General features: G+C 33.6%; 28 protein-coding genes and 1 other RNA gene. 20 read left to right on the top strand and 9 right to left on the bottom strand.

All coding sequences use genetic code 11. From position 1 onward, the window contains the following. The 3 genes from KO504_RS06530 to KO504_RS06520 all read right to left on the bottom strand — a co-directional run. Nucleotides 1-835: PorP/SprF family type IX secretion system membrane protein (locus KO504_RS06530; RefSeq protein ID WP_215925522.1), on the bottom strand; the 835-nt coding region annotated here is incomplete at its 3' end. Nucleotides 836-861: 26 nt separating this feature from the next. Beyond that, nucleotides 862-4,881 carry a choice-of-anchor L domain-containing protein gene (locus KO504_RS06525; RefSeq protein WP_215925521.1) on the bottom strand — a complete coding sequence of 1,340 codons (4,020 nt, stop codon included), beginning with the start codon at nucleotides 4,879-4,881 and terminating at the stop codon, nucleotides 862-864. Nucleotides 4,882-5,007: 126 nt separating this feature from the next. Next, a complete protein-coding gene (locus tag KO504_RS06520; protein ID WP_215925520.1) occupies nucleotides 5,008-8,073 on the bottom strand; it encodes a T9SS-dependent choice-of-anchor J family protein in 3,066 nt (1,021 codons plus the stop codon). Between the two features lie 598 nt (nucleotides 8,074-8,671). Here KO504_RS06520 and KO504_RS06515 point away from each other — a divergent pair. Beyond that, a complete protein-coding gene (locus tag KO504_RS06515) occupies nucleotides 8,672-10,423 on the top strand; it encodes a tetratricopeptide repeat protein (protein ID WP_215925519.1) in 1,752 nt (583 codons plus the stop codon). A 78-nt stretch (nucleotides 10,424-10,501) separates the two neighbouring features. On the opposite strand, the gene KO504_RS06510 is transcribed toward KO504_RS06515, so the two are convergent. Next, nucleotides 10,502-11,845, bottom strand: a complete 1,344-nt coding sequence (locus KO504_RS06510; RefSeq protein WP_215925518.1) for a sensor histidine kinase — start codon at nucleotides 11,843-11,845, stop codon at nucleotides 10,502-10,504. Next, complete coding sequence (locus tag KO504_RS06505) at nucleotides 11,835-13,187, bottom strand: sigma-54-dependent transcriptional regulator (protein ID WP_215925517.1); 1,353 nt, start codon at nucleotides 13,185-13,187, stop codon at nucleotides 11,835-11,837. The genes KO504_RS06510 and KO504_RS06505 overlap by 11 nt, the downstream gene beginning before the upstream one ends. A gap of 299 nt (nucleotides 13,188-13,486) precedes the next feature. On the opposite strand from KO504_RS06505, the gene KO504_RS06500 reads away from it, so the two are divergent. The 18 genes from KO504_RS06500 (at nucleotide 13,487) to KO504_RS06415 (ending at nucleotide 34,309) form a co-directional block, all read left to right on the top strand. After that, on the top strand, nucleotides 13,487-14,737 hold the full coding sequence (locus tag KO504_RS06500) for an efflux RND transporter periplasmic adaptor subunit (RefSeq protein WP_215925516.1): 1,251 nt from the start codon (nucleotides 13,487-13,489) through the stop codon (nucleotides 14,735-14,737). A 105-nt stretch (nucleotides 14,738-14,842) separates the two neighbouring features. After that, nucleotides 14,843-15,520, top strand: a complete 678-nt coding sequence (locus KO504_RS06495; protein ID WP_215925515.1) for an ABC transporter ATP-binding protein — start codon at nucleotides 14,843-14,845, stop codon at nucleotides 15,518-15,520. 152 nt (nucleotides 15,521-15,672) lie between these two features. Next, the gene (locus KO504_RS06490) at nucleotides 15,673-18,072 is read left to right on the top strand and encodes an ABC transporter permease (RefSeq protein ID WP_215925514.1); all 2,400 of its coding nucleotides are present in this window, start codon (nucleotides 15,673-15,675) and stop codon (nucleotides 18,070-18,072) included. A gap of 24 nt (nucleotides 18,073-18,096) precedes the next feature. Then, on the top strand, nucleotides 18,097-20,514 hold the full coding sequence (locus KO504_RS06485; protein ID WP_215925513.1) for an FtsX-like permease family protein: 2,418 nt from the start codon (nucleotides 18,097-18,099) through the stop codon (nucleotides 20,512-20,514). 59 nt (nucleotides 20,515-20,573) lie between these two features. Further along, nucleotides 20,574-23,021 carry an ABC transporter permease gene (locus KO504_RS06480; RefSeq protein WP_215925512.1) on the top strand — a complete coding sequence of 816 codons (2,448 nt, stop codon included), beginning with the start codon at nucleotides 20,574-20,576 and terminating at the stop codon, nucleotides 23,019-23,021. A 150-nt stretch (nucleotides 23,022-23,171) separates the two neighbouring features. Continuing rightward, the gene (locus tag KO504_RS06475; RefSeq protein ID WP_215925511.1) at nucleotides 23,172-25,523 is read left to right on the top strand and encodes an ABC transporter permease; all 2,352 of its coding nucleotides are present in this window, start codon (nucleotides 23,172-23,174) and stop codon (nucleotides 25,521-25,523) included. 20 nt (nucleotides 25,524-25,543) lie between these two features. After that, on the top strand, nucleotides 25,544-26,287 hold the full coding sequence (locus KO504_RS06470; protein ID WP_215925510.1) for a head GIN domain-containing protein: 744 nt from the start codon (nucleotides 25,544-25,546) through the stop codon (nucleotides 26,285-26,287). 135 nt (nucleotides 26,288-26,422) lie between these two features. Beyond that, nucleotides 26,423-27,094, top strand: coding sequence for an ABC transporter ATP-binding protein (locus KO504_RS06465; protein ID WP_215925509.1), 672 nt, complete (start codon nucleotides 26,423-26,425; stop codon nucleotides 27,092-27,094). Nucleotides 27,095-27,153: 59 nt separating this feature from the next. After that, nucleotides 27,154-28,575 carry a TolC family protein gene (locus KO504_RS06460; RefSeq protein ID WP_215925508.1) on the top strand — a complete coding sequence of 474 codons (1,422 nt, stop codon included), beginning with the start codon at nucleotides 27,154-27,156 and terminating at the stop codon, nucleotides 28,573-28,575. 159 nt (nucleotides 28,576-28,734) lie between these two features. Then, complete coding sequence (locus KO504_RS06455) at nucleotides 28,735-29,163, top strand: FKBP-type peptidyl-prolyl cis-trans isomerase (RefSeq protein WP_215925507.1); 429 nt, start codon at nucleotides 28,735-28,737, stop codon at nucleotides 29,161-29,163. Nucleotides 29,164-29,309: 146 nt separating this feature from the next. Next, the gene (locus KO504_RS06450) at nucleotides 29,310-29,930 is read left to right on the top strand and encodes a MarC family protein (protein ID WP_215925506.1); all 621 of its coding nucleotides are present in this window, start codon (nucleotides 29,310-29,312) and stop codon (nucleotides 29,928-29,930) included. Between the two features lie 95 nt (nucleotides 29,931-30,025). Next, entirely contained in the window at nucleotides 30,026-30,805 is a 780-nt protein-coding gene (locus tag KO504_RS06445; protein WP_215925505.1) for a HipA family kinase, read from the top strand. Continuing rightward, entirely contained in the window at nucleotides 30,795-31,178 is a 384-nt protein-coding gene (locus KO504_RS06440) for a DUF3037 domain-containing protein (protein WP_215925504.1), read from the top strand. The genes KO504_RS06445 and KO504_RS06440 overlap by 11 nt, the downstream gene beginning before the upstream one ends. A gap of 157 nt (nucleotides 31,179-31,335) precedes the next feature. Beyond that, nucleotides 31,336-31,899 carry a TetR/AcrR family transcriptional regulator gene (locus KO504_RS06435; RefSeq protein WP_215925503.1) on the top strand — a complete coding sequence of 188 codons (564 nt, stop codon included), beginning with the start codon at nucleotides 31,336-31,338 and terminating at the stop codon, nucleotides 31,897-31,899. A 70-nt stretch (nucleotides 31,900-31,969) separates the two neighbouring features. Further along, nucleotides 31,970-32,533: a carboxymuconolactone decarboxylase family protein gene (locus KO504_RS06430; protein ID WP_215925502.1), complete on the top strand. Its 564-nt coding sequence runs from the start codon at nucleotides 31,970-31,972 to the stop codon at nucleotides 32,531-32,533. A gap of 79 nt (nucleotides 32,534-32,612) precedes the next feature. Continuing rightward, nucleotides 32,613-32,927 carry an EthD family reductase gene (locus KO504_RS06425; protein WP_215925501.1) on the top strand — a complete coding sequence of 105 codons (315 nt, stop codon included), beginning with the start codon at nucleotides 32,613-32,615 and terminating at the stop codon, nucleotides 32,925-32,927. A 1-nt stretch (nucleotide 32,928) separates the two neighbouring features. After that, complete coding sequence (locus KO504_RS06420) at nucleotides 32,929-33,576, top strand: DsbA family oxidoreductase (protein WP_215925500.1); 648 nt, start codon at nucleotides 32,929-32,931, stop codon at nucleotides 33,574-33,576. A 43-nt stretch (nucleotides 33,577-33,619) separates the two neighbouring features. Then, a complete protein-coding gene (locus KO504_RS06415; protein ID WP_215925499.1) occupies nucleotides 33,620-34,309 on the top strand; it encodes a haloacid dehalogenase type II in 690 nt (229 codons plus the stop codon). A 119-nt stretch (nucleotides 34,310-34,428) separates the two neighbouring features. On the opposite strand, the gene KO504_RS06410 is transcribed toward KO504_RS06415, so the two are convergent. From KO504_RS06410 to ssrA, 4 genes are all read right to left on the bottom strand, one after another. Next, nucleotides 34,429-38,094, bottom strand: a complete 3,666-nt coding sequence (locus tag KO504_RS06410; protein WP_215925498.1) for a metallophosphoesterase — start codon at nucleotides 38,092-38,094, stop codon at nucleotides 34,429-34,431. Between the two features lie 14 nt (nucleotides 38,095-38,108). Then, a complete protein-coding gene (locus KO504_RS06405; RefSeq protein ID WP_252723627.1) occupies nucleotides 38,109-40,445 on the bottom strand; it encodes a hypothetical protein in 2,337 nt (778 codons plus the stop codon). A gap of 16 nt (nucleotides 40,446-40,461) precedes the next feature. After that, the gene (locus tag KO504_RS06400) at nucleotides 40,462-41,628 is read right to left on the bottom strand and encodes a Pycsar system effector family protein (RefSeq protein ID WP_215925497.1); all 1,167 of its coding nucleotides are present in this window, start codon (nucleotides 41,626-41,628) and stop codon (nucleotides 40,462-40,464) included. Between the two features lie 205 nt (nucleotides 41,629-41,833). Beyond that, nucleotides 41,834-42,229: a transfer-messenger RNA gene (gene ssrA, locus KO504_RS06395) on the bottom strand. Between the two features lie 453 nt (nucleotides 42,230-42,682). Between ssrA and KO504_RS06390 the strand changes: the two genes are divergently transcribed. After that, a complete protein-coding gene (locus KO504_RS06390) occupies nucleotides 42,683-43,552 on the top strand; it encodes a DMT family transporter (protein WP_215925496.1) in 870 nt (289 codons plus the stop codon). Nucleotides 43,553-43,652 lie beyond the last annotated feature (100 nt).

The following is a 43,652-nucleotide window of genomic DNA, read 5'->3' as shown; positions in this document are numbered from 1 at the left end:
GTGCATATGCTTTAATATCGGATGAAATTGCATCGTATGCATATCCAATTCTAATATTTGGTGTTAACGCTAAGTTTACCAAACCAGAAAATGAATCATCTAATCTATACGAAGCCCCAATTTCAAATTTCTTAAAGAATCTCGCATTTAAATTAACATCAAATGATGTAGGTGCATCAAAAGCAGATTTTACCATAAACGATGGTTTAAGTTCTGTATTTGGTGAAAGATCAAACACGTAACCACCAGTTAAGAAATAGTGCTGTGTTTCAGATCCTATTTTACGATTACCATCGTCTAAATGAACAGATGATAATAAGTTAGGTACAGATAATGATAAATAATATTTTTCAGTGTAGTAAAAGAAACCAGCACCAATGTTTGGTGTTGTTTCATTAATACCAAATCCAAAGAAAGGATCGTTAGTATCTATCACAGCAACGTTTCCATTTGATAAATCAATGTCATGGAATGTAGCTCCTGCTTTAACACCAAAAGCTAAACGGTGTTCGCCGCCTAAGTTTAAGGTGTATGAGACATCTACATAAGCATTAGTTTCTTTAACAGGACCAATATGATCTGCAATAACAGATAATCCTATTCCAAGATTATTTCCAACTGGCGCATGACCAAAGAATGTACCTGTTTCAGGGCCACCTTCAATTTTAGTCCATTGGTTTCTGTATAGTAGTCCAAAAGAAAGATTTTCTCTTGAACCTGCATAAGCAGGGTTTACTATATTCATATTATACATGTACTGTGTGTACTGAGGGTCTTGTTGCCCATGCATCTGAAATGCTAAAAGCAAAACCGCTATAATAGAGAGTTTTTTCATTATATAAAGTTGATTCTGTTAGTTGATTATCTGTTAATGTATACCCAAGAACTTCTTGTTTTGTTTCCTCCTTCATATTCCATAGTGTAGAAATAAGTGCCTACTGGAAGTTCTTCTCCATCATTAGTTTGGCCTTCCCATTCGTTTGTATAATTGGTTTTAGAATATACAAGGGTTCCATTTCTATTAAAAATTTCTAGTTTGGTAACATTAAAACTGCTTAAATCGAAATAATCATTTTGTCCAGGAGAGACTCCTGGTGAAATTCCTTGAGGAATAACACAGTTGTCTAATTCTATAACTGTAACTTCTGTAAATTGATTACACCCTGTATCATTAAATATGACTTCAATTTCATATAATCCAGCATCTAATACCTCTAAGCTTAAGCTATTTTCGTTATCTATAACACCACCGTCACGATACCAAACAATAGATACTTCTGAAGGTGAATAGTTTTCTGGCATTGCCTCAATAATTATTGGAGTTGAAGCATTAGGACATACTTCATAGTCAAAATCTGTAGAGAAATTTGTAACGGGTTCACTTCCAATTACCAAATTGAAGCTATTAGTTACATAACAATTTATATAATTACTAGATTCTACTCTCACAAATAAAGTTTCACCTGAGCTATCATAATTTCCTGAAATTGCTCCTGTAGCTAATATAGCATCTGCTTGAGATGTGTAATAAGTAACGTTATACAATGAAGCATCTTGACCATTAAGGATGGCTGAATCGTGTTCTGATAAATCAAAACTAACAATGCCATCGTTATCAAAATCACATCCAATAAAGTCTACACTTGCAGCGGTATGTGTTGGAGTAGAGGTGGCTATAGCAAATGTTGTTGTGGCAAAACAACCTGTAGCATTATCTTCTACTCTAACATAAATTGTCTGAGGGTTTGATGTGTTATTGTAAGGCGACATCAATTCACTTAAGTTATCTATAGCATCTTGTTCAGCACTATGATATGTAATTGTAAAATCTGCAGCGTTTTGGTCACCTAAAATAGCATCATTATTTTCTGTAAGATCAAAGAATGCTTGGTTTGTTGTAGAACATTCAAATAAATCAGCAGCAGGATTCGCTATTGGTTCTGGTAGAAATTCAACAAGAATACCATCTGTTATCATACAGTCTTCTGAGAAGATAACTTGAACGTCATAATAATTAGATTCAGTAACTGTTAACGTAGAAGATGTTTCACCAGGAATAACAAATCCGTCTTTATACCAAACATGTGGAAATTCAGGTGCATGTGTGTTTATAATTACAGGTTCATTTAAACAAGTTGCTGTGCCTGCATCAATAGTAATATCATCACCTAAACTTAATTCTCCAATATCAAAACTACCTGCTTTAAGGAAAACGCCAGTATCGTATTGCGAATCTCTATCGTCTGCAACAATGAGCTTTATATGATAAGTTTCTCCAATATTTACGGATGCTTGAGCCGTAAACACAGTTGTTCTACCATTATAATTCATTGGTGGTAAATTTGCTGTGATATATTCTCCAAAATATTCTTCATTAATAGCAGGGCATTCAGAATTTTGAGGATGAACATTAGTTGTTAAAATTGGAGTGTTGGAAAATGGAATTACTGCCAGATTGGTTGTGTTGTCGCTTGAATCTGTTAAGAAAAAAGCAAAAGCATCTGAGAAATTACATTCATCAGTACCACCAATAGCTCCGGTGTATTCCTCTGAAGCCATTAGGAAATCAAAGCTAATTTCTGGTACATAGGGTACAAAGTCAAATTCTATTATAGTTGCATTTCTAGAATTTATACCAAAATTATTGTCTAAGTCATAATCCCCTGGCCATGCGCTTCCGCCTGCACTCATTAGATTGTCGTTTGTTCCGGCTGCTTCTATGGCATGTCCTGTACTCATTAAAACTCCTTCACTAAAAGGGAATTCATCTCCGTCCATTGTAAAATAACCTATTCCGTTTGGTTGATCGCTACTAAAGCTCGTACCTGTTGAAAAAGTAATATTTGAAACATTAGCACAATCACTTCCAAATAATACGTCTTGTATCAATTCTTCAATAGTATGAGAATCATCAGTTACTTCTATGCTATTAAAACCAGGTTTAATACATAAATCAAAAGTTACATCCTCAGCTTCAGAGCCTTCTGAAAATACTCTTATATAATAAGTATTACCAATGACTAATTGCGGAGTAGTGCTCGTGGTACTATCCATACAATACAATTCACTAAGGTTGCCGCAACTACCTTCGTAAACAGCATGATTAATACCGGACGAATTACCATTAACAACTATGTTTTCAAATGATATTATTTGGTTGTCATGTAAAGCTGTAAACTGAAACCATACATCATCATCAGGGTCTCCTGAACAAGAAGGATCAGGTGTACCAGATGGGGTTGCCGATAAAATCGTACCAAAATTTAACTGGTCACAACTGTTATCTGTATTTACAACTGCGATTGTAGCGTTTGAGCAATCATTGTTGTCAGGAATACAACCTGTTAGTTGTATTGGTAAACTGTTGAATACACAATTGAAATCTTGATCGTTATTTAAAGTATATATGACATCCACATTAAAAGGAAAAGGTCCTATTTGGTAAATGCCTGTTGATGTAATAGTAGTGGTATTTGGGTCTATATTGTTAGATAAGGTTAATGATGTTGCGCTACCTAATGATGTAACATTAACATCCAATAAATATTGATCACCATTGTCACAATCATCCACAAATGCGAAGGTTGACTCTGAATTTGTACATGTAGCACAAGAAACAGTATAGTTAATACCATCTTTCATAGGTAAGTCTCCACTAGCACAACTTGAGGGTAAAAAATCATCTGAAGCGATATAAAATGATATTCTATTACCGCTAGATGTATAAGAAACGCCTGCTAGATTGCCTTCATTACCAAAGAAATAATCAGTGTAAGCCACAATAGGAGAGCCATCAGTATCAATAACTACCAATGGGTCCCATCCATCTTGAATATAACCCGACTGAAAAGTTAAAGTTAAAGGCGTACCATCTGTACTTGTAAAAGTAAAGACTTCGGGATTAACCACTCCATTATCCCCATAACACATAGACTCCACTAATGGGCCTTCATTACAATCAATGATAAAGTCTGTTTGTATTGGTGTTGTAAAAGTAAGAGGGCCTGCCCAAATACTATTGCCATTTGTACAATTTGCTCTTACATATACATCATACGCTGTATCAAATAATAGGTTGTTTTCTATAATACTTGTAACAGAAGAGAATGTACCCGATGAAGGAATGCTAGATTCCGAAGGGATCACAACATACTCCCATGACGATTCACTATCATTAGCTTCCCAAGCAAAGCTGGCAAAAGCATATGTGTCATTAGAATTCACGTAATTAAGAGATAGCGTTGGCGAAATACAAAATGTTCCACAAGTTTCTACACGTACCAAATCAATAGACATATCTGCTCTACTGCTAAAAGTTGCTCGCGTATTTTTAAACTCAAGATATATAGATTGCCCGAGATAAGCATCTAAATTAACACCTACTGGTACCCAATCTTCAGAACTAGATGTCTGTAATTGACCAGTCCATGTAAATACATTTGTAAAAGGCCCCGAAATTGAAGTAGAAATACCAACTTCCAATTCCCCCATATTGTCACCATAGGCATGCATATAAAAAGATAGTTCTGCACTATCTGTAGCTGTAGTAAGATCAATAACAGGACTAATTATTGATGCCGATTCCTGGTTAACATTACCAGACGCTTCAAAATTCATATAATTAGAGCCACTATATGGTGAACTTGGTCCTGTTGAGCTACTATCTGAATTTCCTGGTATTTCCCAGTTTCCCCCAATATTATTGTTTGTGATATCTCCTATCCATCCATCAGAATCATCAAATTCGGCTGTAAATACAAACGTAGAGTTGTTAGACGGGCAAGAGACTCCAACTGGAGGAGATATTGTTTGACATAAGGCTATTGAACTTCCAAGCATGCAGAATGCTAAAAAGGTCAGTTTGAAGATATTCTTATTCATTTCAGTTTTTATTTAATTCGCTAAAAAAATCAGTCAATTTATAAACAGGTAACCTGTTCAGGTATGTTTTAAAAAAACAAAAGCCACAAAGTGAAATTAAGTGGCTTTTGTATTTTACAAACAAATTTATTGTTTAAGTACTCGTATCGTTTCTGTAACATTTGCTATAGTTACTTTAACAAAATATGTCCCTATATTTAAGTTAGACATGTCTAATTCACTAGCAATGTTATTAGGCGTTGTTCTTAGTACTTCTTGACCTAGCATATTATACACAGTTATATTTTCGATACTTTTTTTAGCATTCAATGTTAATGTGTTTTTTACTGGATTAGGGAAATAGGTAAATGCAGATTCATTAACGACATCATCAACACTTAAAGCAGTACAAGTTACTGTTGCTTCCCATCCTGTTAAGTTAGAATAAGGGTTAGATGTAAATTCAATAGTTAAGGCTCCTGATGGATCTGTAGAAGTGTAAAAGTCACCTATATGAAGTTCACTACTTGCAACTATAGTATTGTCTCCATTACCACTGTCTTGTCCGCATAGCGTTTGAGCTAAAACTGGGTATGTGTTATCTGGACCGTTATATATAGTTAAGTAATCGTAACATCCATCTTGTTCTCCAGAACCAAAGGTGTCTACTTCTATATCAACGTATGTAAACGTAATAGTTACTGCTTGTCCAGCAGAATCTGGAAGAATAGTTGTAGACGAAAATTCAGAATTTGAATAATTACCATTGATTCCGCCACCATCAACGAAGATACCACCACAAGCAGGTGGGATAATAGCTGTTCTAAACGCATATGGCCCAGTCCAAAGAGAAACTCCATCTACATCACATTCAGATTGTACATAGAACTCGTAATAATTATCATCTGTTAAACCTGAAAGGGTATATGGGTTTGTAACTCCAAATACTGTTGCAACGCCTGTAGCGGTTTCACCTGCTGTTATATTCACAACTTCAATGTTCCATGCTGTAGCTGTGCCGTTGCCGATCCATGACAAATCAGCAGATGTAGTTGTAATATTTGTAACAGTTAATGCTGTAGGAGACATACATAAAGGAGCTTCATCAAAAGTAACATCATCAATAGCGATATCATCATCAAAATCACCTGGTTCAATGACTTCAGAAAATGTAAATCTAGCTTGTGCTGGTCCAGTAAACGTTAAATCACTAATATCTAAAGTTTTTAATTCCCATCCTGATGTGTTTGTATTATAGGTTGCCATAAGGTTCCAGGCAGCACCATCCCAAACTTCTACATCTAACTGAGCATTGGCTGAGTCTTCAGAATTGCTAATTTCATAAAAGCTCAATGCAGGTGTTGTAAGTCCACTTACATCTACAAAAGGGCTCAATAAATATCTAGGCCCATGCTCGCCAGAGGCATCTGCTGCGGCATAGAAACCACCTGATGCCGTACTCCCTGTTATGACACCGTCATTACCAACATGGCTTAATCCTGATGCTTCAAAAAACCATTCTTCCTCTCCTGAATCGCTATACATTCTCCAACAATCTGGTATTGCACCACCATTATCAAAACCTTCTGTATATGGTGCTGTCAGAGCTTCACAATCAGTTATAATAGATACTGGTCCTATCCAAGACGAATTTCCATCTATGGCACCACAATTTGATTGGACATAAAATTCATAAACTGTATTTGGTAATAAACCTGTTACTGTATAAGGATTAGAAACTCCAGTTAGTGTTGCTATACCTGTTACAGTTTCTTCTGCAGTTATATTTACAATTTCAATATTCCAAGCTGTTGCAGTTCCTGTTTCTGTCCATGCTAAATCTACTGTCGTTGTTGATTCATTTGAGGCAACTAAATCTGCAGGAAAGATACAAGGTATAGGGTTATCAAAAATGACATCATCAATAGCTATATCGTCATCACTACCACCATTAGGCTCAGAAAAGGTAAAGCGAGCTTGTGCTGGCCCTGTATATGTTAACGTACTTATATCTATTATTTTTAACTCCCAACCGTCTGTATTTGTATCAAATGTAGCCATAAGATTCCAAGCAGCACCATCCCAAATTTCAACATCTAATTGTGCGTTACTTGAATCTTCAGCATTACTTATTTCATAAAAACGTAGTTCAGGCGTAGTTAACGTACTTACATCTACAAAAGGGCTCATTAAATATCTTGGACCATGATTACTCGATGCATCACAAACAGCATAATAGCCATTTGATAATGTACTGCCTGAGAGGTCTCCTCCATCACCAACGTGACTTGGACCAGAATCTCTAAAAAACCAATCTTCTTGTCCTGAATCGCTAGACATTGTCCAACAAGCAGGAATATCACCAGCATTCTCAAAATTTTGTGTGTAAGGCGCAGTAAAAGTATCACAAACCGTCGTAAACGACATTGGACCTACCCAAATAGAAGGGCCATCAACTACACCACAATCTGCTTGCACATAAAATTCATATTGTGTACCAGACGCTAAACTAGTTGCCGTATAAGGATTAGTAACTCCACTAAAAGTTGGAACACCAGTTACAGATCCACCAGCAGTAATATCTACAATTTCTATGTTCCAAGCTGAAGCAGTACCATTCTCTGTCCAAGCTAAATCTACTGTTGCAGTAGAAATATTATCAACTGTTAATTCTGTAGGCTCCATACAAGCAGGAAATGTGTCATTTACAAAATTATCTACATACAATTCCCAGTTATCAATTGACGTGGACTTAAGAGCAACATAAATTGATTGCCCATTATAAGCAGACAAATCTATTGTTACTTTGGTCCATTCATTAGGAGCTTCAGTTTCTGGCTGAAGAATAACAGTGAAATCTGCAGCAGTGGCGGTAGTAGTAGACAATAATACTTCATACGGCTCTAAATACAAGCCACTTCTCGATTTTACATAAAATGTTAATCTATCGTTTAAGCCAGAAGTCACTGAAATTTGAGGTGTAATTAAGTAATCATCGTTAGCATCAGGATACCCAGACCCAATCTTTACAACGGCAGAACCATCTTGTGCTCCATCTTCTGGTGTATCATCCCACTCCCACGTTGTTGTACTAGCAAGATCTAAAATAGTCCATGTTGCTGGAATTTCAGTTTCGAAACTCTCAGTAAATTGTGCATTGGATCGCCAACAAAAAGCAATCATTACGATAAATAGATAAGTAATTTTTTTCATAAAGTTTGGATTAAAAAGTTAGTGTTCTAATAGTTTAAAAAAATAGCTCTTGCAAATTTTTAAAACTTATGAAGCTAAAGTTGGACATTATCTTTCTTATTTTTGAGTTTTAAGGGTTATCAAAAGGTAATCAAGCCAAATTTAATTAACTTGACTTATTTTAATATACTGATAATGATCTGTTTAATAGAATATTAGATTTGCAATAGAAAAAGCGCTATTCTTATTAAAAAAATTAGAATTAAGCTGATATATTGAGTTTTAATTGAGTTTTTATGAAATAAAACCACATTAATTAGTTGGTTTTTGGATAAAAAAGATCAATAAATTCCGCAAAAATGAAGGCGTTAAAATTGATTTAAAAAAATAATTAGGATAGGGTTTAACAATGAGAATCGTGGAGGTTCTGGTAAATAAATACCGCGAAAATCATGATTATCATAAAAATTCAGAAATATATTTAATTACTCTAATTATATTGTAAACTTTCGTTATTATTAAAGGCTTTAACGATTTATTAAATTTTAAAACACGAATAATAGTTCTTTTTTCTGAGAAGAATTACCGGTTCACATAGATAATAAAAATTAACGTTTGTATGTTTTCAAATGCCTTAGAAAAAATAATGTTACTCATTGTATCATTTATCATTTGCACTTCATTAAATGCTCAAGATAAAGAACGTATAATTAAAATTAGTGACTTAGATAGTTTACATCGTGAATACTATGGTTTGGCTACAGAAGAATCATATATTGTACATAACAAACTTTTGAAGCAATCTAAAAAACTATCTTATGATAAAGGTATTCTTTCGGCGTATAAATCATTGGTTTGGCAACATGGCACAAGTAAAAGAGCAAACCTAGATAGTGTGTTGCATTATGCTGACCTTTTTGAAACTAAAATAGCAACTAAGAGTATTCAAGAGGACACCACTTTAATAAGAGAACTACAACTTCCAGATTATTACTTAAATAAAGGTCAAATATTAGCCAATGGTTTTGGTTTGCCCGAACAGGGCTTAGAAAGTTATTTTAAAGTTTATCCTTTAATCCCCAAAGGAAATGTGAGATTATCAATAGCTTATAATATTTCTATTTCTCAAATCTACTATCATAAATTCCAGTACGATAAAGCGCTTGAAGTGCTCACGCCTCTTTTAAAAGATACTGTTGGTCTTGGGTCTTTTATAAAAAAGAGGTTATTAGAAAATATTTCAGCTAATTATGTCCAAAAAGAAATGCCCGAAAAAAGCTACCCCTTGCATAAAGCATTATTAGATTTAGCTATAAAAGACAATAAAAGTTATGAAATATGGTGGACTAAAAACAAATTAGCAAATGACTATTTTAGATTAGGAGATGTGCAAAGAGCTATTGATTCTGCCTTAGTTGTGAGAAAAAATTGTTTAGAAAATAACTTTCATCAACTCGTATTTAATAATACAGCTTATTTAAGTACATTTTATCATGCTGCAGGAGATTTAGATAAAGCAATTGCTTATAGAAAAGAAGCCATTCAGTTAGCCTCTGGTGCAGAATATAAGAAAGACACTTACAATAGGCTTGCCGAGTACTATATGGAGAAAAAACAATACTTAAATGCCATAGACGTATATAAAAAGAAGGGTGCGCTAGTTGATAGTTTAAGAGCTAATGAGAAAAAAGCATTGTCTAGTTACATTGATTCTAACATTAAACTTCTAAAAGAAAAACAAAAAAGTCAGCAAATGCTTTTTGATATGGAGTTACTTGAAATAAAAAACAAAAAGCAAGAACTCTATTATTTAAGTATTAGTGCCATACTTGTAAGTATCATTCTTTTATTAGGTAGTATTCTATTATTTAGAAAATATAAAAAAGGCGAAAAAGTTATAGAGGTTTTAAAGAGTAACGAGAAAAAACTTCTTGAAGAAAAAATTACACTGCGCGAAAATGAACTAGAAGCCTCCGCTATAGCTTTATCAAGGCGCATAGAAATGCTGACATTAATAAAAAATGAACTAGACGAAATAAAAAAACCACAAATTCCAAAGTTAGAAGAAGCCAAGTCTAAAATAAATAATCTTATAAAGTCCGCTTCAGATATGTCTATTATTACTAAAAGGATAGAATCAGAATACCCAACAATGTCGGCTAAATTATTAAACAAATATCCTAATTTATCAGACACGCAAATTCGCTATTGCTTATTAACAAAAATGAATTTGTCAATTAAAGAAACTGCTACGATATTAAATGTTACTCCTAATACGGTAAAGGTGGCGAGAAGCCGATTAAAAAAGAAATTAGATATCCCGCCTGATATTTCAATTAAAATGTTCTTAGATAAACTGTCTAAAGAGTAATTCTTATTAGTTTAGATTTTTATTGAAAACTTAATTAAATATTTTGTTAAGGCAAAGTAAATGAAGGAAATGGTATTTTTAAAACACCAAACTAAATACAGAACCTTCACTTTCCACACTTTTTACAATAATTCTACCTTTATGAAGCAACATAATTTGCTTGCAAAGGCTTAATCCAATGCCGCTTCCTGTGGTTTTACTAGTAAAGAACGGTACAAAGATGTTTTCTAGAATATCTTTAGGAATTCCAGAGCCATTGTCTAAAACTTTAATTACAATATCTCTATTTGGGTTTTCAGAAGCAAGGACTTTAATTTCGGGATGGGCTCCATCTTTACAAGCATCAACAGCGTTTAAAATAAGGTTGATTAAGACTTGTTCTATAAGATGGGTGTCAATATCCAATTCTAGTTTAGGAGAGGTAACATTAAAAGCTATGCTTATATTTTTAGCCTTTATTGAAGGTTCCATTAACAACTGAAGATTATTAAATAAGTCTTCAATTTTAACACGTTGTAGGTTGAGGTGTGTGACTTTACTCAAACTTCTATAGGTCTTCGCAAATTTTAAAAGACCTTCACTACGGTTTTTAATGGTTTTAACTCCAGCGTTTAAATCGTCTAACTCAAGGCGTGTTTCTTCAGGTTGTTCTATGGCTAATTGTAAGTTTTTTTGAAGGGTATCTGCTAAGGATGAAATCGGCGCAATAGAATTCATAATCTCGTGTGTCATCACACTTAAAAGTTTCTTCCAAGATTCCGATTCATTTTTATTTAAAGTATCATCGATATTCTGAATTACAATTAATTTGAAAGCATCCTCTTTAACTTGAAATACGGTATCAGAAATTAAGATTTTTATACTTTCATTCTGAAGTGCTATGGAGATAGAATTGGGTTCTCTGTGGTAGGTTTCAAAAATGGTCGTAAATAATTCGGGTTTCCTGTTTTCTACAAATCGAATATTTTTAAACGATGGCATGTCTAAAGTTTCGCCAAAAGAATCGTTACTCCAAAGGACATCACCAGATTCCAAATTATACGCAATAATGCCAATATCTACCATTTCTAAAATCTTTTGAAGATACACGTATTGTGCTTCGTTTTGGGAGTTGATTTCCTTTATGGTTCGGTTTATTTCGTTAAAACCCGTATATAAAAAACGAATGTCTTTAGGTCCTCTATCTTCCGGAAACCATCTTGAAAAATCACGATATTTGACGGCTTCAAAAAAATCGTCTATAGCAACAAAACGGCGTTTTACAAAGGTATAGGTGTTTATGAGTAAATAGAGTAGCGCGATGCTAATAATAACAAAATAAGTGGATTGATCGTTGTAAACGAAATAGGCTAATGCGAGTATGGCACCTACTAAAAGAAGCACTCTAAAAAAGAGCCAAAGAATGTAACTTCTATAGTTCATACTTTTCTAGTCTTCTGTATAAAGCTGCTCTGGTAATCCCTAGATCTTTAGCCGATTTAGAGACATTACCTTTATTTTTTTCAAGAACATTTAAAATGGCATTTCTTTCAATATCATCCAAGTTTAAACTTTGAGTTTCCGTACTTGAAGCTGCCGACGACCGTTCTATAGAGGAAAATACTAAATCCTCCGGTTTTAAGACCGAACCGTCAGTCATAATAATGGCGCGTTCTAAAACGTATTGAAGCTCTCTTACATTACCAGGAAAGTCGTGTTTTTTGAGCTTCGAAATAAATCCGGAATCAAAAGAAAAGGGGTTTTTATTATATTTTTCAGCATATAAAGTCACAAAATGGTGTGCTAACGCTGTAATGTCAGTGCCACGATCTCTTAATGGAGGCACAACAATATCAACCGTATTAATTCTGTAGATTAAATCTTTCCTGAACCTCTTTTCATCTGCTAAAACTTGAGGATCGATATTAGTAGCGCAAATTAATCGAATATCGATAGGGATTGGTTCATTTGAGCCCAAAGGAGTCACTTGTCTGTTTTGTAAGACGGTGAGTAATCGGGCTTGCTGACTCAAACTAATATTTCCTATTTCATCTAAAAATAGTGTGCCACCATGGGAGGCTTCAAATCGGCCTTTTCTATCTTCTCTAGCATCGGTGAAAGCCCCTTTTTTATAGCCAAATAATTCACTTTCAAATAGCGATTCTGTTAAAGCACCAACATCGACTTTTACAAACGGTTGGTGTTTTCTGTTGGAGTTATCATGAAGCGCACGAGCAATTAAATCTTTACCTGTACCGTTTTCACCAAGGATTAAAACGTTGGCATCTGTTGGTGCTACTTTTTTGAGCTTTGTAAAGACATCTGTCATCACATCACTAGTGCCAATAATTTCAACAGAATTGCTGTGAAGCTGGTTCTTTGAGAGCTTTTGCGATTTTTTCTGACTCAGAATAGTTGTGATGGTTTCTACAATTTTTTCATTCTTCCAAGGTTTCATTAAAAAGTCAGATGCACCTTCTTTTAAACCGCGTATGGCTAAATCAATATCAGCATAAGCGGTCATTAAAATCACAGCTGTTTCAGGTTTTAACTGTCGGATTTTGTTCAGCCAAAAAATACCTTCGTTTCCCGTATTGACTAAGCCATTGAAATTCATGTCTAGAATAATAATATCGTAATTAGCTTGCGCTATTTGAGAGGTAATATTACTTGGGTTTTTCTCCGTAACCACAGTTTTAACCAGCGGTTTTAATAGCAATCGCAATGCTGTTAATACATCAACATCATCGTCTATAACTAATATTGTAGCGTTTTTAAGTACCATCTCTCGATAATCGAGGTTTATTTATTAGGAAGTCCTTTCAAAGCCGAACGTTATACATCGGAAATAGCGTATTGAACTCATTTTAAGGATGTGTTTACAATATTACAATTTTATCTTGGGCTTAAAAAAAATACAAAACCTAAATTTTAACAGCCTTCAAAAGTGTACGTTATTGAACATAAAGTGTATCAAAAACGGACACTTTTAATTTCGACTAAAAATATAATAAGCTGTAATTCAGTATATTAATGTTTTGGCATTATCTTCACTATATAAAATATATAAATCAAAAATTACAAATGGACGTTCCAATTCAAAAGAAGAAATTTTCAAATCAAAAAGTAGGATTAGCTTTAGGGATTTTAGTAATAATAGCTTTAATCGTGTATGTTATTTTTCAAACCTCAGGTGGTTCAAAATTGAATGTTGATAAAGAGCGAATTTCAATTAGTACAGTCAGTGAAAATGTATTTCAAGAAAACATTCCGGTTAACGGTATTGTGCTTCCTATTACCACCATTTATTTAGATGCTTTAGAAGGTGGGCGTGTAGAAGAGAAGTTTGTTGAAGATGGTGCCATGCTTAAAAAAGGAGAACCAATTTTAAGATTATCTAATACCGATTTGGAATTGAGTCTTATTAACCAGGAAACGTCGGTGTATAATTTATTAACACAAATGCAGATTTCTCAAAATGCAGCGCGCCAAAATACCATTAACCGCCAAAATCAATTTACTGATGTTGAAAATAATCTCATTGAAGCCGAACGTGTTTATAATTTAAACAAACGTTTATACGAAAAAGGGGCGATTGGAAGAATGGACTACGAGTCGTCTCAAAATAATTATGAGTACCAAAAGGAACGTATGAAACTTGCGCAACAAGTATTATCAGAGGATAGTATTTCATCAAAATTAGAAGTCAATCAGGCTAGAAATTCATATGCTAGAACCCAAAGTGCTTTAGAATTAATGCGAAAAAAGGTAGGAGATTTAGTGGTTAGAGCACCAATTGATGGGCAGTTAACGTCGCTAGATGCTGAAATTGGGCAGTCTATTAATAAAGGCACACGGTTAGGTCAAGTCGATGTGATCACTGGTTATAAAGTTAGAGTGGATATTGATGAGCATTATATTTCAAGAATCTATAATGGTCAAACCGGAACCTTTGTGTTGAATAATAAAACCTACACTTTAGAAATTAAAAAGGTATTTACACAAGTTACCAATGGTCGTTTTCAAGTGGATATGAAATTTGTAGGTGAAGTGCCTGAAGGCATTCGTAGAGGTCAGAATTTGCAAATTCGTGTGGCCTTAAGTGCAGAAAAAGAAGCGTTGTTAGTAGCGAAAGGTGGCTTCTTTCAAAAAACAGGAGGGAACTGGATGTTTAAAGTCAGCGAAGATGGAAACACAGCGTACAAAGTCAACATAAGATTAGGAAGCCAGAATACAGAATATTACGAAGTCTTAGAAGGATTAAATCCTGGAGATAAAGTAGTCACCTCGAGTTATGATGCTTTTGGTGATACGGAAGAGTTGATTTTGAAATAGAAGCATGAGACAAGAACCAAGATAATAAAGATTAGAAAAAAGACTAAAATTAACAACCAATAACTAAGGGCTAATAGCCAAAGCTACAAGATAAAAACTTATACGATGATACAAATAAAAGACCTAGAAAAATTCTATAAAACCGAAGAAGTACAAACCATAGCCTTAAACAAATTATCGTTTGATGTAAAAGAAGGTGAGTTTGTGGCGATCATGGGGCCTTCCGGATGTGGGAAATCGACCTTATTAAATATTTTGGGATTACTAGACGATCCTGATGGAGGTAGTTTTATGTTTAACGGCACGGAAGTCGCTGGTTATAATGAGCGCAAGCGTTCAGAATTACGCAAACACAATATTGGTTTTGTTTTTCAAAGCTTTAATCTCATTGATGAACTAACGGTGTTTGAAAACGTAGAATTACCCTTAATCTATACAGGTGTTAAACCAGCAGAACGTAAACAGCAAGTGGAGGCGGTTTTAGAGAAAATGCAAATTATGCACCGAAGAAATCACTTTCCTCAACAACTTTCTGGTGGACAGCAACAGCGTGTGGCTGTGGCAAGAGCGGTTGTTAATAATCCCAAATTAATTCTTGCAGATGAACCCACAGGAAATTTAGATAGTACCAATGGTAATGAAGTTATGGATTTATTAATAGATCTCAATGAAGCAGGAACAACCATCATCATGGTAACACACAGTGAGCACGATGCAAAATACAGTCACAGAATTATAAGAATGTTAGACGGACAAAAAGTAACAGAAAATATATTAGCGTAGTCTATCCTGCAAGGTTTTTAAAACCTTGTAGGTATATAATAATCAATCAATCAGGCCGAAAACACTTCAGTAAATCATAAAACAACCAATCAATTACGACTGAAGTGTCGAAGCCAAATCAATCAAAAAACGAACAGTAATTCATAGAAGCCATGCTCAAAAATTATTTCAAAATAGCGTTTCGGAATCTTATTAAAAATAAGGTGTATTCATTTATCAATATTTTAGGTTTAGCTGTTGGCATGGCAGCGACGATTATGATTGGTTTATGGGTCACTGATGAATTAAATTTTAATAATCATTTTGAAAGTAAGGAGGCTATTGCTCAAGTGTTTCAAAGTCAGACAATAAATAATACTATTGGAACAGATCCTGCTATTCCGAGACCATTAGAGTTTGCCTTGCGTCAAGATCATAAAGATAACTTTAAACATATTGTGATGTCATCTTGGGAGCAACCGCGATACCTTAAATTTGGTGAAACCAATATTTACAGAACCGGAAACGCAATGCAAGAAGGAGCAACAGATATGTTGGATTTGGATATTATTTCGGGAGTAAAAGATGGCCTTAAAGAGAAGAATTCAATTATGTTATCAGAATCTGCTGCGAAGTCTTTATTTGGTAATGAAACCGCTCTCGGAAAAATAGTAAAAGTGAATAATGAGGATGATTTAATTGTGTCTTCGGTTTATAAAGACATTCCAACAAATAACTCTTTTAGCGATATGGAATACATCATTCCATGGAAACATTATGTAACAACACAGCCTTGGTTAGAATTGTCAAAGGATGCTTGGGGAAATAATTCATTTCAGCTGTTTGTGCAAATTAATGAGAATACGACTATGGATGTGGTAACCTCTAAAATTAGTGATGTAAAGAAAAATGCCTCATCTGAAACAGCTCAATTTAATCCACAATTATTCCTGTTACCTATGAAAGATTGGCATTTACGAAGTGAGTTTGAAAACGGGGTGCAATCCGGTGGACGAATTGAAAACGTTTGGTTGTTTGGTGTTATAGGTTTGTTTATTCTGTTATTAGCCTGTATCAATTTTGTGAATTTAAGTACCGCACGTTCCGAAAAACGAGCGACAGAAGTTGGCATTAGAAAATCGATTGGCTCACAACGTAGTCAGCTTATTTTTCAATTTTTAAGTGAATCGTTTTTAATTGTGTTTCTGTCGTTTATTGTTGCACTTGGATTAGTGTTGTTATTCTTAAACGGATTTAATAATTTGGCTAGTAAAGCCATCGTTTTTCCGTGGGAAAATCTTCAGTTTTGGTTAATTTCATTGACTTTTGTAATTATTACGGCATTTTTAGCAGGAAGTTATCCAGCCATTTATTTATCATCTTTTAATCCTGTTGCGGTATTAAAAGGCACCTTCAAATCTGGTCGTTATTCATCTTTGCCTCGAAAAATTTTAGTAGTCGCACAGTTTACCGTTTCGATAGCCTTAATTATAGGAACATTGGTGGTGATGAATCAAATACAGTTTTCTAAAGATCGACCTGTTGGATATGATAAAGAAGGACTCATTCAAATTCCAGTTATGAGTAACGAGTTTATCGGGAAAAAAGATATCATGAGGAATCAGTTTATAGCCTCTGGGGGTGCTTTAGAAATGGCAGGAACAAGTGCACCTATGACTAATGTGTGGTCTAATAGATCTGGTTATACTTGGGATGGTAAGCCTGCTGATTTTCAGGAAGATTTAGCATATACATCCGTCTCATATGAATTTGTGGAAACTTTAGGTTTAAAAGTTACTGCTGGTCGTGGGTTTTCTCGGGAATTTGCTTCAGACTCAAATGCTGTATTACTTAATGAAACGGCTGTGAAATACATGGGACTTATTAATCCAATTGGTAAATTTATAAGAGATTCTGATACTGAAAATGTTGATCCACCACTAAAAATTGTAGGAGTTGTTGAAGATATGATTATTCAGTCGCCATACAGTCCAGTAAAACAAGCGATGTATGTTTTTGATAGCGATGATAATACGGCGTTTTATAATGTAAGACTTAATCCCGAAAAAAGCACTAGTGAAAATTTAGCGCTTATTGAAGGTGTCTTTAAAAAGAACTTTCCAAACACTCCTTTCGACTATCAGTTTGTGGATGAAGAATACGGTGCAAAGTTTGAATCTGAAGAACGTGTTGCCAGTTTAGCCAGAGTATTTACAGCATTAGCGATTTTTATTAGTTGTTTAGGTTTATTTGGATTAGCATCTTTTGTGGCTGAACAACGTACTAAAGAAATTGGTGTTCGTAAAGTCTTAGGAGCATCCATCAGTCAGTTATGGTTATTGCTTTCAAAAGATTTCATCACGCTGGTATTCATTGCATTGTTAATTGCATCTCCGTTGGCTTATTATATTATGGGACAATGGTTACAAAAATTTAGCTATCGTACCACAGTCAGTTGGGATGTGTTTGCCATTGCATGTTTTGGAGCGTTAATCATTACACTAATCACTGTAAGCTTTCAAGCCATTAAAGCAGCAACGTCTAATCCAGTAAAGTCATTGCGTACCGAATAATCATCAATCAAAAAACGAACAATCATGTTTAAAAATTATATAAAAATAGCATTCAGAAACCTCTGGAAGAATAGAACTTTTACAGCGCTTAATGTGGTTGGACTTACGGCAGCATTTGGTGTTGCAATTTTATTAGCGATGTATGCCGTTTTTCAATTGTCTTTTGATCGCTTTCATGAGCATGGAGATGAAATTTATCAAGTGTATACAGAAGATAGTGGGTTAAATGGCATTGAAGCTAACATCTCAAAATCCGAACCTTTTGCTGCCGCTTTAAAAGATGAGGTTGCGGGAGTTGAGAAAATTACGCGTTATGTTAGTACTGGTGTCTTATTAAGTCAAGAAGATAAGCAATTCCGTATGAGTACGGCTTATGTGGATCCCGATTTTTTTAACATGTTTAGCTTTCCAATTATAAAAGGTGATAAGACAAGTCCTATAGCGTCAGAGTCTTCTGTGGTAATGACTGAACTAGCTGCGAAACGTATTTTTGGCGACGAGAATCCCATAGGGCAAACCGTTACCATTTTAAGAGATGAAGTAGAAGTGCCTTTTAATGTCACAGCGATTATTGAAGATTTTCCTGATACAAGTTCAATAGGTTTTGATATCGTTCTCAATTTTAAAAGTCAAAATGAGCATGCTTATGCCAGAACTGTAGGACGTTGGGACATGGAGAATCATGAGGTGTATATGCAACTTTCTGAAGGTTTAAAACCTGAGCAATTTGAGAAAAGCACAGCAGATTTTACCCAATTACATTATAAAAATGAGATTGATAATGCCAAGCGAGATGGCCTTCAACCTAATGCAGATGGCCTTTACAGACAAATAAAAGTATTGCCGTTGGCAGATGTTCGTTTTGCTAATTTTAATCAAGGTCCGGTAACTGTGAGTCGTACCATGCCTTATTTGGTCTTGGGGATTTCAACTTTAATTCTGTTTATCGCTTGTGTGAATTTTATCAATATGAGTATTGCTAAAAGTGCGCAACGTTTGCGTGAGATTGGCATGCGAAAAACATTAGGTGCAAACAAAAAACAGTTGTTTTTTCAGTTTTGGGGCGAAAGCATTTTAGTGTTTTTAATTTCCATCGGACTAGGAATTTTATTAGCTGTGTTTCTACTGCCTTATTTTCAAACCTTATTTATAACCCAAGCGTCATTGGCAACCTTACTAAACCCATCATTGTTGTTGGTGCTTATTTTAAGTATTTTGCTGATTACATTAATTGCAGGAGGTTACCCTGCATTATTAATGAGTCGCCTAGGAACCTTACAAAGTTTAAAAGGGAAGCTCGACGTCAATGGTAAAAACCATTTACGAAATAGTTTAATGGTCTTGCAATTCGGTATTGCTATTTTACTGATTAGTGGTACGCTTGTACTTTGGGATCAGGTGGAATTTATGAGGACTAAAGATTTAGGTTTCAATAAAGATCAGGTGATTGCTTTTCCTCTGAATGGACAACTTAACGATCAACAAGCTATAGAATTACTTCGAAATACGCTTCAAGATAAACCTAATATTGTAAGTATTACAGCATCTAATAATATTTTAGGTTTAGGAAAAGATGGCTCGCGCTCTACAAGTGTCTTGGGTTTTGAACATCAAGGTCGCGGTGTAGAAACACACATGGTGGTGGTTGATGCCGATTATATTGAAACTTTAGACTTGGATATTATTGAAGGTCGTTCATTTCGAAAAAATTTAGCCAGTGATAGTCTTTCAGTTATTATCAATGAAGCTATGGCTAAACAGATGAATGAAGATGATATTTTAGCTTCTCAGATAGATTTAGATGATGCAGTATATTCTGTTGTAGGTGTTATTAAAGATTTCAATTTTCAAGAACTTGACCAGAATATTGCACCAATGACCTTATTTGCACTTCCTAACTGGAATTTACGCAACGCATACGTTAAGGTGTCATCACAAAATTTAGAGCAAGCCTACACCGATGTAAAAGCAGCTTGGCATACTATTGAACCTAATGCCGAATTTCAAGGGTCTTTTTTAAATGAAAATATTGATAGAACCCTACGTCATGAGCGCACTATGATTACCATGATTGGTAGTGGTTCAATACTTGCCATAATCTTAAGTTGTATCGGTTTGTTTGCCATGTCATTACTCATTGTAGCACAGCGTAAAAAGGAAATAGGAGTTCGTAAAATAGTCGGTGCGAGTGTCTCGGCCATTACAATATTACTGACTAAAGACTTTTTAAAATTAGTCGTTATCGCTTTTTTAATTGCGTCTCCAATAGCATGGTGGGCCATGAGTAAATGGCTGCAGAATTACGCGTATCGTATAGAACTTAATATTTGGATGTTTTTAGGTGCAGGCGGCATAGCAGTAGTCATCGCCATGTTAACCATAGCTGTAAAAACAATAAAAGCCGCAACCTCTAATCCTGTAGAATCTTTAAGAACGGAATAATCATTATCAACCTGCAAGGTGTTTAAAACCTTGTGGATTTTGCTATAAAACAACACATCATGATTAAAAATTATTTCAAAATAGCATGGAGGAACCTTATGAAACATAAGGTGTTTTCTCTGATTAATATTATTGGATTAACTATTGGTTTAAGTGCCTCTTTTGTGATTGGTTTAATGATTTATTACGATGCTACCTTTGATACATTTCATAAAGATAAGGATCGTATTTATAGAGTCGTTACAGATTTAACGAGTCCTGAGGCTAATTTTTCTATTCCAGGAGTCACATTAGCATTGGAGGATGTTATTTCCGAGAATTCAAATTTTGAAACCGTTAGTGGGTTTTATATTGAACGGCCTTCAAAAGTTGAAAATAGAGTATTAAATTCCGAATTTAAATGGCCCAACTTCGTCATTTTTGCAGATGCTGATTATTTTAAGATTTTCGATTATAAATTTTTAGCTGGTAATACATCTGAAATTTTAGCAAGTCCAAATAATGTTATTCTTACCGAAAATCGAGCAGCTGATTATTTTCCAAATACAAAACCTTCAGATATTATTGGAAAAACCTTAGTTTACAATGATTCACTTCATATAACAGTTACAGGAATTGTTGAGAATTTTAAAGAACGAACAGATTTTGTGTTTGAAGAATTTATCTCGCATTCAACAATTTTACAAACTCGATTGCGAGACGATTTCCTCAATAAAAATTGGAATAACACCAACGATGCGTCTCAGCTATTTGTAAAGGTGACGTCAAATGCCGATTTATCAGCAATACAAAATCGTTTGGATAATTTAGCAAAGGAGCACCAAGATGAAGAATCTAAAAAATATGGTGATGAACAACAATTTACGTTGCAACCATTAGGAGATATTCACTTCAACGAAAAGTATGGTATTTACGATTGGTCAAAAGGTCAGGCTAGTAAATCGCTGCTTACAAATCTCGCTTTGGTGGCTATATTTCTATTGGTGTTAGGTTGTATCAACTTTATAAACCTAAATACAGCACAAGCTTCTCAGCGTGCCAAAGAAATAGGAATCCGTAAAACATTAGGAAGCTCTAGAAAACAGCTCATAGGTCAATTTATGGGTGAAACATTTTTATTGGTTTTGGTGTCTGCAGTATTATCGCTATTACTTTCCAGATGGTTGATTAATGTGTTTTCAGATTTTGTGCCAGAAGGTTTAAGCTATGAACTGATGAAATCACCTTTAATCATTCTTGGTATTGCTATTCTATTACTATTAGTGACATTTCTATCTGGTTTTTATCCAGCATTAGTACTTTCAAAATTTAACACGGTTTCCGTTTTAAAAAATCATTTAGCTGTCGGAAATAAAAAGGTGAAACTACGTAAATTCTTAACGGTTTTTCAGTTTTCTATTGCTCAAGTATTTGTAATTGCTACGTTGTTGGTTGGTCAACAAATTAATTTTCTTTTAGAAACAGATATGGGTTTTAAAACGGATGCTATTGTGTCTGTTTATAACCCAAGAGCGGAACGCGAAATTTCTAAAAAAGAGCTTTATGCTGAAAATTTAAGAGCTATTCCAGAAATTAAATCGATTAGTATTGGAGGCCATGCACCTGCATCTATTTCTACGAATAGTTCTTCAGTCACTTATAATAATGGTGACAATGAGGTTAATTTAGACTTACAATTTATTTTTGGTGACGTCAATTACGCTGAGGTATTTGAGTTAGATCTTATAGCAGGACGAACCATCAGAAATGATACTGTTAAAGAGTTAGTAATTAATGAGACATGCCGAAAAAGACTTGGTTTTAAAAGTCCCGACGAAGCTATTGGAAAAACAGTTTTATTAGGTGATCAAAGTGTGCCTATAGTCGGAGTTATGGCAGATTTTTTCCAACGTTCTTTGCGAAGCGATATCAAACCCATGGCATATAGAGGAGATTGGTATCAACAAGATTGGAGTCAGTTTCAAGCTGTTCATATTGCTTTTCAAAATGAATCATCAGCAGATTTTAAAGGAACACTTTCAAAAATTGAAAATGCTTATAAAGCAGTCTATACCGAGACCGATGATTATCGCGTAGAATTTTTAGATGAAACCATCCAGAGGTTTTATAATCGGGAGCAAAAGATGTCTAAACTTTTAAATTGGGCAACAGGTCTATCAATTCTCATTAGCTGTTTAGGATTGCTCGGACTTGTGATTTATACCACCAACCGTCGTGTAAAAGAAATAGGTGTACGCAAAGTTTTAGGAGCGTCATTATTTCAAATTAATGCACTCTTATGTAAAGAGTTTTTAATCTTGGTAGCAATTGCTTTTATCATTGCGGCACCAATTGCATATTACGGCATTAATAATTGGTTACAAGATTTTGCCTATAAAACAAGTATAAGTTTCTGGGTGTTTTTAGTAAGTGGATTAGCTATGATTGTCTTTGCCTTATTAGTCATCAGTGTAAAGACGCTACAGGCGGCAAATGCCAATCCTGTGGATTCTTTACGCTCAGAATAAATTGTTCATTTACGAACAAGATGTGTATCAAAAACGAACACTATGGATTTTAAAATAAAAATTAATTAATTGATTTTTAGTGTTTTGTGGTTTTGGCATCATCTTCACTACATAATACGTAGTAATAATTAATTCAGTCAAAAAAAGAATATGATTTTAAATTATATAAAAATAGCATTCCGGACGTTACGTAAAAATAAAGGGTATAGCTTTCTGAATATTTTCGGATTAGCCATCGGAATTACCTGTGCCAGTTTAATCTTTCTATGGGTTGAAGATGAGTTGAGTTTCGATTCGGAATTTGAAAAGCAAGATCAAGTGTATTATGTGCCAACGCATCAAGAATATGATGGAGAATGGAGAACGTTCAATTCTACACCAGGACCATTTGCGGAAGCTATGAAAACGGAAATTCCTGGTGTTGCAAAAGCATCTCGTACAAAACATAGAGATTTATTATTTTCTGTAAATGATAATGCCATTAATAGTGGTGGACGTTTTGTAGATGAAGATTTTATAACAATATTTAGCTTAAAATTTGTTGAAGGTAATGCTAAAGAGGCTTTCAATAATCCTGAAGCCATCGTTATTACGCAAGAAACGGCAGAACAGCTTTATGGCAAAAATACAAAGGCTATTGGTAAAGTACTCAAAGTAGATAATACTGAGAATTATTTAATTTCTGGAGTGATTGAAAATCTTCCAAAAAACGTCACATTTCCCATCAATTGGATTGCACCATTTGAGCGTTGGAGTGGAGACAAAGAGTGGACCAATGGTTATGGTAGTTTTTTCGCCGATACCTTTGTAGAATTATCACCAGAAGCCGATTTTAATAGTGTTGATGCTCAAGTAAGAAGTTTATTAGAGAAGAAAACAGGTGATAACGATTCTAAAGCATTTTTACATACCATAAAAGATTGGCACTTAAGAGCTCATTTTGAAAATGGAAAGCAAGTTGGTGGACGCATAGATTCGGTAAGACTATTTACTATCATTGCTTTAATTATCTTACTCATTGCGTGTATTAATTTTATGAATTTATCCACAGCACGAAGCGAAAAACGAGCAAACGAAGTTGGCGTTAGAAAAGCGATGGGTTCTGGTCGCACAAGATTAATTTTTCAATTTATTTCAGAAGCTTTAATTCTGGCTTTTATAGCTAGTTTAGTGAGTGTACTGTTCCTGTTTGTGTTGTTGCCGCAATTCAATTTACTTATAGAAAAAGATTTAGTTTTAGGATTGTCGCAACCATTTCACATTGTATTTTTATTAGGAATTACCTTGGTGTGCGGCATCTTCGCAGGACTGTATCCTGCTTTTTATCTATCCTCATTTAAGCCTGTTGAGGTTTTAAAAGGGTTAAAAGTCACTCAAGGTTCTGCCAATTATATCCGGAAAGGACTCGTTGTTGGTCAGTTTACAATTTCAATCGTATTTATTATTTGTACCATTTTGGTATACCAACAACTTCAACATATAAAAAATAGAGACTTAGGTTTTGATAAAGACCAATTGATTTCGTTAAATGTCAATGGAACCATGATTGAAAAATTTGATGTCATTAAACAAGATTTAATACAAACAGGTGCGGTTTCAAGCGTGGGTTTAAACAATTCAGGGATTTTAAATGGAGGTAATAATGGTTCTAACTTAACGTGGACAGGCGGAACAAACACAGAAGACGTCTTAATTTTCTTTAGATATATTAGTTCCGATTTCTTGGAAACTGCAGGTATGGAACTCGTTGAAGGTCGTGGGTTTTATGAAAACATGGTAAAAGACAGTACGAGTGTTTTAATTACAGAATCGTTTGCTAAACTGATGGGGCAAGGCAGTGCAATTGGTAAGAAGATAGATCGAGGAGATATCTATACGGTTGTTGGTGTTGTAAAAGATTACCTTTTTGATGACATGTATGGACAAAGTGATCCTGTGCTATTTTTTAACTACCATGGTGAAGCGAGCTATATGTATTTAAAAACAAATCCTAAAATAGGAACTAGCGATGTGTTGTCTAAAATTGAAGCAGTAATGAAAAAACACAACCCAGCATTTCCTTTTGAATACAGTTTTGTAGATGATGCGTTTAACGCTAAATTTAAAAGTGAACAACTCGTTGGGAAGCTATCTCAGCTTTTTGCCTTATTGGCCATTCTTATTTCATGTTTGGGACTTTTTGGATTGGCAGCATACACCGCAGAACAGCGTAGCAAAGAAATTGGAGTTCGTAAAGTTTTAGGAGCAAGTGTTTCTGGTATTGTCAAATTATTATCTAAAGACTTTTTAAAACTCGTTGGTCTTGCCATTGTAATTGCTATTCCTGTGGCTTGGTATGTTATGGATAATTGGCTAGGGAATTATGCCTACCGCATAGAAATCAATGGATGGATTTTTGTCATAGCTGGAATAGTTGCTATTGTAATTGCAATGGTGACGGTAAGCTTTCAGGCGATTAAAGCGGCAATTGCAAATCCTGTGGATAGTTTAAAAACCGAATAAAAATTTAAAAAAAGCATAATATGAAAACTATAAAATACATAGCACTACTAATTTTGATTTTAATAAGTCAAATGGTGCTAGCACAAACAAAACAAATGGTTGAATCCTTTGATAAGGTTATCATAAGTCCACATATCGAAACCACATTTGTTCAAGGAGACGAAGAATCTGTAACGATATTAGACAATACAGAACCAGAAGACAAAATAAATATTGAAGTGAATAAAAACACACTTCGTGTGTATTTAGATGATGCTAAAGAAACCACCAAGCATGAAAAAGTTATTATCGATGGTGTAGAGCGCAAAGTGCCTATTTACAAAGGGAAAGTGCTAACTATCCGTGTGACTTATAAAAGCATTGAAACACTATCTGTTAGAGGTGAGCAACGTACTTTATGTCAGAGTTTAATTGAAGCGGAAAAGTTCAAGCTTTATATGTATGGGGAATCTCAAGTCAGATTTAACGATGTTAATATTGATACATTCAATGTCGATATTTATGGAGAAAGTGAATTGATAATTAAAAAAGGAACTACAGTTAAGCAGAATATTACAGCGTATGGAGCAGGAATTATCAATCTTGTAGACGTTGATAATAAATCGTCGAAACTTAAAGCATATGGAGAAGCCGTGTTTAAAATTCAAGCTTCAGAACGTATAAAGTTTACAGCTTATGGAGAAGCGACATTACGATATAAAGGAGAAGCAGAAGTTAACAAAGGACTGAGTTTTGGCGATTATGAAATTAGACGAATAGATTAAGTTATAAATAGTGTAAACAATATCATATTTTCCTAAAATTAGTCTTAGTTAGATTGTCCCCTTGAGGGGACATTAGGGGTGTTTTTTTAGATAAAACGCTACTTATAAGAAACCAAAGTAAACACATCAATCAAAATGAAAAATATATTAGTAAGCTTAAACGAAGCCACAAGAACAGTCAATTCAGGAAGCAACAAAGTTACGTTGTTAGATACTATTAATTTAAATGTGGAAGAGGGAGAATTCATCTCACTTATGGGACCTTCGGGTTCTGGGAAATCTACTTTGTTGAATTGTATTGGTATGTTAGATAATTTTACAGGTGGAGGTTATACCTTTTTAGGAGAACCTGTGCATAGCATGAAAGAAAAAAACCGCTCTAAACTCTATAAAGAATATATCGGTTTTGTGTTTCAGGCGTATCATTTAATTGACGAACTCACGGTTTACGAAAATATAGAAACACCATTACTCTATAAAAACATAAAATCATCAGAACGTAAAGCGATGGTTGCCGATATGCTAGACCGTTTTAATATCGTTGGAAAGAAAGATTTATTCCCAATACAATTAAGTGGAGGGCAACAACAATTAGTGGGGATTGCCAGAGCGTTAATAGGACAACCAAAGCTCATTTTAGCAGACGAACCAACTGGTAATCTCAACTCTAAACAAAGCGAGGAAATCATGGAACTCTTTGCTCAGTTAAATAAAGAAGGAGTCACCATAATACAAGCCACACATTCTGAAAGTAATGCTGCTTATGGTTCTAGAATTATTAATCTACTTGATGGAAAAATAGTATAAATATTTAACTGAAATTTTCTCTTGAGTTGACTTTAGGGGTGTTTTAAAATAAAGAAATCATGATACATAAACTCATACTATTAATCATCATTGTAATGATGAGTTGGGCTGGTTTTGCTCAAAATACAACGAACACAAGTTATACTTTAGACGATTGTATTGCTATCGCTTTAGAGCACAATCTCGATTTAAAATCGACGAACCTACAAGCCAATTCAGCAAAAGTAAATTACCAACAATCCAAAGCCAATGTGTTACCTAGTCTTAATGGTAGTTTTAATTTGGGTGTTAATGATGGCAGAAGTATCGACCCATTTACCAACGCCTATATCAATCAAGAATTAACCTTTTCTAACTTAGGATTGAGTTTAGATATGACCATTTTTAATGGTTTTCGATTATTAAACGCGGCCAAACAAAACCGATTGAATCAAAAAGCTTCCGACTTAGAAATTGAAGCAGCGCAACAAGATTTAATATTGAATGTCACCTTGGGCTATCTTCAAGTTTTAAATGCAAAAGATGTATTAGAGTTGGCTAAATCCCGATTAGAAACAACAAAACAACAGCTTAAAATTCAACAAGATTTTTACGATAACGAATCAGGGAATCCTGCAGATTACGCTGATATTTTAGGGCAGTTGGCAAGCGATGAAACCAGTGTCTTAGTAGCTGAAAGTAGCTTAAATAATGCCAAATTAAGTTTACAGCAATTAATGAATTTAAAAGAAGATATTCACTTAGAAGCCGATGGCTTACTTCTAGATTTTAATAAATATGAAGTTTCTGTCAATACTGTTTTTGAAGACGCTATTCGGAACCTGGCCACATTTAAAGCTAAGGAATTGCGTATAGAAGCCGCTAAAAAAGGGGTGAGTATTGCCAAGTCTCAGTTTACACCCGAAATTTCACTTTTCGGAGGTTTAAATACAAATTATTCTAGCGCAGCGGAATTATTTACCGCCACAGGGTCAAGTTTTGTTGAAACTGGAGATTTTGTAACGGTTGACGCTGAAGATTTGCCGATTATGACAGAACAGACCAATTTTGCTTCAGAAGATATTGATTATACCGACCAGCTAGATAATAACCTCAATACGGTTGTTGGTATTCAGGTTAATGTGCCATTATTCAATGGTTTTAGAGCGAAAAACAATGTGGCTTTAGAAAAAATTAAAGTTGAAGAATCCATACTAGAATTAGAGCGTACACATGTAGATATAAAAAATGCCATTGCTCAGGTGTATTTTGATATGGAAGCCGCTTATAAACGTCATAAAAGTTTAGAAAAACAAGTAGAGGCTTATCAGGAATCTTATCGTATTAATGATATCCGATTTAAAAGTGGAGTGTCTAATTTCTTAAATTATATCACTAGTAAAAATAATTTAGACAATGCTAAAGTAAACCTTGCCAATGCAAAATATGAATACTTGTTACGTGTAAAAGTTCTAGATTATTACAGAGGAATGGTTAATTAATTAGCTTCGATGTGAGTACAAGGTAAATGGTTAATTCTCTTAGGTTTTCAATGGTCACGTTAAGTTTTTCTTAAAAACCATACAAAACCTTAAGTATCATTCTTTATTCTCTATTATAAATAATAGTTTTGCATCTTATTTAATATGAAATTAAAATTTATGAGTCAAGTAAAAGAAAATGATACTGTAAAAGTTCATTACACAGGAAAATTAAAAAGCGGACAAATATTCGATAGTTCTTTAGAGCGTGAGCCATTAGAATTCACATTAGGACAAGGTATGTTGATTCCTGGTTTTGAAAAAGCAGTTATCGATATGAAGGTGAATGACAAAAAAACGGTTGATATTCCAGTAGCAGAAGCTTATGGAGATATCATTAAAGAATTATTTCATAAAGTCGAAAAAACACAATTGCCACCAGAAATGGAGCCTGCAGTTGGTTTAGGATTAGCATCTAGAGATGCACAAGGAAATGAGCACCAATTTAGAATAGTTGAGGTAAATGAAGATCATGTTATTTTAGATGGAAATCATCCATTAGCTGGTCAAGAATTAGTTTTTGATTTAGAGTTAGTAGAGATTAAATAGAACTAGTTACTATAGAAATGAAAAACCTGTAAAGTTCTCTTTACAGGTTTTTTTATTGTCAGAATCTATTTCATAAAAAAACAAATAAAAATCTTTGGTAAAATAGAACTAATTCAATTTCTTTCAAGATTCAATTTTATGTACCTATGGATAATTTAATTACATTTTCAATAACGGTCTTTACGGCCTTTTTTGCCATAACGAATCCGATATCAAATATGACTGTTTTCTTATCCTTAACCCAAGGAGCAGATGCAAAAACAAAAAGAGATATAAATAAACGATCAAATATTATTGCATTTGTAATTGTAACTGTATTTGTTCTTTTAGGAAAATATATTTTTGAATTATTTAATATCAGCATTCCTGCATTTAAGATTACAGGTGGTGTTTTAATCTTTTTTATTGGTTTTGATATGCTACAATCTAAAAGGTCTAATGTTAAAAGTATTGACAATGTAAATATTGATGAAGATATTGCTGTTTCACCTTTAGCTATTCCAATTTTAGCCGGACCAGGAACCATTGTTACAGCGATGAACTTTGTAGCTAATGTTGAAACAATACATATCATGTTAGTAATTCTTATATTTGGATCAATGAGTTTGTTAACGTATTTTACCTTTAGACTAAGTGATTTAATCGTAAGAATAGTTGGTAATAATGTAATTTCTGTGATTGGAAAAATAATGGGATTAATTATTGCAATTATTGGAACAGGTATGATTATTCAGGGAATTAAAATTTCCTTTAACTTAATAAGTTAGTCATTTTAATAAACGTTAAGAGTCATTCCGTATATAATCTTATTAAATTTAGTTATGTATCATATTTAATTTAGTGCATTACATTATTAGTAATTATGAGTAAAATCGATATCCGAACAGTAAATGTTACTCAATATGTACAGCCTTTGCGAGAAGGTGGTTCACTTCCTGCTATAGTTAAGGCAGATGATGGTTTTTTGTATGTGCTTAAGTTTAGAGGAGCAGGACAAGGTAAAAAAGCACTAATTGCAGAGTTTATTGGAGGTGAAATTGCACGTGCAATTAATTTAAAAGTACCAGAATTGGTGTTTATGAATCTTGATGATTCGTTTAGTAAAACAGAACCAGATGAAGAAATTCAGGACTTACTTAAGTTTAGTGTTGGTTTAAATCTTGGATTGCATTTTTTATCTGAAGCTATTACTTATGATCCATTAGTTAGTACAGTAGATGCATTAACAGCATCAAAAGTGGTACTATTAGATAGCATAATTAGTAATATTGATAGAACCGCTAAAAACACAAATTTACTGCATTGGCACAAAGAACTTTGGATTATAGATAATGGAGCGAGTTTCTACTTTCATCACGATTGGAAAAATTGGGAAAATCATCTTACCAGAACGTTTCCACTTGTAAAAGATCATGTGCTTTTACAAAACGCCACCAAATTAAATGAGGCTTCAAAAGAAATCCAACAATTGCTCAATCGTGATAAAATAGCTGAAATTGTTTCAAATATACCAGAAGATTGGTTGTTAAGTGAAGCAGATACGATGACAGCAACAGAAATGAGAGATGCATATATTAAGTTTATAAATACAAGATTTGCAAAAATTGATGTATTAGTTAAAGAAGCCGAAGATGCAAGATAGATATACATTTGAATATGCCATAATTAGGTTTGTTCCTAAAGTAGAACGCGAAGAATTCTTTAATGTAGGAGTCATTCTATTCTCTAAACGAAAAAAATTTCTAGAAATAAAATATCACATCAATCAAGATAAATTGAAGGCGTTTTCAACTGATATTGAGGTTCAAATGCTAGAAAACTATTTAAATGCTTGGCAACAGGTATGTAAAGGTGAGCCTCAAGGTGGAAGAATTGGAAAAATGGAGTTGTCAGATAGGTTTAGATGGTTAACCGCTTGCCGAAGTACCATTATCCAAAGCTCTAAAACGCATCCAGGTTTATGTAGCGACCCAAATAAAACCTTAGAAGAGATTTTTAAACAATGTGTGTTGTAGTTGGTAGTTTAGTTTGTATATCTGCCTGATTAGTAGTGTTTAAAGCAGCAGGTGTTGAAAAGGCAGTACTGTATTGATGGTTTCAAATACATAAACTAGTGTTAAAATCTTTTTTATAACTAACCGATTGTTTAGTTTTGTGGTGTAATCAGAATTAGTGGCTAGAAAAAAACAATATAATGAAACAGAAGTCCTAGAAAAAGCAATGCGGCTTTTCTGGAAAAATGGTTATGAAACCACTTCTATGCAAATGCTCGAAAAAGAAATGGGCATTAATAAATTTTCTATATATGCTAGTTTTGGTAGTAAACAAGGCTTATTTCTTGAAAGTCTAAAGCATTACAAATCAAAAGTGCATGCTATTCTAGATAAATTAAAAAAAGGTACTAATGGAGTAGAAGACATTAAACAGTTTTTTTACGATTCTGTAAGTTCTAATTTTAAAGACGACAACTTAAAAGGTTGTTTAATAACAAATACGTATAATGAGTTTTCAGAAAAAGATGATGAATTAATTCAAGAACAGATGCATTTTTTTATGGATAATTTAAAAGCTCTAATTACAGAAAAGTTACAAATGGATGCTTCAAAAGATGAAGAAACAATAAAAAAACAAGCCAACTATTTATTGTTAGCAAAGCATGGTTTAGCAGCTGCAGCAAGAGTTAACACTAAAGCAGAAATTGAAGATTATATTGAAATGACCTTCAAAAATATATAAACATTTTTTTTGAAAAATAACTAAACGTACGTTTAGATAAAATTAATAATAAACTGAAAAAAGAAAAATTATGACAACATTAAAAGTTCACAATATTGAAACAGCTCCAGAAGGAAGTAAAGGACTACTAGAAAACTCTCAAAAAGCCTACGGAATGATTCCTGGTTTACATGGAGTATTAGCTGGAGCACCAAAAATTTTAGAAGCTTACCAAACCTTACATCAGTTATTTGTTGACTCTTCATTTAACGAAGAAGAATTAACGGTTGTGTGGCAAACGATTAACGTAGAACACGGATGTCATTACTGTGTTCCTGCACATACAGGTATCGCAAAAATGATGAAGGTTGATGATGCCATTACCGAAGCATTACGTAATGAAACTCCTTTAAAAAACGAAAAATTGGAAGCCTTAAGAACAATGACATTAACTATTGTTAGAAATCGCGGTCATGTAACGCAAGCAGATTTAGATGCTTTTTATGCTGCTGGTTATGGTGAAGCACAAGTATTAGGAATTATTTTAGGATTATCTCAAAAAACAATAAGTAATTATGTAAACCATATTGCAAATACACCTGTAGATGCTGGTTTTAAAAAGTTTGAGTGGTCTAAAGACAATGTGGTATCCTAAACCCTAAAACCACAGATTGATTGATAGCTATAAACCTTCCGTGTATTCGGAAGGTTTATTAATCTTAAAACATACAATTATGATAAAAGTTTCTGTAATGTATCCAAACAGCGAAAATGTTCAGTTTGATGTAGATTATTACCAAAAGAAACACTTACCAATGGTAACAAAATTAGTAGGGAATGCTTTAAAACGATTAGAATTAGATTTAGGTATGGCAAGTAGAGTTCCAGGTGAACCTGCTCCTTATGTAGCTATTGCACATCTATTATTTGATGATATTGATTCCTTTCAAGAGGCTTTTGGTCCTCATGCGGCGACTTTTGCTGCCGATGTAAAAAACTACAGTAATGTACAGGCAGAACTTCAAATTAGTGAATTAATCCCCTTTTAATATGAAAGAGAAATTAAAAATAGATATCGTTTCAGATGTCGTGTGTCCATGGTGTACCATTGGTTATAAACGTCTAGAAAAAGCGATTTCAGAATTAGGAATAGAAAATCAAATAGACATAGCATGGCAGCCCTTTGAATTGAATCCGAATATGCCAGCCGAAGGTCAGAATGTAATAGAGCACATTACAGAAAAATACGGCGCTACTTTAGAGCAACAAAAAGCATCACAACAGCACATGAAAGCTGCAGGTGATGAGTTGGGTTTTAAATTCGATTATTTTGATGACATGCGCATGGTAAACACCTTTGATGCTCATATTTTATTAGAATATGCCAAAGACTTTAACAAGCAGACCGAATTAAAAATGCAGCTAACAAAAGCGTTTTTTAGTGACCGTAAAGATGTTTCTAAAAAAGAAATCTTAAAAGAAGCGCTTTTAAAAGTGGGTTTAAATGCAGAAGACGCTTTAGCAAAATTAGATAATGAAGAGGAGCGTTTAGACATTAGAAACAAACAGAATTATTGGAAAAGTTTAGGCGTAAACTCTGTGCCTACAATTGTATTTAATAGAAAAAGTGCCGTTACTGGAGCGCAACCTGTAGATACTTTTAAACAAGTGCTTTCTGAATTAATTACAGCAGAGTAATTAGATATATATCTATTAAAAGACTAGGATATAAACAACAACTATGACGAAGGAAACAAGACCAAAAGTATTATTTTTTGATGTTAACGAAACGCTTTTAGATCTCACTAAAATGAAAAAGCAAGTTGGTGAAGCCCTAAATGGTAGAGAAGATTTATTATCGCTTTGGTTTACTACGATGTTACAATACTCATTAGTAACTACTGCTAGTGGACAATACGAACATTTTGATCATATAGGTGCAGCAGCATTACAAATGGTTGCTGCAAATAATGGCATTTCGATGTCAGAAGAAGAGGCTAGAAATGTCGTTATTAATGCTTTAAGAGGACTGCCAGCACATTCAGAAGTTAAAGCCGCATTGGCTCAACTAAAAAAAGATGGTTACAAATTGGTATCGTTTACTAATTCATCTAATGAAGGTGTAAAAAAACAATTTGAAAGTGCAGGACTAACAGACTATTTTGATGAATGTTTAAGTATAGAAGGTATTGGGAAATTTAAACCATTTACAGATGTCTATAATTGGGGAGCTCGTAAAATGGGTGTGAAACCAGAAGAGTGTATGCTTATTGCGGCACATGGTTGGGATGTTGCAGGAGCGCTTTGGGCTGGCTGGAGAGCTGCATTTGTCGCTAGACCTGGTCAACAATTATTTCCATTAGCACTGCAAACAGAAATCAATGAGTCTGATTTACAAAAGGTGGCAGATATCCTTGTAACTTTTAAGTAACGGTATTACGATTAATGATAACCAATTAATAATTAGCTATCACAAATAGTAGAAACTAAAAGTTACTACTGTTATAGCAATTTACTTCCTATTAAAAAATTGTAACACATTGGTATCTTTTAAAAATCAAAGCCCATTCCAAAGGCTACTCTAACACCATCAGAAGAATTAAATACCCCCAAATTAGCAGACAATAAATCTACAGCATTAATAAAAAATCCTCCACCATAGGCATTATGCCATTTTTCTGAGGTTTCATTTTCAATCCAAACACGACCATAATCAAAGCCGCCATAGATCCCTAATTTTATTGGAATTAATCTTGTTTTCATGCGGTTAAAACTATACCTCAAATCGGTATTTTGATAAAAGGCACTTTTTCCTGTAAAACGTTGGTTTCTGTGGCCTCTTAAGCCATCAATTCCTCCTATAGAAGCAGCTTGATAGAATTCAAAACCATCACCAAAATTTACATGACTTTTTAATTTAGTAGCCAGTACTAATCGCCCTGAAGGATTTAGTTTTCTTGCAAAACCAATATCAGTAATCAGATATCCGAAATCACGATTGCTGACTTCTAAATTGTCTTTATAACCTGTTGCAATTGAGAAATTCATTCCATTAGTTGGGTAGGCATTATTATCGTAGTTAGAGTAGTTATACGTTGCGTTTATACCACCAAAATGCTCTTCATCAAATACATTATTTGGTAATAAACTATAGTCTGATACAAAACGATTATCACTATTGTGAATTTCATTGACTTCATAACTAACACCAAAATGAATAAGACTTCCGCGTTTAGAATTCCAGATCAGTTGAGGACTTAAACGAAAAATTCTAGTTTTTACGCGGTTATAATCTAAACCAAAGTCGTCATCATTATTTTCAGTTTCATTACCATAACCAAAGAAATTGACACTGTAATTAGGACTTTGAAAATGCGCTTGAAATCCAAAATTTAAGCTTCCAATAACATTTGCAAACTCACCTTTATAGTTTAATTCATAACCATCGGTTGCAAAATAATAAGCCGCTTTTACTTCATGTTGAGATGTAAATGGGTTGCGTTCAAAGCCATAAACCGTATAAGTGTTTGTAAAACCTAATTTTAAACCATCGTCTGGGTTGGCACCTAGAGTAGGAATGATTTGATTGACATTATTCTTTATTTTTCTATAATCATAGACGTTTGTGTTATAGTCGTCTGTTAATTTAATTCTAGCTTTTTTAGCCTGTGATAAATCGTTTTTCTTCGATTCGTAATCGTAGATAATAACGTTTTTGCCAGATGCTACCTTATAATCATCATTGTTTTGTCCACCAATAAAACGCACTTTGATTTTAGAAATTTTTCCTTCAACCACAAAGCTATCATCATCATCTAAACCATAAATCCATATTTCTTTAGTTGTTTTTGGGTGATAGATTTTATGATGAAAACGATCCTTAATAGTATCATCTTTTTTACGGTATATGGATACTTCTACGTCATCATTTTCTAAAGCTTTAACATGAATGTAGTCGTCTTTATTCGTTCCTGTTAGAATGGCATGTTTACTTATTAATTTTACATATCTATCTGAAATTTGTTGTAGGTGTGTTCGTCTTTCTTTTAGAATTTTTTTAATTTCTATGATAGATTGCGGATTTACTTCTTTTGGAATATGGTTAAACGCTTCATCTATAACTGTATCTGTTATTTGAGATTGAATAAATTGTACTTGTTCGTCCCAAGTCAATTTGTTAGAATCTGTAATAAATGCAACATCTAACGGAAATCCAGAGACATTAAATCCTTTAACATCTTTTAAATCGGCTTCATATTTTCTAAATTTTCTTGCTGCAGGAATCAGTTTTACGCCTGTTCCAAACAAAAAACCATCAGACATTTTAGAAAAGGCAAGATCTCTATCTCTTGGTAAGGGTTTGTAAATTGTTTTTCCTTTGGTTTCAAATACCAACCAACGCCATTGGTCTTGATGCCTATCTGCATCACCAATTAACATGTCAAACAATCGCGCTTTAATAAATTCTTTTTCATCTATAATTTTAGATTCGTCACTTAATACGTCTTTTAACATATCTACTGTACTTACAATCTCCCCTGTAAAATTCCCAGTTGCTAACTCAACATGACCATCAGAAGGGTGTTCTTCAAAAAGGTATAGTTCATTACCAAAATCTTCATTATATAAGCCTAAGGCATTTTGTTTGGGCACATAATATAAGTTAGGATTTAAATGAGATAGGTTTATTGCATCAGATAAGGTTCCTATAACAAAAGGTGCATACGGATAGGCGCCAGAAAAAATATCTTCTAATAAATGTTCTGAAGCTGTATTAGTAAATTGTCCTTCGACATACTGGTCTTTAAAAATAGCGGCTTGCATAAATTGATCTGCTTGCTTTTTCATAGCACGCATAACATAGCGTTTCCCATCTGAAGCTTTTAAGTGAAGCGTCTTAGATTGTGTACCTCCTCCTTTTCTAAAAGGTGTTAAGCCACCTATTAAGGTATCTAGGTTAACAACCTTTGCTTTAACGTTTGTACTATAATCGTCTCTGTATCTGTTTCCCCATAAGAACTTATAAAAACCAGATTTATTAGTGTCTTCTTTTGAGTAGATTGATGCACTTATAGAATCTGTAATTATTTTAGCATATTCTGTTTCAGAAACTTGTTCTGGCTGTTTTATTTGTTTGAAAAATTCGACTTCTTCAGAATTTGAATTAAAAAATTGTACATCTACAGCCTTATTGTTTCCTATGTTAAGTAACGCATAGCCAGGAATAGCATGGCCATAATTATTAGGATTACGCATTCTTACAGGTGTAGTTTTAGAACCAGAGCCACTGATGATTTGAGCTACATTATCAAACTCTAAGTATTGTAAATTATGCTCATGTCCTGATAGAAAAATAACATTCTCGTTTTGTTGGGCCACAGCAATAAGGTTTTTTCTTAATTCATTGTAAAATGGATTAGACAAATCTGCATTTACAATACCAGTAGAGGTTCTTAAAATATTTTTTAAGGTGCCAAGTACAGGTATAGGTTTCATGTTTTCTTTTACACCATAACGGCCATTATGTGGTCCGTTACTATACATAGGATGATGTATGGCAACTAAGGTAGTTTTTCCTCTTGCTTTTTTTATTTCACTTCTAAATTCATCTAAAAAATCGGCTCTAGTTTTTATGTCACAATCATCATTAATTGTGGGATGATTATTCCAATTGGTAATGTACCAATGCGAATCTATAATTAGCATAACAATATCATCACTAATTTTAATTTTCTCAATTGGACAGCCGTTTTCTGGTTGAAAGGTGTTTTTTCCTAAGGCATCTTCAACCATTTTCTCTTGTGCCTTCAGACCTTTTAAACCACTATACCAATCATGATTTCCTGGAATAAAATAAACATTTCCAGGGAATGTTTTGGCAACGTCTAATTGAAGCTTTAATGCGTGTTCTGCCGCTTTAATGGCTTTGTCATTTTTTAAAGGTACACCGCGAGGATAGATGTTATCTCCAAGAAACAATAGGAAATCATCTTTGTCTGCTTTAGCAAATTGATGTTGTAGTTTTAATAATGTTTTTGGAGCTGTGCCATCCGCTTCAGGCTTTCCTACATCTCCTATTAAAAAAACATTAGTGGTATTCTTATCTATTTGTTTAAGCTCTTTATCGCTAACATTAACATTGTGGGAATTATAAGTAGCACAACTACTTATAATAAGTCCCATACTAATTAAACCAATTAATAGTTTTGTTTTCATTCTGTGATTTCTTCTTATACGGCCTGTAAATCTTCTATTGTAAAAATATCCGATACTTTTTTTAGCTTTCTGTTAATGTCTACTCTAATCGCTTTTATACCACTAGCTCCTTGAAGCTCTTCTAATTCTACAATTTCGATATTAGTTCCAATATAATTTTTGGCTTGTAGAAATTGGAAATAAGCTAAATATTCTTTCTCCATGGCATTACTAGAATACACAACAGAAAGTTTATGTGGTTGTGTTAAACGCTCGTTTGTATTTTTAATGTGGGCTTTGTCTATACGCTTTTTAATCATTTCGTAACGTACATTATAAGCTCCATCAACATCAAATTGTTTTTCATCTATGCGATAACGAATGGTAATCGGGATATCATAAGCAAGAATTAAGGATGCCACTTCTAATTGTAAAGGGAATTCTTTTTGCTTTTCGTAGTACATCGCTTCCATTTCGCAAGTCACTTGTAATTGCCATAAACGTAAGTTGTACAATACAGTGGGATGATAGTTTAAATGCTTAGAAATAGATTGTCCGATATATAAATTATGCTCAATGCCATCTGTTTTGAATTTTTCAAAATAATGTGGAAATATCTCTTGAGCTTTTAGTTGTTGTTGGTCTAAAAATGAAGACAGAGTTTTGTTTCCTTTTTCAATAGTAATATCATAGGCTTTTCTAGCGTCATATAAACTACTTGTTGTTTTGTCAATTGTTTTAAGAAATTCGTCGACATCTTCAATGCCTTTAGAATTTTTCTGAAAATGTTCGAATAAAGGAAAGAGTTGTTTTTCGAAAAAGATATTAATTTCTTGTTCTGAATTGGTGTGGAAATTGTCTTTTAATTCCGCTAAATAATTGTCAATTTGAAAAATTAACTGTTCGTAAAACGGTAAATTTATTTTAATCCTATTTTTAAGGATGTCTTTACTTTTTTCTAATTGTCTTGTTAGGTCTATTCTAATGGCTTCGTTTCGTGCATTTGATGAACCAACCACGTCTATTTGTCCAAAAAGAGGAATGACATCTTTAAATACAATTTCTTGAAAAACCGGATTCTCTCCAAAGTTTCGTTCTTGTATGTATTTGTTAGCTTCTTCTTCAAAACGCCATTGTACAGAAGGATGGATAGCTGTACATTCTTGTTGTATAATGGCACTGATTTCATTTTGATGTTCTGAAAACGTACGTTTAGAGTAACTTAAAATAAAAGGTAAAATGGTATCTAACTTTACCATATTAATGGCATTAAGCTGGTTGGGCTTAAATGCTGCCAACTCTATAATAAAACCTAATTCACCATTAATAGGAACAGGAATGAGGGCTACACTTTTAAAACCTTTTTTTAATAACGTACTACTTAGCCTATTGCCTTTAGTTCTTTTATGATACGTTTCTACGTTGGAAATAATAATTGGTTTACAATCTTTAAACAATTGACAGTTAATATGTTCGCAGGCATATTCATTAATGCTTACATCTTCATCTGGTACTAGTGTTAGCATATTAAAATTCCTATCAAAAGGAGAGATAATCTTGTCGTGCTCTACACTGTAGCTTCCAAGTTGCAAATCTGGATTGTTAAATATGCGTCTAATGTCTTCAATTAAATATTGAAAACTTTCGTTATTAGGTTGTATTAAATGGGTTTTAAAATCATCAATGCGTTCGTCTAACGAGGTGTCTATAAGGTTTACTATACCAAAGCCTTCAATAGTCCATGAATCTTTAGGGAAGTATTTTTTCCAAATCTCAATATCACTAGCGTTGCTTAATAATTCATCTAAAATTTCTTCAGTAATTTCAATGGCATTTTCGTTAGGGTAGATGTCTAGGAAGTCGGCATTAAAAGCCACACGATAACGCTTTCTGTCACCATTTTTGTCTGTAATAGATAAGGTTTTTGGTCGTTCAAAATCGACATTAAATTTGTAATGGATATTCAATATAATAGCATAGGTAAGCAAATCAAAAGAGTCTTCATAATCCTTATACAGTTCATTAAATACATTTTCGCTTGCTTCTGCATTTTTAATAATGCTTTCTAATCTTGAACTACAGTAAAAAACATCACTAGTATACGGGGTAACCGCTGCTTTAATCTCATTGTCCGTTAAGGCTGATGGGAAAATATAAGACATCAACTGGTCTATGATAGGCTTATGCTTCAGAAAATCTTCAGTAGTATTTGTTCCAGTAGATAAAATAGGATGTTTATCAAATAATTCTAAAGCTTGCTTCGCTTGTGTTTGCACCGAAACATTATTAGAGTCTAATAAGTCTATAAATTTATCCCTTAATAAGCGTAAAGATATATTTACTTTAAAAGGTCCTGTAGTTTTGTTTTTCATAGCGTTTAAATTAATATTATACAGGCATGTTTATATAATAACTATAAATAAATGCTGCTGCCGAGATAATAATTCCGAACATGAAAACGGTATAGGTGATACGTAATAATTTATATTTTCTATTTAGCACCAAGCCTAAATAATACAAATCTTTTGTAAGTGAATTGTATAACGTTTCTTCATTATCCATTAAATAGTCGATTCCCCATTCAAAATCTTGCAAATTCATTTTATGAAAATTTCCAAAAAATAGAATATTAGTTTTTTTCTCCTTAATCATATCTTTTGTAATGGCAACATTAGATATTTTAGGACGTGTAGATAATACAGATAAGACTACAGAGGCAACACTAAAAAGCATTAAAATTAAGGTAGGATACACTAAAAATAAATTGGAAGGATTGTCTAGTTTAGGAATTAAGTTAGATAAGGCTACAGAAATAATTATTGCGTTTACAGATAGTAGTATGTTGGCTTTGGTATCTGCAATAGCACTTAATTCTATGTGATTTTTTAATTGCACACGATACATCGTTTCAACACCTCTTCCAAACCTTGTATTTTTATCTTTTTTATTCTCCTTAGCAGTTAGTTTATGTAACTTTTTTTGAATTTCTAATACATTAAGCTCCTTTTTAGGTTGCCAAATTTGTTTAGCAGAATCGGAATAAAACGAATGGTTTTTAAGAAAGGCGATGTTCTGTTCCATCCATTCTATATCAGAAAGTGTATGGTCATTTTTAGCATTTATCTCTTTTAGTAAATTTTCCGAAATATCTAAATAGTCATCAGAAGCAATATGCCCACAATCGGCATCTTTAATAATAGATTCGAGCTTGTTATTAGGATTAAGATCCGTTTTTGTTGCTAGAATTAACTGCTCAACTTGGTCTAGCAGTTCTTCAGGAACATCTTGTTCCTTTAGATAAGAACGTGCAATCTTAACGCTTTCTTCTTCATGACCAATATCTGTATAAATATAACCCGTATCATGAAACCAACCCGCCAATAATAAGGCTAAAGTCTCTTGTTCTGTGCATTGTTCTCTGTTGGTTAATTCTGTAATACTGGTGACAACGTTTCTAGTATGAATAGCGTTGTGGTAATAGTTTGTTGAAGCTAGCTGTTTATTTAACAGCTCTGCAACATATATTTCTACATCGAGTAACAGCTTTTCTTTCATATTACAAATTTACATTGTTTTAATAGTCGAATAAAGTGATCTTTACTATCATTTTTTATAAATGAAGGATAATACGATTTGTTTTTAATCACATCACTTTTGTGATGTAACGAAATAGGTATTCCTTTTTTTAATGGTTTTTAAAGATACTAAAACCAAAAAAAAAGCCTTAAATCATTTGGGTTAAATGATTAAGGCTTTTAAATTGTGGAGTCGGAGAGAATCGAACTCTCGTCCAAACAAGTAACCAAAGGGCTTTCTACACGTTTATTCTTTTCTTGGGTTTTCGATTGCAAGCTGGTTAAAGACAACCCACTTACAACTTAGCTTTTTAATCTCGAAAAGGCATCAAAGCGCTACCTAATCTTAGTTAATTTTTACGATGCCTCAAAAAAGAACGCCATTAACCAAGGCTTTCTGGAGACATTTAGCCTTCCTACCTAGTAGGAATGAGCACGAATCTTACTATAATTCAGATTATGCAGCTAAAGCGTAGTTATTCTCGCCGTTTAAAATTTGGTCTAGCCTTTTAGGTGTTTCAATGCCATTACACCACGTGCTTACCATCTAATTAATCTCGCTGTCAAAACCAGTCGACCCCGTTTACTTCCCACAAAAGTGGGAATCTATTTCATAAATGATAATAATATTTTGGGCGTTACCTTTTCAGGTCGGGCTGTCCGCTATATCTTTTGCTCAAAAAAGCAAAAGGATGCCGCTTCCATCCCTAACGCACTAATCCAAGAAACCTATAGTATAAGTTCAAGGGCTGCAAAATTACTAAAAATACTAATGCAAAAGCTATACCAATCTTGTTTTATATGTATTTGCAGAAATAGTGTCAGTATATATATTTAATCTTTAGGTATCAGAAAGAAGTGTTTTTCTAAAGTGAAAAAAGAATTTTAGTCACATAATCCATCAATAAAATTTATTACGTTTACCTCTCTAAATTCTATAGGTGTTTTAATATCATAAATTGGGTATAGAATTTTAAGGAATAGTTGTTTTAAAACTTATTTTTGCCGACTTCAATTTACTAATTCAACAACACATGACAAAACCAAGAATAGCACTTGCGATTGGCATTATTTGTATTTCAATATTTCCAATATTGGTGAAGCTAAATCTTACACCAGGACTTGTTTCAGCATTTTACAGAATGGCCATAGCCTCTCTTTTTATTGTGCCTTACGTTCTTATAACAAAACAGTTTAAGGTAACGTCTAAAAAAGCATTAGGGTTTTCTATGATTTGTGGAGTTGTATTTGGTTTAGATGTTGGTGTTTGGAATATTGCGATTCAGCAATCAACAGCCACACAAGCAACTTTGCTGACTAACTTGTCTCCAGTTTGGGTAGGTGTTGGAGCTTTTTTATTTCTAAAAGATAAACCAAAACAGAATTTTTGGATGGGTACCGTTGTGGCCATTATAGGTATGGTGCTTTTAGTAGGATTTGATTTGTTTCTCAATTTTGATTTTAATATCGCTTTTATTTTTGGTGTCTTGTCAGGAATGCTCTATGCTGTTTATATGCTATTAAGTAAAACTATTTTAGAAGAAATGGAGGTCATGACCTTTATGATGATTAGCCTATTATCTTCTACTATAGCCTTAGGTGTACTTAGTTATGCTTTTAATGAACCGTTTACGGGATTTTCAGATGCTGGGTGGTTGGTATTAGTGGTTCAAGGCGTGGTGTGTCAGTTGTTAGCATGGCTACTTATTAGTTTTGCAACAAAGCACATGCGCGCAACAAGAGTTTCTGTAAGTTTGTTAGGACAAGCTGTATTGGCTTCCATTTTAGCTTGGTGGCTACTCGATGAACAAGTGTCCTTACAAATGGTGATTGGAGGTATTGTATTGCTCTTTGGAATTAGACTTACATTTTATGAAAAAGCTTTGCTTAAAGCTAAAGTTTAACTGTATTAGTCGTGGTTTTATTTACAACGATAGTTCTGGTAATAAGTTATTTGAACAGCGTTTGTAAAAAAAATAATAATTAAAGTTCCGTAAACCAGAA

This window comes from Winogradskyella psychrotolerans (genome assembly GCF_018860565.1).
GTDB lineage: Bacteria > Bacteroidota > Bacteroidia > Flavobacteriales > Flavobacteriaceae > Winogradskyella > Winogradskyella damuponensis.
This window is presented reverse-complemented; position numbering and strand designations above follow the sequence as displayed.

Bases quoted from the DNA above. Each gene is read 5' to 3' on its own strand.
- KO504_RS06525 (WP_215925521.1), bottom strand. From the start codon at position 4,881: ATGAATAAGAATATCTTCAAACTGACCTTTTTAGCATTCTGCATGCTT.
- KO504_RS06520 (WP_215925520.1), bottom strand. From the start codon at position 8,073: ATGAAAAAAATTACTTATCTATTTATCGTAATGATTGCTTTTTGTTGG.
- KO504_RS06515 (WP_215925519.1), top strand. From the start codon at position 8,672: ATGTTTTCAAATGCCTTAGAAAAAATAATGTTACTCATTGTATCATTT.
- KO504_RS06510 (WP_215925518.1), bottom strand. From the start codon at position 11,845: ATGAACTATAGAAGTTACATTCTTTGGCTCTTTTTTAGAGTGCTTCTT.
- KO504_RS06505 (WP_215925517.1), bottom strand. From the start codon at position 13,187: ATGGTACTTAAAAACGCTACAATATTAGTTATAGACGATGATGTTGAT.
- KO504_RS06500 (WP_215925516.1), top strand. From the start codon at position 13,487: ATGGACGTTCCAATTCAAAAGAAGAAATTTTCAAATCAAAAAGTAGGA.
- KO504_RS06495 (WP_215925515.1), top strand. From the start codon at position 14,843: ATGATACAAATAAAAGACCTAGAAAAATTCTATAAAACCGAAGAAGTA.
- KO504_RS06490 (WP_215925514.1), top strand. From the start codon at position 15,673: ATGCTCAAAAATTATTTCAAAATAGCGTTTCGGAATCTTATTAAAAAT.
- KO504_RS06485 (WP_215925513.1), top strand. From the start codon at position 18,097: ATGTTTAAAAATTATATAAAAATAGCATTCAGAAACCTCTGGAAGAAT.
- KO504_RS06480 (WP_215925512.1), top strand. From the start codon at position 20,574: ATGATTAAAAATTATTTCAAAATAGCATGGAGGAACCTTATGAAACAT.
- KO504_RS06475 (WP_215925511.1), top strand. From the start codon at position 23,172: ATGATTTTAAATTATATAAAAATAGCATTCCGGACGTTACGTAAAAAT.
- KO504_RS06470 (WP_215925510.1), top strand. From the start codon at position 25,544: ATGAAAACTATAAAATACATAGCACTACTAATTTTGATTTTAATAAGT.
- KO504_RS06465 (WP_215925509.1), top strand. From the start codon at position 26,423: ATGAAAAATATATTAGTAAGCTTAAACGAAGCCACAAGAACAGTCAAT.
- KO504_RS06460 (WP_215925508.1), top strand. From the start codon at position 27,154: ATGATACATAAACTCATACTATTAATCATCATTGTAATGATGAGTTGG.
- KO504_RS06455 (WP_215925507.1), top strand. From the start codon at position 28,735: ATGAGTCAAGTAAAAGAAAATGATACTGTAAAAGTTCATTACACAGGA.
- KO504_RS06450 (WP_215925506.1), top strand. From the start codon at position 29,310: ATGGATAATTTAATTACATTTTCAATAACGGTCTTTACGGCCTTTTTT.
- KO504_RS06445 (WP_215925505.1), top strand. From the start codon at position 30,026: ATGAGTAAAATCGATATCCGAACAGTAAATGTTACTCAATATGTACAG.
- KO504_RS06440 (WP_215925504.1), top strand. From the start codon at position 30,795: ATGCAAGATAGATATACATTTGAATATGCCATAATTAGGTTTGTTCCT.
- KO504_RS06430 (WP_215925502.1), top strand. From the start codon at position 31,970: ATGACAACATTAAAAGTTCACAATATTGAAACAGCTCCAGAAGGAAGT.
- KO504_RS06425 (WP_215925501.1), top strand. From the start codon at position 32,613: ATGATAAAAGTTTCTGTAATGTATCCAAACAGCGAAAATGTTCAGTTT.
- KO504_RS06420 (WP_215925500.1), top strand. From the start codon at position 32,929: ATGAAAGAGAAATTAAAAATAGATATCGTTTCAGATGTCGTGTGTCCA.
- KO504_RS06415 (WP_215925499.1), top strand. From the start codon at position 33,620: ATGACGAAGGAAACAAGACCAAAAGTATTATTTTTTGATGTTAACGAA.
- KO504_RS06410 (WP_215925498.1), bottom strand. From the start codon at position 38,094: ATGAAAACAAAACTATTAATTGGTTTAATTAGTATGGGACTTATTATA.
- KO504_RS06405 (WP_252723627.1), bottom strand. From the start codon at position 40,445: ATGAAAAACAAAACTACAGGACCTTTTAAAGTAAATATATCTTTACGC.
- KO504_RS06400 (WP_215925497.1), bottom strand. From the start codon at position 41,628: ATGAAAGAAAAGCTGTTACTCGATGTAGAAATATATGTTGCAGAGCTG.
- KO504_RS06390 (WP_215925496.1), top strand. From the start codon at position 42,683: ATGACAAAACCAAGAATAGCACTTGCGATTGGCATTATTTGTATTTCA.